At 42.7% G+C, this 45,639-nt stretch carries 48 protein-coding genes, 1 riboswitch and 2 other annotated features; of the genes, 42 read left to right on the top strand and 6 right to left on the bottom strand.

Annotation, left to right across the window (positions count from 1 at the left end; translation table 11 throughout):
• Window positions 1-139: 139 nt before the first annotated feature.
• Entirely contained in the window at window positions 140-625 is a 486-nt protein-coding gene (locus ACSLGF_RS16825) for a hypothetical protein (protein ID WP_099727803.1), read from the bottom strand.
• Between the two features lie 242 nt (window positions 626-867).
• Between ACSLGF_RS16825 and hemA the strand changes: the two genes are divergently transcribed.
• The 8 genes from hemA to ysxE all read left to right on the top strand — a co-directional run bounded on the left by hemA (window position 868) and on the right by ysxE (window position 9,817).
• The gene (gene hemA / locus ACSLGF_RS16830; protein WP_456007370.1) at window positions 868-2,235 is read left to right on the top strand and encodes a glutamyl-tRNA reductase; all 1,368 of its coding nucleotides are present in this window, start codon (window positions 868-870) and stop codon (window positions 2,233-2,235) included.
• Between the two features lie 7 nt (window positions 2,236-2,242).
• Window positions 2,243-3,073 (top strand): cytochrome c biogenesis protein, encoded by an 831-nt coding sequence (locus tag ACSLGF_RS16835; RefSeq protein WP_099727801.1) that lies wholly within the window; start codon window positions 2,243-2,245, stop codon window positions 3,071-3,073.
• Window positions 3,074-3,110: 37 nt separating this feature from the next.
• Complete coding sequence (hemC, locus tag ACSLGF_RS16840; protein WP_456007313.1) at window positions 3,111-4,046, top strand: hydroxymethylbilane synthase; 936 nt, start codon at window positions 3,111-3,113, stop codon at window positions 4,044-4,046.
• Window positions 4,043-4,834: a uroporphyrinogen-III synthase gene (locus ACSLGF_RS16845; protein WP_456007314.1), complete on the top strand. Its 792-nt coding sequence runs from the start codon at window positions 4,043-4,045 to the stop codon at window positions 4,832-4,834. The genes hemC and ACSLGF_RS16845 overlap by 4 nt, the downstream gene beginning before the upstream one ends.
• Entirely contained in the window at window positions 4,831-5,802 is a 972-nt protein-coding gene (gene hemB / locus ACSLGF_RS16850) for a porphobilinogen synthase (protein WP_456007315.1), read from the top strand. The genes ACSLGF_RS16845 and hemB overlap by 4 nt, the downstream gene beginning before the upstream one ends.
• A gap of 27 nt (window positions 5,803-5,829) precedes the next feature.
• The gene (gene hemL / locus ACSLGF_RS16855; RefSeq protein WP_456007317.1) at window positions 5,830-7,122 is read left to right on the top strand and encodes a glutamate-1-semialdehyde 2,1-aminomutase; all 1,293 of its coding nucleotides are present in this window, start codon (window positions 5,830-5,832) and stop codon (window positions 7,120-7,122) included.
• Window positions 7,123-7,443: 321 nt separating this feature from the next.
• The gene (locus ACSLGF_RS16860; protein WP_456007319.1) at window positions 7,444-8,748 is read left to right on the top strand and encodes a LysM peptidoglycan-binding domain-containing protein; all 1,305 of its coding nucleotides are present in this window, start codon (window positions 7,444-7,446) and stop codon (window positions 8,746-8,748) included.
• Between the two features lie 37 nt (window positions 8,749-8,785).
• The gene (ysxE, locus tag ACSLGF_RS16865; protein WP_099727795.1) at window positions 8,786-9,817 is read left to right on the top strand and encodes a spore coat protein YsxE; all 1,032 of its coding nucleotides are present in this window, start codon (window positions 8,786-8,788) and stop codon (window positions 9,815-9,817) included.
• Between the two features lie 67 nt (window positions 9,818-9,884).
• Here the strand turns inward: ysxE and ACSLGF_RS16870 are convergent, their stop codons facing one another.
• Window positions 9,885-10,073, bottom strand: a complete 189-nt coding sequence (locus ACSLGF_RS16870) for a hypothetical protein (protein ID WP_003216497.1) — start codon at window positions 10,071-10,073, stop codon at window positions 9,885-9,887.
• A gap of 169 nt (window positions 10,074-10,242) precedes the next feature.
• Window positions 10,243-10,472 (top strand) — a binding site (T-box leader).
• Window positions 10,473-10,531: 59 nt separating this feature from the next.
• On the opposite strand from ACSLGF_RS16870, the gene ACSLGF_RS16875 reads away from it, so the two are divergent.
• The 20 genes from ACSLGF_RS16875 to pheA all read left to right on the top strand — a co-directional run bounded on the left by ACSLGF_RS16875 (window position 10,532) and on the right by pheA (window position 28,743).
• A complete protein-coding gene (locus ACSLGF_RS16875; protein ID WP_327924893.1) occupies window positions 10,532-13,174 on the top strand; it encodes a valine--tRNA ligase in 2,643 nt (880 codons plus the stop codon).
• 65 nt (window positions 13,175-13,239) lie between these two features.
• Entirely contained in the window at window positions 13,240-14,544 is a 1,305-nt protein-coding gene (locus ACSLGF_RS16880; RefSeq protein WP_456007372.1) for a bifunctional folylpolyglutamate synthase/dihydrofolate synthase, read from the top strand.
• 147 nt (window positions 14,545-14,691) lie between these two features.
• Window positions 14,692-15,423, top strand: coding sequence for a prepilin peptidase (locus ACSLGF_RS16885; protein WP_456007322.1), 732 nt, complete (start codon window positions 14,692-14,694; stop codon window positions 15,421-15,423).
• Between the two features lie 163 nt (window positions 15,424-15,586).
• Window positions 15,587-16,600, top strand: coding sequence for an SPOR domain-containing protein (locus ACSLGF_RS16890; protein WP_456007324.1), 1,014 nt, complete (start codon window positions 15,587-15,589; stop codon window positions 16,598-16,600).
• A 177-nt stretch (window positions 16,601-16,777) separates the two neighbouring features.
• Window positions 16,778-17,347 carry a Maf family protein gene (locus tag ACSLGF_RS16895; protein WP_456007326.1) on the top strand — a complete coding sequence of 190 codons (570 nt, stop codon included), beginning with the start codon at window positions 16,778-16,780 and terminating at the stop codon, window positions 17,345-17,347.
• 47 nt (window positions 17,348-17,394) lie between these two features.
• Window positions 17,395-18,069, top strand: coding sequence for a RadC family protein (gene radC / locus ACSLGF_RS16900; RefSeq protein ID WP_456007374.1), 675 nt, complete (start codon window positions 17,395-17,397; stop codon window positions 18,067-18,069).
• A 90-nt stretch (window positions 18,070-18,159) separates the two neighbouring features.
• Window positions 18,160-19,182 carry a rod shape-determining protein gene (locus tag ACSLGF_RS16905; protein WP_456007328.1) on the top strand — a complete coding sequence of 341 codons (1,023 nt, stop codon included), beginning with the start codon at window positions 18,160-18,162 and terminating at the stop codon, window positions 19,180-19,182.
• A 17-nt stretch (window positions 19,183-19,199) separates the two neighbouring features.
• Complete coding sequence (gene mreC / locus ACSLGF_RS16910; RefSeq protein ID WP_099727790.1) at window positions 19,200-20,099, top strand: rod shape-determining protein MreC; 900 nt, start codon at window positions 19,200-19,202, stop codon at window positions 20,097-20,099.
• Window positions 20,096-20,614: a rod shape-determining protein MreD gene (gene mreD, locus ACSLGF_RS16915; protein WP_256498851.1), complete on the top strand. Its 519-nt coding sequence runs from the start codon at window positions 20,096-20,098 to the stop codon at window positions 20,612-20,614. Before mreC ends, mreD begins: the two co-directional genes overlap by 4 nt.
• A 54-nt stretch (window positions 20,615-20,668) precedes the next feature.
• Window positions 20,669-21,352 (top strand): septum site-determining protein MinC, encoded by a 684-nt coding sequence (gene minC, locus ACSLGF_RS16920; RefSeq protein ID WP_456007330.1) that lies wholly within the window; start codon window positions 20,669-20,671, stop codon window positions 21,350-21,352.
• A gap of 2 nt (window positions 21,353-21,354) precedes the next feature.
• A complete protein-coding gene (gene minD / locus ACSLGF_RS16925; protein WP_017358134.1) occupies window positions 21,355-22,158 on the top strand; it encodes a septum site-determining protein MinD in 804 nt (267 codons plus the stop codon).
• A 247-nt stretch (window positions 22,159-22,405) separates the two neighbouring features.
• The gene (locus ACSLGF_RS16930; RefSeq protein ID WP_456007332.1) at window positions 22,406-23,197 is read left to right on the top strand and encodes a peptidoglycan DD-metalloendopeptidase family protein; all 792 of its coding nucleotides are present in this window, start codon (window positions 22,406-22,408) and stop codon (window positions 23,195-23,197) included.
• Entirely contained in the window at window positions 23,190-24,059 is an 870-nt protein-coding gene (locus ACSLGF_RS16935) for a M50 family metallopeptidase (protein WP_456007334.1), read from the top strand. The genes ACSLGF_RS16930 and ACSLGF_RS16935 overlap by 8 nt, the downstream gene beginning before the upstream one ends.
• A gap of 66 nt (window positions 24,060-24,125) precedes the next feature.
• Window positions 24,126-24,198: a sequence feature (ribosomal protein L21 leader region), on the top strand.
• Between the two features lie 12 nt (window positions 24,199-24,210).
• Complete coding sequence (rplU, locus tag ACSLGF_RS16940; RefSeq protein ID WP_003216781.1) at window positions 24,211-24,519, top strand: 50S ribosomal protein L21; 309 nt, start codon at window positions 24,211-24,213, stop codon at window positions 24,517-24,519.
• 14 nt (window positions 24,520-24,533) lie between these two features.
• A complete protein-coding gene (locus ACSLGF_RS16945) occupies window positions 24,534-24,878 on the top strand; it encodes a ribosomal-processing cysteine protease Prp (RefSeq protein ID WP_456007336.1) in 345 nt (114 codons plus the stop codon).
• A 5-nt stretch (window positions 24,879-24,883) separates the two neighbouring features.
• On the top strand, window positions 24,884-25,168 hold the full coding sequence (gene rpmA / locus ACSLGF_RS16950; protein WP_003216586.1) for a 50S ribosomal protein L27: 285 nt from the start codon (window positions 24,884-24,886) through the stop codon (window positions 25,166-25,168).
• Between the two features lie 277 nt (window positions 25,169-25,445).
• Window positions 25,446-26,039, top strand: a complete 594-nt coding sequence (locus ACSLGF_RS16955) for a Spo0B C-terminal domain-containing protein (RefSeq protein ID WP_456007338.1) — start codon at window positions 25,446-25,448, stop codon at window positions 26,037-26,039.
• 21 nt (window positions 26,040-26,060) lie between these two features.
• Entirely contained in the window at window positions 26,061-27,347 is a 1,287-nt protein-coding gene (gene obgE / locus ACSLGF_RS16960; protein WP_456007340.1) for a GTPase ObgE, read from the top strand.
• Between the two features lie 55 nt (window positions 27,348-27,402).
• Window positions 27,403-27,846: an ACT domain-containing protein gene (locus ACSLGF_RS16965; RefSeq protein WP_008342790.1), complete on the top strand. Its 444-nt coding sequence runs from the start codon at window positions 27,403-27,405 to the stop codon at window positions 27,844-27,846.
• A gap of 18 nt (window positions 27,847-27,864) precedes the next feature.
• Window positions 27,865-28,743: a prephenate dehydratase gene (gene pheA / locus ACSLGF_RS16970; protein WP_456007342.1), complete on the top strand. Its 879-nt coding sequence runs from the start codon at window positions 27,865-27,867 to the stop codon at window positions 28,741-28,743.
• Window positions 28,744-28,942: 199 nt separating this feature from the next.
• Here pheA and ACSLGF_RS16975 read toward each other — a convergent pair whose 3' ends face one another.
• Window positions 28,943-29,485, bottom strand: a complete 543-nt coding sequence (locus tag ACSLGF_RS16975) for a 3H domain-containing protein (RefSeq protein ID WP_456007344.1) — start codon at window positions 29,483-29,485, stop codon at window positions 28,943-28,945.
• Between the two features lie 3 nt (window positions 29,486-29,488).
• Window positions 29,489-30,631: an IscS subfamily cysteine desulfurase gene (locus ACSLGF_RS16980; protein ID WP_456007346.1), complete on the bottom strand. Its 1,143-nt coding sequence runs from the start codon at window positions 30,629-30,631 to the stop codon at window positions 29,489-29,491.
• A gap of 97 nt (window positions 30,632-30,728) precedes the next feature.
• Between ACSLGF_RS16980 and nadB the strand changes: the two genes are divergently transcribed.
• The 6 genes from nadB (at window position 30,729) to thiC (ending at window position 38,787) form a co-directional block, all read left to right on the top strand.
• Entirely contained in the window at window positions 30,729-32,300 is a 1,572-nt protein-coding gene (gene nadB / locus ACSLGF_RS16985; protein ID WP_456007348.1) for an L-aspartate oxidase, read from the top strand.
• Complete coding sequence (gene nadC, locus ACSLGF_RS16990) at window positions 32,282-33,145, top strand: carboxylating nicotinate-nucleotide diphosphorylase (RefSeq protein WP_456007350.1); 864 nt, start codon at window positions 32,282-32,284, stop codon at window positions 33,143-33,145. Before nadB ends, nadC begins: the two co-directional genes overlap by 19 nt.
• The gene (gene nadA, locus ACSLGF_RS16995) at window positions 33,132-34,241 is read left to right on the top strand and encodes a quinolinate synthase NadA (protein ID WP_456007352.1); all 1,110 of its coding nucleotides are present in this window, start codon (window positions 33,132-33,134) and stop codon (window positions 34,239-34,241) included. The genes nadC and nadA overlap by 14 nt, the downstream gene beginning before the upstream one ends.
• A gap of 132 nt (window positions 34,242-34,373) precedes the next feature.
• Window positions 34,374-35,621 (top strand): SafA/ExsA family spore coat assembly protein, encoded by a 1,248-nt coding sequence (gene safA, locus ACSLGF_RS17000; protein WP_456007354.1) that lies wholly within the window; start codon window positions 34,374-34,376, stop codon window positions 35,619-35,621.
• 133 nt (window positions 35,622-35,754) lie between these two features.
• A complete protein-coding gene (locus tag ACSLGF_RS17005; protein WP_456007356.1) occupies window positions 35,755-36,372 on the top strand; it encodes a YhcN/YlaJ family sporulation lipoprotein in 618 nt (205 codons plus the stop codon).
• 418 nt (window positions 36,373-36,790) lie between these two features.
• Window positions 36,791-36,901, top strand: a riboswitch (TPP riboswitch).
• Between the two features lie 125 nt (window positions 36,902-37,026).
• Window positions 37,027-38,787, top strand: coding sequence for a phosphomethylpyrimidine synthase ThiC (gene thiC, locus ACSLGF_RS17010; RefSeq protein WP_456007358.1), 1,761 nt, complete (start codon window positions 37,027-37,029; stop codon window positions 38,785-38,787).
• 33 nt (window positions 38,788-38,820) lie between these two features.
• On the opposite strand, the gene ACSLGF_RS17015 is transcribed toward thiC, so the two are convergent.
• Window positions 38,821-38,970, bottom strand: coding sequence for a hypothetical protein (locus ACSLGF_RS17015; protein WP_456007360.1), 150 nt, complete (start codon window positions 38,968-38,970; stop codon window positions 38,821-38,823).
• Between the two features lie 191 nt (window positions 38,971-39,161).
• Between ACSLGF_RS17015 and ACSLGF_RS17020 the strand changes: the two genes are divergently transcribed.
• Complete coding sequence (locus ACSLGF_RS17020) at window positions 39,162-39,344, top strand: hypothetical protein (RefSeq protein ID WP_078061691.1); 183 nt, start codon at window positions 39,162-39,164, stop codon at window positions 39,342-39,344.
• A gap of 238 nt (window positions 39,345-39,582) precedes the next feature.
• On the opposite strand, the gene ACSLGF_RS17025 is transcribed toward ACSLGF_RS17020, so the two are convergent.
• Window positions 39,583-40,227: a protein kinase family protein gene (locus tag ACSLGF_RS17025; RefSeq protein WP_456007362.1), complete on the bottom strand. Its 645-nt coding sequence runs from the start codon at window positions 40,225-40,227 to the stop codon at window positions 39,583-39,585.
• Window positions 40,228-40,466: 239 nt separating this feature from the next.
• Here ACSLGF_RS17025 and ACSLGF_RS17030 point away from each other — a divergent pair, with 239 nt between their 5' ends.
• The 7 genes from ACSLGF_RS17030 to yajC all read left to right on the top strand — a co-directional run bounded on the left by ACSLGF_RS17030 (window position 40,467) and on the right by yajC (window position 45,484).
• Window positions 40,467-40,967 carry a BofC C-terminal domain-containing protein gene (locus ACSLGF_RS17030; protein ID WP_456007376.1) on the top strand — a complete coding sequence of 167 codons (501 nt, stop codon included), beginning with the start codon at window positions 40,467-40,469 and terminating at the stop codon, window positions 40,965-40,967.
• Window positions 40,968-41,115: 148 nt separating this feature from the next.
• Complete coding sequence (gene ruvA, locus ACSLGF_RS17035) at window positions 41,116-41,721, top strand: Holliday junction branch migration protein RuvA (RefSeq protein ID WP_456007364.1); 606 nt, start codon at window positions 41,116-41,118, stop codon at window positions 41,719-41,721.
• Window positions 41,722-41,732: 11 nt separating this feature from the next.
• Window positions 41,733-42,737 (top strand): Holliday junction branch migration DNA helicase RuvB, encoded by a 1,005-nt coding sequence (gene ruvB, locus ACSLGF_RS17040; RefSeq protein WP_024423143.1) that lies wholly within the window; start codon window positions 41,733-41,735, stop codon window positions 42,735-42,737.
• Complete coding sequence (locus ACSLGF_RS17045; protein WP_012010741.1) at window positions 42,730-42,930, top strand: DUF2905 domain-containing protein; 201 nt, start codon at window positions 42,730-42,732, stop codon at window positions 42,928-42,930. The genes ruvB and ACSLGF_RS17045 overlap by 8 nt, the downstream gene beginning before the upstream one ends.
• Window positions 42,931-42,964: 34 nt before the next feature.
• On the top strand, window positions 42,965-43,993 hold the full coding sequence (queA, locus tag ACSLGF_RS17050; protein ID WP_456007366.1) for a tRNA preQ1(34) S-adenosylmethionine ribosyltransferase-isomerase QueA: 1,029 nt from the start codon (window positions 42,965-42,967) through the stop codon (window positions 43,991-43,993).
• Window positions 43,994-44,024: 31 nt separating this feature from the next.
• Complete coding sequence (gene tgt / locus ACSLGF_RS17055; RefSeq protein WP_456007368.1) at window positions 44,025-45,170, top strand: tRNA guanosine(34) transglycosylase Tgt; 1,146 nt, start codon at window positions 44,025-44,027, stop codon at window positions 45,168-45,170.
• A 47-nt stretch (window positions 45,171-45,217) separates the two neighbouring features.
• Window positions 45,218-45,484: a preprotein translocase subunit YajC gene (gene yajC / locus ACSLGF_RS17060; protein ID WP_008360993.1), complete on the top strand. Its 267-nt coding sequence runs from the start codon at window positions 45,218-45,220 to the stop codon at window positions 45,482-45,484.
• Window positions 45,485-45,639: the final 155 nt, after the last annotated feature.

A 45,639-nucleotide genomic window follows, 5' to 3' on the forward strand; every position in this document is an offset into this window, starting at 1 on the left:
CACTCTTGTCCCCATAGAAAAAAACACCTCCACGTCTTATTTCGGATAACAACGATCCGTTTTCAAACTTGAAGGTGTTTTTTATTTGTCTCACTTTATGGGGTCAGTCCCATGAGCAGATGCCTTTTTATTGTATAAGTTATTTCCTTTTTAAAAATAATAAGAGGAGACTGACTGCAATCAGTACATAGGGCCAGTACAATTCAAAGCCGGAAGTAGGGATAGAGAGTGAGCTAAGCTGTTTTGTAATTTGCTGAAAGAAATAAAGAAACAGACCGAGTGCAATTAAAGCAACACTTTCTATACGGTATTCCTTTTTCTGAGATGATTTCATCAAAAGCGCAAGGCCGACGATGAACACAATCATCGTAAATGTGTCTGGCCAATGGTCCAATTTCGGCTGAAGGATAAAGTGTAGCGCAAGGCCTGTCATGAGCATACCGATAAACACATGAGAGGTTTCCTGCTCCTTTTTTCCTTGATATAAGAAAGCAAGGCCAAAAAGCAGTACAAGTGTATACCATTTCTCCTGGTCCTTCCAAATGTCAAATTGACCTCCTGAGAGAATGGCATATAGCGCTACAGCCAGCAAAGTGAGCGGCAGCAAAATGGATTTCTTCTTCAAAGATGTCACCTTCTTTTAAGCAGATCATTTGTCCGCACACGCCAAATCTGGTAAATTGCTTGAAGTGATGATATGGCATAATCGATGTCGAACATTTTTCTACTATATCACAACATTTTTGAAATCTGTTCACAATTTTTATCCAGTTAAAAATGAATATATGTTATAATCATTATAAATAATAAATTCTATATTATAATTATTATAAATTAGACAGGGCGTTGGGGGTGCAAGCTGAAGTTATGCATATTCTTGTTGTGGGTTTAGATTATAAAACAGCCCCTGTTGAGATACGGGAACAGCTGAGCTTTGAACCGAGCGAGCTCGGAACAGCGATGTCCAAGCTTAAAGAAGAAAAAAGCATTCTAGAGAATATCGTCATCTCAACATGTAATCGAACAGAGATCTACGCAGTTGTAGATCAGCTTCATACTGGCCGGTTTTATATAAAAAGATTTTTAGCAGATTGGTTCGGTTTAGAAAAAGAGGATGTCTCTCCATATTTAAAGTTTTATGAAAACGATGGAGCGGTTGAGCATTTATTCCGTGTGGCCTGTGGACTTGATTCCATGGTGATTGGTGAAACACAAATACTCGGTCAAGTGCGTTCCAGCTTTAAAACAGCTCAAGAGGAGAAGACGATTGGTACCGTTTTCAATTATTTATTTAAGCAGGCGGTCACCGTTGCAAAACGCTCTCATGCGGAAACAGATATTGCGTCTAATGCTGTGTCTGTCAGCTATGCAGCTGTCGAGCTTGCCAAAAAAATCTTTGGACGTCTTTCTGATAAGCATGTCCTTATTCTTGGTGCGGGTAAAATGGGCGAGCTTGCAGCACAAAACCTTCAAGGCCAAGGAATTGGTCAGGTGACGGTCATCAATCGAACGTATGAGAAGGCAAAAGAATTGGCCGGACGTTTTTCAGGAGAGCCTAAAAGCTTAAACCAATTAGAAAAAACATTATCTGAAGCGGACATTGTGATTAGCTCGACTGGTGCTAAACAATTTGTCATTACAAAAGAAATGGTCGAAAGTGCGAATAAAAAGCGGAAAGGCAGACCCCTATTTATGGTGGATATTGCAGTACCCCGCGATTTAGATCCCGTCATTTCTGAAGTGGAAGGTGCTTTTTTGTATGACATTGATGACCTTGAGGGCATTGTGGCAGCCAACTTAAAAGAGCGCCGTGCAGTGGCTGAGCAGGTTGAACTCCTCATTGAAGCAGAAATTGTGGAATTTAAGCAATGGCTTAATACACTTGGTGTTGTTCCTGTCATTTCTGCTCTAAGAGAAAAGGCGCTCACGATTCAAGCGGATACGATGCAAAGCATTGAACGAAAGCTTCCAAACCTCTCACACCGTGAAATGAAGCTGTTAAATAAACATACGAAAAGCATCATTAATCAAATGCTGAAAGATCCTATCTTAAAGGCAAAAGAAATTGCCGGGGAGCCGAATGCAGAAGAAAAACTTTTACTCTTTAAAGAAATCTTTGATTTACAGGTTGAAGATGAAGAGCAAAAGGCAGAGCCTGTACAGGTAGAGCAAGGGTCATTTCAGCTGTTTAAACCAAATATGGCACAAGGCTTTGCTACAGTTGCCAGTGAGTGATTAAGCGATGATGGAACCCATTGTAGCGAGACTCAACGAAGCGACGATCTTGATCTATGCACTCAGTGTCTTGTTCTATTTCATAGATTTTCTTCAACACAACCGGAAGGCTGGAAAAATGGCTTTCTGGTTGCTTTCTATTGTCTGGCTGCTGCAAACAGTCTACATGTTCTATATTATGATGGAAACAGACCGATTCCCTGTGTTGAATGTAGCAGAGGGGTTATATTTTTATACGTGGGTGCTTGTGACACTTTCACTTGTCCTCACAAAAGTATTGCGCGTTGAGTTTATTGTCTTTTTTACAAATGTGATTGGTTTTTCCATGATGGCGATTCACACCTTTACACCATCTGATCTCCATTCGGCGGAACTAGCGGGGAAGCTGACGAGTGAACTGCTCGTGATTCATATTACGATGGCCATTTTATCATACGGTGCCTTTTCTCTTTCATTTGCTTTTTCGCTTCTCTATCTCTTTCAATATCGTTTGCTGAAAAAGAAAAAATGGGGAAAATGGCTTCTGAGAATCGAAGACTTATCAAAGCTTGATCATATGGCCTACGTGTTAAATATTATTGGTGTACCAATGCTCTTGCTTAGTTTAATTCTCGGCATTATTTGGGCATATATTTCGTATGATACGTTGTACTGGACAGATGCAAAGGTGCTTGGTTCGTTTATTATGCTGTTTTTATACGGCTTTTACTTATATATCAGATTGGTGAGAAATATGCAGGGCAAAATCGTGGCACGTTGGAATGTCGCTTCATTTCTTGTGCTGATGATCAATTATTTTCTGCTTGGTAGCTTATCAACCTTTCATTGGTTTCAATAATGATGAGTCTTAAGGGCTTTGTCGGGAGGAAGACGTAATGCGTACAATTAAAGTAGGTTCTAGACGAAGTAAGCTTGCGATTACACAAACAAAATGGGTCATTCAAAAGCTGTCTGAACTAAACCCTTCTTATTCTTTCGAAATAAAAGAAATTGTAACGAAGGGTGATCAAATTTTAGATGTGACCTTATCAAAGGTTGGCGGAAAAGGACTGTTTGTCAAAGAGATTGAACAGGCGATGCTGAATCATGACATTGATATGGCGGTGCACAGCATGAAAGATATGCCGGCCGCTCTTCCGGAAGGTTTAGTCATTGGCTGTATTCCTGAGCGTGAGGATGTGCGGGATGCCCTTATTTCGAAGGATCATCTCCGTCTTCATGAACTGCCAAAGGGAGCCATTGTGGGAACGAGCAGCTTACGGCGCAGTGCGCAGCTTCTTCAGGAGAGACCAGATCTTGAGATTAAATGGATTCGAGGAAACATCGATACAAGACTTGAGAAGCTGAAAAATGAAGAATATGATGCCATTATTCTAGCTGCTGCCGGCCTGTCCAGAATGGGATGGAGCAAAGAGGTCGTGTCGGAATTTTTATCTCCTGATACTTGCCTGCCTGCCGTTGGACAAGGCGCGCTCTCGATCGAATGCCGCGGAGATGATGAAGAGCTATTGCAGCTTCTGGCTCAATTTACGAATGAATATACGAAGAAAACGGTCCTCGCTGAAAGAGCTTTTCTCAAGCAAATGGATGGCAGCTGCCAAGTGCCGATCGCTGGTTACGCGACGATGAATGAGCGTGATGAAATTGAACTGACGGGTCTTGTGGCATCTGCTGACGGGCACACGATTATTAGAGAAACCGTAACAGGCATTGACCCTGAGGCAATTGGTACAGCGTGCGCGAAGCAGATGGCTGATAAGGGAGCAAAGGGTTTGATCGACAAGGTGAAAAAGGATTTGTCCTCTCGATGACCTTAGCCAAATCGCTTCACGGGCAGACAGTGCTTGTCACTCGAAATGAACGTCAAGCGGGTGTGTTTCAGCAGAAGATTGAAGCGCTGAACGGTCATGCAGTTTTAACCTCTCTTATCAGGTTTGAGCCTACGCTCACAAAAGAAAAAGCGAAGGCATTTTTAAAAGACTTAGAAGCAAGCCAATGGCTTGTTTTCACGAGTGTGAATGGTGCGTCTTTTTTTCTCAGTTATATAGAGGAGCATCATTTACATAAGAGCTTATCCCACTTGAAAGTGGCTGCTGTAGGTGAAAAAACATCCGCCTATCTTAAGCAGCACGGCTTCAAGGTGGATGTGGTCCCAGAACGATTTATAGCGGAAGAGCTGGCAGATGCCTTACTTGACCATGTGCTCCCAGGAGAGCGTGTTTTTGTAGCAAAAGGCCACCTGTCACGAGATGTGGTGAAGCAAACCTTCGTTCCGCTTGGCATAGAAGTAAAGGAATGGATTTTATATGAAACAGTCAAGGATGAGGAGGGAATTGCCGCCCTCAAATCGGCAATGATGGAGCAATCATTTGATTTTATTACATTTACGAGCTCATCCACTGTTCATTCATTTATGCATGCCATGGAGGCAGATGTAGCGAAGTTCGCTGCATCTGACACTTGTTTTGTGACGATAGGTCCTCTTACAAAAGAGGCACTGCTTCAATACGGGATATCATCAGAAACCCCAGATATTTATACGATAGACGGGATGCTTGATTTGATGTGCCATCTATCTGAAAGGAAGTTGAACCAATGATGAAATTTAATAGACACCGCAGATTGCGTACAAGCGCAGGAATGAGAGAACTAGTCAGAGAAACTTTTTTAAGACCATCTGATTTCATTTATCCGATCTTTTTTGTTGAGGGAGAAAATGTCCGGAAAGAAGTACCTTCCATGCCGGGTGTATATCACATTTCGGTGGATATTGTGAAAGAAGAAGTCCAAGAGCTTGTGGATCTTGGCATTCAATCCATCATTGTATTTGGTGTACCAGATCATAAAGATCATGTGGGCAGTGAGGCGTATCACGATCATGGCATTGTTCAAAGAGCAACGCTTGAGATCAAAAAGCATTTCCCTGAGCTTGTTGTCATTGCAGATACTTGCTTATGCCAATATACAGATCATGGACATTGCGGAATCGTTGAAGATGGCGAAATTTTAAATGATGAATCTCTTCAGCTTTTAGCAAAAACAGCTGTTAGCCAAGCGCGTGCAGGTGCAGATATCATCGCTCCTTCAAACATGATGGATGGCTTTGTTATCGCAATCCGTGAGGCACTTGATGAAGCTGGCTTTATTCATGTGCCTGTGATGTCATATGCCGTGAAATACGCAAGTGCTTTTTACGGTCCGTTTCGTGATGCAGCGCATAGTACACCGCAGTTTGGAGATCGTAAAACGTATCAAATGGACCCTGCAAACCGTTTAGAGGCACTGAGAGAAGCGCAATCTGACGTCGAAGAGGGGGCTGACTTCCTGATTGTCAAACCATCTCTTTCTTATTTAGATATTATGCGTGATGTGAAAAATGAATGTACACTACCTGTTGTCGCTTACAATGTGAGCGGAGAGTATGCAATGGTCAAAGCCGCAGCTCAAAATGGCTGGATTTCTGAAAAAGAGCTTGTACTTGAAATGCTGACAAGCATGAAACGTGCAGGAGCAGAGTTAATCATTACGTATCATGCAAAAGATGCGGCAAAATGGCTCTCAGAATAAAGAACGGATAGACAGGAGGACGTTGAAATGGGACGTAGCTATGAAAAATCTAAGCAAGCATTTGAAGAAGCGCAGCATTTAATGCCTGGTGGTGTCAACAGCCCCGTACGTGCATTTAAATCAGTCAACACAGACCCGATTTTTATGGAGCGAGGCAAAGGCGCAAAGATATACGATATTGACGGAAATGAATACATCGATTATGTCTTATCATGGGGACCGCTCATTTTAGGACATACGAATGACCGTGTTGTTGAAAGCATTCAGCGAGTAGCTGAACATGGTACAAGCTTCGGTGCTTCTACTTTAGTTGAAAATGAGTTAGCTAAGCTTGTATCAGAACGAGTTCCTTCCATTGAGGTTATTCGGATGGTCAGCTCTGGAACAGAAGCGACAATGAGTGCGCTTCGTCTAGCACGCGGCTTTACAGGCAGAAATAAAATTGTGAAATTTGAAGGCTGCTATCATGGCCATGGTGATTCTTTACTGATTAAAGCGGGTTCAGGTGTGGCAACACTTGGGCTTCCAGATAGTCCTGGTGTTCCTGAAGGTACTGCAAGCAATACGATCACAGTTCCATACAATGATTTAGAAAGCATTCAAGTCGCTTTTCAAGAATTTGGAGACGATATCGCAGGTGTCATTGTAGAACCGGTTGCAGGAAATATGGGCGTTGTTCCTCCGCAAGAAGGTTTCTTGCAAGGACTGAGAGACATCACTGAGCAATACGGATCTTTACTCATTTTTGATGAGGTCATGACAGGCTTCCGTGTAGATTATCACTGCGCGCAAGGCTATTTTGGCATCACACCTGATCTGACGTGCCTTGGTAAAGTCATTGGAGGCGGTCTCCCGGTCGGCGCTTATGGCGGAAGAGCGGATATTATGAGACAAATTGCGCCAAGTGGTCCGATCTATCAAGCAGGAACGTTATCTGGTAACCCTCTTGCGATGACTGCCGGCCTCGAAACATTAAAACAGCTGACACCTGAGTCTTATGAAGAGTTTAGACGAAAAGGGGATCGACTGGAAGAAGGAATGTCGAAAGCAGCGAAAGCATATGGTATTCCATTAACGTTTAACCGTGCTGGTTCCATGATCGGATTCTTCTTTACAAATGAACAAGTCATCAATTATGACAAAGCGAAAACAGCTGATCTTGATTTATTCGCTGAATTTTACAAGGAAATGGCTGATCACGGCATCTTCCTTCCACCTTCTCAATTCGAAGGACTGTTCCTATCAACTGCTCATACGGATGAAGACATCGAATATACGATTGAGACAGTGGAAAAGGTTTTTCAAAAACTACGTCGATAAACAGAAGCCGATATGGAGACATATCGGCTTTCATCATTGACAAAGGGCTGCTTTTAGCACTTTGTTTTCCTTTCAGCGTGAATGAAAACCTTTGAAGTCTAGGAAGGTCGAGCACAGGAGCGGAGCGAATTGACATTCGTGAGCACCAGCGCGCAGATCTGACAACGAATGCGAGGGTTTGTCTACACGCTGGAGCCGATATGGAGACATATCGGCTTTTTTGCGTTGGAGAAAACCAATCATATTTTCACCGCCTCCCGCATACACCTGTATTGACATCTAATTTTATTTTGAAGGATTAGATGAAAGGAGGACACCGACTTGTCTCAAAACAATCGATTACAGTTTTCGGTAGAAGAATCCATTTATTTCAAAAACGGACAGGAAGTCAGTGAGCTGCTGTCAATTTCTCTCGATCCTGACATTCTCGTTCAAGAAGTGAATGATTATGTTTCCATTAGAGGTTCACTCGAGCTAACAGGAGAATACAACATAAATCAAGAGGAGCAATTGGGTGAATCCAGTTCCTATGCATCATACAGGCAAGCTGATGAGGTGAAGGTAAGAGAGGACGGAACAGCCGAGCTTCTGCATCAATTTCCAGTTGATATCACCATCCCTAAGAACAAAATCAGTCATTTAAATGATGTGTTTGTGTTTATTGATGCGTTTGATTACCAGCTGACAGAAAGCCGTTTGCTCACCATTCAGGCTGATCTAGCGATTGAGGGTCTGTTAGATGAAGAAACGCCTCAAGTGCCTGTAGAGGAGCCCTATGAATTTGTCCATCGTACTGAAGAGGAATATGGCGATGTGACCTATGAATATCAGGCGCAGCCGGAACATGAGGAACAAGAAGAGCTGCAAAGCGATGAACGTCAGGACTATGAGGAACAGGCTGCATTACAAATTGACGACGCACGCACCGAACAAGAAGATCAGGAAGAAGAGGAAGAAATTGAAATAGAGCTGTTGAGTATGGAAGAAGAGGAAGAGATGGAAGAATTGGAAGAACGGGAAGAACTGGAAGAACGAGAAGAACCGGAAGAACCGGAGGACCAAGCAGAAGCAGTGGCACTTGGTTATCGCTCCTTCCCCGAAGCTCAGGTGCAAGAGCCGCCATTTTTTGAACCGCCTAAGCTATTAGAAGAAGAGGAGCGAGATGAGACGTTCTTTGAGGTGGAAGTGAGAAAAGACCCTGAAGCAGCTGAAGAGCAAGAAGAAACGGTTCCGGCTTATCCGGCATTTGAACCACCTGCTTATCATATGGAGACGGTGCAGGAGGAGCGGGATGACACTTACCAAATAGAGCGATTATATGAACGGGAAGAACCAAAGGTGTATGAGTCTGCCCAAGAAGCGGAGGAGCCTGAAAATGAAGTAAGAGAAACGTCTGGCAGTGAGAATTCTCTTTATTTAACGAAGCTGTTCGCTAAGCAGGAGGAGGAAGATTTTTCTCGCATGAAAATTTGTATAGTTCAGCAGGAAGATACGGTCGATCGTATTTGTGAGCGATATCAGTTGAATGTGCAGCAGCTCCTTCGAACGAACTCATTATCGGTCGATGCGGAGCTTGAAGAAGGGCAGATTCTTTATATTCCTGAATATCAAAAAAGCAATGCATAGCAAGCGATGACCGACCGAGAAAATGTGGTGAGTGAACGTGGATGAAATTCAATCTGTCCTATACGAATACGGGCTTGAGGCTGAATACATTGAACCTGTCAGTCCTGCTGTCGTCAAGGTGTATACAAAGCAGGGTGTATTTGCACTAAAGCGAGTAAAAGCAAATCGACAAATGCAGTTTACAGAGCAAATGCTTGAATTAGAATCAAAAGGTTATCGCTCCTTTGTGCCGATTTATCGGACGAAGAGCGGTTCCTTTTTCTCAAGTCATCGGGAAAGCCAGTACGCATATTATCTCATGCCATGGCTGACGAATGAAAAGAGAGAAGAGCAGGACGATAAACATGAATATTTATTTCAAGAGATTGCAAGACTTCATAAACGAACTGAAGTGATGATGGACATCACAGAGCAAGAAATTGAAGCTCACTACACACAAATCAAGGCCAAATGGGAAACAGAGAAAGACATGTATGAACGATTCATAGAGCGGGCAGAGCAAACTTGGTATATGTCGCCATTTGAGCTGGCCGCTGCTATGTATTTTTCAGAAGCTATGTCTGCCAGTGAATTTGCGCTTGAACGATTAGAGGATTGGCACGAGGAAATGAAAGATCAAGAGACAACACGTGTTGTGTTAAATCATGGACAATTATCGATCCATCACTTTTTGTATAATGATGTAGGAACAGGACATTTCACCAACTTTGAGCGGTCCAAAAAGGCCGCCCCCATTTATGACCTTCTGACCTTTTACTTTCGGACATTCAAAACCTATCCTACGTCTTGTCCTGAATGCACTTCCTTGTTTTATACGTATCAAAAAGGAAATCCCCTTCGGGAGGAAGAGCTTCATTTGTTCTTAAGCTACCTTGCTTATCCGCAAGGTCTGTTTGATACGGTGAAAGCCTATGAAGCAGGCGGGCAGGATGAGATGGAAAGCTGTCAGCAGCTGTTAAGAGCGTATTGGCAAATGAAAAATTCAGAGCCGACCGTCATGAAGATTCACGAGATTGAGCAGGCTAGACGCCTTGAAGAAGAACAAAACGCCTCGTCATCAGCAGAATGACGAGGTGATTTTGTGTTGGCTTTATCATTTCTCTGTAAAGGAATGACCGATACATAAGCGTGAGTTTTTAAAACCAATCAAGGTGAAAGGCACAAGCGAGAAAAATAAGAATACCTAGGATGAGGACGTCAAATGTTGTGGGGAAAATGATCGTGCGAAACCCTTGAAATATGGCGATCGGGAGAACGACTTGGGAGGCAACTGCCCGAATTTGTCTAAGCCAGGGGGGAAGTGTGTAAGGATTGATCTTCTTCAAAATCAAACGCCCTCCTTCTTCATTTTGTTATTATCATATGGGCAATGAAGCGAAGGGTGCCTGCCCAATTTGTATAAAGCAGAAGAAAAGCGGAAAAGATGATTGACGAAAACAAAAGGCATTTAGTAATATTAATAAAAGATGAGTATGTGCTGATGAACGTGATATATCGTAAGCGTGGACCAGGAAGAGTACGAGCAAGACCCTAAAGAGAGGGAAACCAATAGCTGAAAGGTTTCCTAGGATGCACTTGTTTGGAAGGTCGCCTGTGAGCTTAATTTCTTGAATGAACAAGTAGAGAAATTCGGGAGAACCCCGTTATCCTTTAGAGTGTACGGGACACGTGTATGTGTTCCGTGAAAAAAGGTGGTACCGCGAAAAAGCTTTTTCGTCCTTTTATAAGGATGGAAAGGCTTTTTTTATGTTTCATCAGCCGAAAAAATGTGGAGGTAACACAAATGGGAACAAATAATCAAGAAATGCCAACAAAGTACGATCCAAATGCGATTGAAAAAGACCGCTATACGTACTGGCTTGAAGGGAAATTCTTCGAAGCGCAAAATGACAAAACGAAAGATCCATATACAGTCGTCATTCCTCCACCAAACGTGACAGGAAAATTGCACCTTGGCCATGCATGGGATTCAACACTTCAAGACATCGTGACGCGCATGAAACGGATGCAGGGCTTTGACGTTCTATGGCTCCCAGGTATGGACCATGCCGGTATTGCCACTCAAGCAAAGGTAGAGGCAAAGCTTCGCGAAGAAGGCGTGAGCCGTTATGACCTCGGACGCGAAAAGTTTGTGGAAGAAACGTGGAAGTGGAAAGAAGAATATGCAGATTTTATTCGCAGCCAGTGGGCGAAAATGGGTCTTGGCCTAGATTACTCGCGTGAACGTTTTACATTAGATGAAGGTCTGAATAAAGCTGTTCGCCAAGTGTTTGTCCAATTATATGAAAAAGGGCTTATCTATCGCGGCGAGTACATCATTAACTGGGATCCAGCAACAAAGACTGCACTTTCTGATATTGAAGTGATTTATAAGGATGTTCAAGGGGCGTTTTATCACTTGAGATATCCGCTGGCAGATGGAACAGGTTCAATTGAAATTGCGACAACAAGACCTGAAACAATGCTTGGAGATACGGCAGTAGCTGTGCATCCTGAAGACGAACGCTATCAGCATTTGATTGGAAAAACAGTCATTTTACCAATTACAGGACGTGAGATCCCAATCGTCGGTGATGACTATGTCGATATGGAGTTTGGTTCAGGGGCTGTGAAAATTACACCTGCTCATGACCCGAATGATTTTGAGCTTGGAAACCGCCATGAGCTAGAGCGAATTCTTGTCATGAATGAAGATGGCACAATGAATGCAAATGCGCTGCAATACAAAGGAATGGACCGCTTCGAATGCCGTAAACAGCTGGTGAAAGATTTACAAGAAGAAGGCATTTTATTCAAAATTGAGGATCATATGCATTCAGTTGGTCATAGTGAGCGAAGCGGAGCTGTAGTTGAACCATATTTATCTACACAATGGTTTGTGAAAATGCAGCCGCTGGCGGATGAAGCCATCAACCTGCAAAAAGGTGATGACCAAGTCCAATTTGTTCCGGATCGATTTGAAAAGACGTATTTACACTGGATGGAAAATATCCGTGACTGGTGTATTTCTCGTCAGCTATGGTGGGGACACCGCATTCCGGCTTGGTACCATAAAGAAACGAAAGAAGTATACGTTGGACTGGAAGCGCCAGAAGATATTGAGAACTGGGAACAAGATAACGATGTCCTTGATACATGGTTTAGTTCAGCGCTTTGGCCATTCTCTACAATGGGCTGGCCGGATGCAGACAGTGAAGACTTCAAGCGCTACTATCCAACAAACCTGCTTGTAACTGGCTATGACATCATTTTCTTCTGGGTATCTCGTATGATCTTCCAGGGTCTTGAATTCACAGGAGAAAAACCGTTCAAAGATGTCCTTATTCATGGGCTCATCCGCGATGAACAAGGGCGTAAAATGAGTAAGTCGCTTGGCAACGGAATTGATCCAATGGAGGTCATCGACAAATACGGTGCGGATTCATTAAGATATTTCTTAGCCACTGGAAGCTCACCAGGTCAGGATCTTCGCTTCAGTTTTGAAAAGGTTGAATCCACTTGGAACTTTGCGAACAAAATTTGGAACGCATCCCGTTTTGCTTTAATGAATATGGATGGTTTAACGTATGATGAACTTGATTTGACAGGTGAAAAATCAGTTGCTGACCAATGGATTTTAACCCGCTTAAATGAAACGATTGAAAGTGTCACACAGCTTGCTGACAAGTATGAATTCGGCGAAGTTGGCAGACATTTATATAACTTCATTTGGGATGATTTCTGTGATTGGTATATTGAGATGGCGAAGCTTCCGCTTTATGGAGAAGATGAAGCTGCGAAGAAAACGACTCGTTCGATCCTTGCGTATGTCTTAGATCAAACGATGAGACTTCTTCATCCGTTTATGCCGTTCTTAACAGAAGAAATCTGGCAGCATCTTCCGCATGAAGGTGAGTCCATTACCGTTGCGAAATGGCCTGAAGTGAAGCCGGAGCTTTCAAATGAGCAAGCTTCTGCTGACATGAAGCTGCTCGTTGAACTCATTCGCTCTGTTCGTAACATTCGCAGTGAAGTAAACACGCCAATGAGCAAGCAAGTCGAGCTTTACATCAAAGCATCCACATCTGATGTTCAGGAGCGTTTAGAGAAGAATCGTTCATATATTGAGCGCTTCACGAATCCAAGTGTTCTTGAAATTGGCACAGATGTCCCAGCTAGTGATAAAGCGATGACGGCTGTCATTTCTGGAGCAGAACTCATTCTACCGCTTGAAGGCTTAATCAACTTAGATGAAGAAATTGCTCGTCTGCAAAAAGAGCTTGATAAGCTGACAAAAGAAGTAGAACGAGTACAGAAAAAGCTTGGCAACGAAGGCTTTATGAAAAAAGCGCCTGAAAGTGTCGTAGAAGAAGAGCGTGCGAAAGAACGTGATTATGTCGCAAAACGCGAAGCTGTTCAAAAGCGGATTGAAGAGCTGAAAGCATAATGTTGAAAAGACGGCTCCTAACGGAATGGAGTCGTCTTTTTTGAAAATTTCGTATGAAAAGAGAGATGACATTGTTTACAACCTATCATGAAGCCATTGAGTGGATTCATAGCAGACTGGCCTTTGGCGTAAAACCAGGTCTTGAAAGAATGAAGTGGCTAATGAACAGACTAGGCCATCCAGAACAAAAAATAAAAGCGGTGCATGTTGCTGGTACAAATGGAAAAGGATCAACGATTGCGTTTACTCGTTCCGTTTTACAAGAAGCCGGCTATTCAGTTGGAACTTTCACCTCTCCGTTTATTTTAACGTTCAATGAACGAATCAGCGTAAATGGAGCGCCTATTCAGGATGAAGAATGGCTGAATTTGGTGAATGAGATAAAGCCTTATGTTGATGAATTAGATGGAACAGAGCTTGGCGCAGCAACAGAATTTGAAATCATTACAGCATGTGCATTTGCTTATTTTGCCCATGTGCGCCAAGTAGACTTTGTCCTATTGGAAACAGGGCTTGGCGGAAGGCTTGATTCAACAAATGTTGCAGTGCCGATCTTAACGGCCATTACGTCAATTGGCCATGACCATATGGCGATTTTAGGCGACACACTTGAACAGATTGCAGCTGAAAAAGCAGGCATTATAAAAGATGGTATTCCCATGATCACGGCTGTTCATCAACGAGAGGCACTAGCTGTCATTCAAAACGCTGCAATAGAAAAGAATGCCGTATGCATCTCGTTACATGATACATGTACCTTTGATCAGCAGCAGCCGACAGAAACAGGTGAACGTTTCACGTTACGCACCCCAAAAAGGCAGTATCCAGAGCTTGAAACAGGGTTAATTGGAACGCACCAAAGGCAAAATGCATCTCTTGCCGTTCTATTGATTGAATGGCTGGAGCAAGAAGGCCATATCAGCGTGACAGAAGAGCATTTGTATGAAGGGATTCGGCAAGCAGTATGGGCTGGGAGATTTGAAAAGGTCAAAGATCATCCTCCTGTCTATCTCGACGGTGCTCATAATGAAGAGGGGATGGACCGTTTAATCGAAACCGTACAAGCTCATTTTTCCAGTAAACAGATGCATGTATGTTTTAGCGCTTTAAAAGATAAGCCGTACAAACAAATGATTGAAAAGCTTGAAGCCATTAGTTCTTCTATTCATTTTGTTTCGTTTGATTTTCCAAGAGCTGAATCAGCGGAAAAGCTTTATGCATGTAGTCATTTAGAAACAAAATCGTATGACGATGACCCTCGTGCAGTGCTTGAATGGATTCAGAAAAAAAGCGGTGATCCCTTGGCAATTATACTTGTCACTGGCTCCCTTTATTTTATTTCAGATATACGAAATCGTCTTATAGGGTAATGAAAAGACGCAAATGGCTACTATGCCATTTGTGTCTTTTTCTTTTGATGTGTAGAAGAGGGATAAAATCATATTTTCACTAGGTGCTCAACGTAACTGGCTATGGTACAATCCGGTCTATCTTATCCCCGGAAGGAGCCACTGAATATGATTGACATTTTTGTGTTTCTTGCAGGCATCACCATGGGATCGTTTTTTCATCTAGTTGGTGAAAGACTGCCAATGAAGCGGTCCATACTCTTTCCGCGTTCTCACTGCGGCATTTGTAAACAGCCACTTTCTCTGTATGAAATGATTCCGCTCGTTTCGTATATTGTATTGAGAGGGTCGTGTAAACATTGCAGCACCCGATTGTCTTTGTTATATCCAATGATTGAGCTGCTGTCAGGCAGCCTTTTTTTGCTCATTTATAGGAACGCTGGTTTTTCGTTTGAAGGCCTTTTTCTTGTGATTCTTTGTAGTTTATTCGTGATTGCTGTCGTGAGCGATCTTCTTTATATGAGGGTACCAAACGAGCTGTTTCTCTTCTTTTTTCCTCTATTCGTCATATACCGCACGCTAGAACCATTTCTTATTTGGTGGGAAGGAGCGGCTTCTCTGCTTTTTTGTTTTCTCTTATTTTATAGTTTAGATCGTTTTAAGCCAAACAGCATGGGAGGGGCTGATATGAAGCTGTTCGGTGTGCTTGCGTTTTGCTTTGGTTTAAAGGCATTCCTCATCATTCTTTTCCTCTCATCTGTCGGCGGAATGGTCTATGCGAAGGTCTTTTCCTTTCGATTTGACGAGCCATTTCCCTTTGTTCCTGCGATCGCTTTTTCTTTTTGGTTTTATCTTTTTGGGTCTCATGTCTTAAGCCCATTCAGCGGATTATTTGGGTGAAAAAATTGGCGAACACTTTTTTAACCTGCCGACAAAAGTCTTGTTCTTTTTTTTATCTGCTATGTTAAAGTGTGAAACAGAAAGAAGGACGGGTTAAATTCGCACTGATTCATTGGACAAAAAGGTCTTTCTTACAAACAATGTCAGAAAGCGGGGAATGACAATGAAAAAAAGGCAGGCAAAAAAACAAGGGTTAAAGGTCAATATTAATGGCAAGGAAGAAATGCTTCATGAAGAAGATCATCAGCCCAAAAAACAGCAAGAGGATCATGTGACGTTTTCGAATTGGGAGGAAAAGAGGAAATCAGAACAGGAGACAGCTGCTTCACAGGAAGATCCATCTAAACCAAAAGAAGAAGATTTCCAGTGGGACGATGCAGCTGATCATATTTACCACTCTGATCCAAAGGTCGTCACGCCTTATCAAAAGAAAAAAGGCTCATTTGATCAGAAGTTCAGTAAAAACCGCGGTCCCTTCAAGAGAGTGATGACAACGATTGTATTTGCAGTGGTTCTTGGGACAGGCCTCGGCGTGTTTGCACTAAGCTTAAGCAAAGACGGTTCAGCAAATCCGTCAGGCGGTGACCATGTCAGTGTCTCAGCATCCGGAAACCAATCTGCGATGAAAGCCGGAGGTGATGCGCCGCCAGCGGCGGGAGATACAGATGAATCAAAAGAGAACAAAGGTGAAAAAAGTGTCTCTGGCAGTTTTTCAACTTTTGTCGTACAGGCTGGAAAGTTTTCCTCTGAAAAAGGAGCAGATGACTTGGTTACCAGTTTAAAAGATGCAGGATATGCGGGGAAAAAGGTTTCAATGGATGATGGATATTATGTGATTGCTGGGCTTGCAACAGAACAAGGCATGACAAGTGCTGTTGGGAAGAAGCTAATCGATCAGCACTTTGAAGCATGGGGCGGTAAGGAGCTCTCATTTCAAGTGCCAGATGAGCTGACTGGTTTAATAGAGAAGGCTTCTGTATTATCTTCAAAGGTGATTGCAGGGGATGAAGTAGAGAAAAAGGAAGTCACGCAGCTGATCTCTGAGCTGGAAAGTGCCAAAACAACTGACGCATCAGCTAAAAGCAGTTTGCTGAAAGCGGTGCAACTGTTAAATGACCCAACGGCTGAAAATGGGTGGAAATCTCAGCAAGCGCTGCTTGATCAATTAAATACGTAAAATCATTTTTTAAGAGAGCAAACTAGTCAAAAAATGACTAGTTTTTTTCTTTTGCATCCAACATAATGATGAAGGAACATGAAAAATGAATTTTCGTAAATTGTCGGTAAGATGTACATTTGATAGGATGAATGGGTATCTTACTTCTTAGGCTAAACCCTGAAAGGATGAACGAACATGAACCAATTGATTCTCGCATCTCAATCACCTAGAAGAAAAGAATTGCTTGATCTAGCAGGGTTTTCTTATGACATTCAAGCAAGTCACTTAAAAGAAGAAATAAATCGAAACCTTTCGCCTGCTGAGAACGTCCAATGGTTGGCAGAACAAAAAGCAAATGATATTCAAAAAATACATCCCAAAGCTGTGATCATTGGTGCAGATACGATTGTTGCAATTGACGGCAAATGTCTTGGGAAACCAAAAGACAAGGAAGAAGCGGCCACAATGCTTCAATTATTGTCAGGAAAGACACATCAAGTCTTGACTGGTGTCACGATTCAGTCAGAGAATAGAAAAGAAACATTTTATGAACAGACAGAAGTGACATTTTGGACGCTTACGCAAAATGAAATCAACCGCTATATCGAAACGGGCGAACCGCTTGATAAAGCGGGAAGCTACGGCATTCAAGGGAAAGGCGCACTGTTTGTTCAAAAAATAGACGGTGATTATTTTTCCGTTGTAGGTCTCCCTATTGCCAAAACAGTTAGAGTGCTTGAAACATTTGGAATCACCCCTTTTTGATGACGGGAAGGAATTCAAAAGGAGTGTTCATCATTAACCATTTCCCTATGTTGCTTAAGCATTTCCCTCATGATGAAAAACCGCGAGAACGATTTATCAAATATGGTCCAAGCAGTTTATCAAATCATGAACTTGTCGCGATCCTTTTTAGGACAGGCACAAAAAAGGAATCTGTTCTTCAAATTTCCGCAAGACTTCTGCAAACATTTGGAGGCCTTCGTTCTGTGAAAGAAGCTTCTATTGAAGAACTGTCGAAGATTCGAGGAGTTGGAAAAGCGAAGGCGATCTCTCTTTTAGCTGCGTTAGAACTCGGCACTAGATTACACCATCAAACGACGGACAACCGTTATGTCATCCGCACGCCAGAGGATGGGGCGAACTTTGTGATGGAAGATATGAGATTTTTGACGCAGGAAAATTTCGTTTGTCTTTATCTCAATACAAAAAATCAAGTTCTTCATAAACATACTGTGTTTATTGGAAGTCTGAACTCATCGATTGTTCACCCGCGCGAAATTTTCAAAGAGGCTTTTAAACGTTCGGCTGCTTCATTTATATGTGTGCACAACCATCCATCTGGAGATCCGACGCCTAGCAGGGAAGATATTGAAGTCACAAAGCGACTTTTTGAATGTGGAAAGCTGATTGGAATACAGCTGCTTGATCATCTTGTCATAGGTGATCAAAAATTTGTGAGTTTGAAGGAAAAAGGGTATTTGTAACACTTTTTTTTTCGATGTTTTACGATATAATAGAGTTTATGAGTTTTTCCCTAAAGGGAATTTTGGTTTAAGAAAGGAAGATACATACATATGTTTGGAATTGGTACAAAAGACCTTGGAATAGATCTTGGAACAGCGAATACGCTTGTTTTTATTAAAGGAAAAGGAATTGTTGTGAGAGAACCTTCGGTCGTAGCTTTGGAAACTGATACGAAGTCTATAGTGGCGGTCGGAAATGACGCTAGAAACATGATTGGCCGTACACCTGGTAATGTTGTCGCACTTCGCCCAATGAAAGACGGAGTCATTGCTGATTACGAGACGACAGCAAAAATGATGAAATATTACATTAATCAAGCACTTAAAAACAAAGGGCTATTTGCTCGTAAACCCTACGTGATGGTATGTGTGCCATCTGGTATTACAGCTGTAGAAGAGCGAGCAGTCATTGATGCAACAAGACAAGCTGGTGCACGTGACGCATACCCTATTGAAGAGCCATTTGCTGCGGCAATCGGTGCTAACCTGCCTGTATGGGAGCCAACAGGAAGTATGGTTGTGGATATTGGCGGCGGTACAACAGAAGTGGCCATTATTTCACTTGGCGGCATTGTGACTTCTCAATCGATCCGTGTTGCAGGAGATGAAATGGATGATGCGATCAGCAGCTATATTCGTAAAACGTATAATCTGATGATCGGTGACCGTACTTCAGAAGCGATTAAAATGGAAATCGGTTCTGCACAGCCAGACGTGCATGATGAGATGGACATTCGCGGACGTGACCTTTTAACAGGTCTGCCAAAAACGATCTCTATTACGGCAGAAGAGATTGCAAAAGCGCTTCGCGATACGGTGGAAACAATTGTTGATGCGGTAAAAGCCACTCTTGAAAAAACGCCACCTGAGCTGGCAGCAGATATAATGGATCGCGGAATCGTTTTAACAGGCGGCGGTGCATTGCTGCGTAATCTTGACAAAGTCATTAGCGATGAAACGAAAATGCCAGTCATTATTGCTGAGGACCCACTTGACTGTGTGGCGATCGGAACAGGGAAAGCACTAGAACATATTCACTTGTTCAAAGGAAAATCAAAAGATAATCGGGCGTAAATAAAGAGGTGTAAGACATGCCGCAGTTTTTTATGAATAAAAGATTAATGTTGCTCCTTGTCTGTGTCATCGTACTGGTGGCCATGATTGGTTTTTCAGTGAAAAGCGGCAGAGGTGCTTCATGGCCGGAAAAATTAGTGGGGGATACGACAGGCTTTTTTCAAGGTGTCTTTCATAAACCATCACAATTTATTGCCGGTATGTATGGGAACGTACAAGATTTAAAGAACACATATGATGAAAACGAGCGTCTTCGAAAAAAACTTGATGGACAAACCCAGTATGAGGCGAAACTTCAAGAACTAGAAGATGAAAACAAAAAGCTTCGCAAGCAGCTCGGATATGTGAACTCTATTCGTGATTATACGCCAATTCTATCAACTGTTATTGCGAGAAACCCGTCCCTCTGGGATAGTTTTGTGATGATTGATAAAGGGAAAAAACAAGGCGTTGACAAAGATATGGCGGTCACAAATGAGAGTGGTGCGTTAATCGGGAAAATCGAAAGTGATAAGCTCAACAATTTTACTTCGACTGTAAGGTTGCTAAGCTCTACAGACCAAAATAATAGAATTTCAACGAAAATTTTTGCAAAAAAGGGCAAAGAAGAACTCAATGGAATTATTAACGGTTATGACAGCAAGAAAAAAATGCTGACAATGAATATTCTAAAATCCGATGCTGATGGGGATGTCAAAAAAGGAGATCTTGTTGAAACATCTGGAGCAGGGGGCGTATTCCCGCAAGGCTTAACGATTGGTAAGGTGAGTGAAATCGAGCCTGACCATTACGGACTGACAAAAATCATTTATGTAGAACCAGCTGCTGAACTCAACAATTTAGACCGCGTGATTGTTGTGAATCGCAGCACAAGTACGGCAGATGCATCTGAATTGACGAAGGAGGAAGGCTCGTGAAACGTGTCCTTCTTGCTTTCGTCATGTTGTTTATCTTCGTATTTGACAGCATTTTTGTCGATTTAGTGAAGCTCCCATTTGTTTCAGAGAATCAAATTTTAGCACCTCATTTCATCTTACTCGCACTTGTATTTATGACTGCTTTTGTGAATCAAAAATATGGTGTGATTTACGGCTTTATCTTTGGACTTTTATATGATATTTCGTATACAGGCATACTTGGTGTTCATATGTTTGGCTTTGGGGCGCTTTGCTATTTGTTAGCGAAAGCTTTCAAAGTCCTTCAGACGAATATTTTAGTGGTCGTCTTTCTGTCGATGATTGCTGTTTCCGTGATGGAGTTTTATGTGTACGGCGTTCAAGCGACGATTCAACCAGGGATTATGCCTTTTAATACGTATGTCATCGAACGCTTTATTCCAACGATTCTTTTAAATACTGCTGCGTCTCTCATCCTTGTGGTGCCGCTTAGGCTCTTTTTCATCAATGTGAAACAAGGACTGATCGACGAATAAAAGCAGGAGTTTGTCCAATTACGGCGAAATGAGTATGTTGTTGAGGTGAGCATCTTGAAAACTCAAAAACAGCAATATGTGACAATAAAAGGTACAAAAAACGGATTAACATTACAGTTAAATGATGACTGTTCGTTTGATGACCTTCTTTCTGGCTTGCGGGAGGTTCTTTTGCTTGAGCAATATACAGATGGAAGAGAAGGACATAAGGTCAATGTGCATATTAAACTTGGTTTTCGGTATTTAACAGAGGATCAGGAGGAGCGTTTGACTGAAGCGGTGTCTGAGAATGAACATCTCATCATTCATTCCATTGAAAGTGACGTCATGTCAACTGAAGAGGCGAGACGATTAAAAGCAGAGGCTGAAATCACCTCTGTAGCGAAAATTGTACGCTCTGGACAGGTGCTGTATGTCGAAGGGGATCTCTTATTAATAGGAGATGTTAATCCTGGCGGAACCATTCGTGCAGGGGGAAATATTTTTGTGCTCGGTGCATTAAAAGGCGTGGCGCATGCTGGATGCAATGGGAACAAACAAGCTGTTATTGCGGCATCTTATATGATTCCAACACAGCTGCGCATCGCACAAGTTTTTAACCGTGCACCAGATCAAAAAGAAGATGGAAATGAAATGGAATGTGCTTATTTAGATATAGATGGCAATATGATCATTGAACGCCTGCAGCAATTGGCTCATATAAGACCTAATCTGACAAGGCTTGAGGGAGGAATGTGAAATTGGGCGAGGCTATTGTGATTACCTCAGGAAAAGGCGGCGTTGGCAAGACAACAACATCTGCAAACTTAGGCACAGCACTAGCAATTCAAGGGAAAAAAGTGTGTCTAGTTGATACCGACATTGGTCTTCGAAATCTGGATGTCGTGATGGGGCTTGAAAACCGCATTATTTATGATCTAGTCGATGTAGTAGAAGGAAGATGCAAAATCCACCAAGCGCTTGTAAAAGATAAGCGTTTCGAAGATCTTTTGTATCTTTTACCCGCTGCTCAAACAAGCGATAAAACTGCTGTAGAGCCGGAGCAGATCAAAGAATTGATTCAATCATTGAAACAAGACTTTGATTATGTTGTCATTGATTGCCCTGCTGGAATTGAGCAAGGCTTTAAAAATGCTGTATCAGGTGCGGACAAGGCAATTGTCGTCACGACGCCTGAGATCTCAGCTGTAAGAGATGCGGACCGAATCATCGGCTTATTAGAACAAGAAGATATCGAACCGCCTCGTTTAATTGTCAACCGAATTCGCACACACATGGCGAAAAATGGCGATTCAATGGATGTGGATGAAGTTGTACATCATTTATCGATTGATCTTCTTGGCATTGTAGCAGATGATGATGATGTGATTAAGGCTTCAAATAATGGTGAACCTATTGTGATGGATGCTAAAAATAAAGTATCAATTGCGTATCGCAATATTGCTCGCCGCGTACTAGGTGAATCTGTTCCACTGCAATCATTTGAAGAAGAAAACAAAGGGATGTTTGCTAAGCTCAAAGCATTTTTCGGTGTTAGAGCATAACCATTCACGTGAGATGAGACCATTCGATAAGAATCGGTCTCAGATTGTTGACAAAGGGCTTAGCCCTTTGTCTTCTTTTTTTAGCGTGATAGAAAACTAGGAAGGACGAGCACCGGAGCCGAGACCTGCCGGCGAATGCGAGGGTTTGTCTACACGCTGAAATCGATAAGAATCGGTCTTTTTGTTGCATATCACATGAGGTCGCCACATAAAATGTACAAACTGTTTGTATGTAAAGGGTGATCTCATGAAAAGAGTGGACGAGTATCGAAAAAAAATAGCGCAGCGCCGTAAGACAAAGCAGCCAGCTGCTGCCCCTAAGAAGGCGGCTTTCAAGAAAAGTGACGATATCCCGCCATGGGTTATGTTGACAGAGGAAGAAAAGCATTCTGGATCATCTTCCTATGAGTCGACGTCTCACCAGCCGACGAAGTATCGGCATCCGTTATTTAACCCCAATACCTTTGTGCTTAAATGTTTACTATCTGCGTCCCTCGTGTTGATTGCAGCCATTTCGTTTAAAGGCCAGGCAGGTCCGTTTCAGCAGCTGAAGCCGATGATCAGTCAAACCTTTGAGCAAGATTTTCAATTTGCTGCTGCCAACCTCTGGTTTGAGAAAACAGTTGGGAACCCGCTTGCCTTTTTAACCGAGAAAAAGGAAGACCGAAAAGACGTACAAGCCAATAAAGAACTGGCTGTACCTGCTTCTGGAAAAGTGCAAGAATCATTTACACAAAATGGTGCAGGCGTCAAAATCGAAACATCGGCAGATGCCATTGATAGTATGAAAGAAGGCTATGTTGTAGAGGTGAAAAAGAAAAGCGATACAGGGCTTACAGTGGTTGTGCAGCATGCGGATAACAGCTATAGCTGGTACGGTCAATTAAAGGAAGCCGATGTGGCTTTATACGATTTTGTCGATAAGGGTGAAAAGGTTGGTCAAATCTCGCTTGATGATCAAGGGAAGGGCACGTATTACTTTGCCATTAAGCAAAATGAACAGTTCATCGACCCCATTCAGGTGATGACCTTTGAATAGATGGCTGGTCATGCTGACGAAAATTCACATTCACCCGCTTCTTTGGATTGTGATGGCGTTTGCGATTCTTTCAGGTCAAATTAAGCCGCTGCTTTGTCTGCTCATTATCGTCTGTGTCCATGAGCTTGGACATGCAGCGGCTGCTTGCTATTATCATTGGCGCATTCGGCGGATTTTTTTACTGCCATTTGGCGGAGCGGTAGAAGTAGAAGAGCATGGGAACCGCCCGCTAAAAGAAGAGCTGGCGGTCATTTTATGCGGGCCGCTTCAGCATGTGCCGCTCCAGCTCATAGCATGGCTTCTCATGGAAGCTTCTCTTATCTCGCACGACGTCTTTACGATGTTTACCTTTTATAATATGGCGATTTTTCTTGTAAACCTTTTGCCCATTTGGCCGCTTGATGGCGGAAAATTATTCTTTTTGCTCTTATCTGCTTTTTACCCTTTCCAACGTGCACATGCCCTCGCGATAAAAGGCTCACTAGTCTTTTTTAGTCTTTTGACAGCAGGGTTACTCTGTTTTGCTCCGCTGCAATTCAATGGCTGGGTGCTGCTCACATTTTTAGCTTATTCACTTGTGAAGGAACACCGGCAGCGGCATTACGTCACGGTCCGCTTTTTACTAGAACGGTATTACGGTAAAAAAGAGCAAAAGATAGAGAAACTCATTCCGCTTAGAGCAAGTGCTGAAGAAAAAGTATACGAAGTGCTGGCTCGATTTCAAAAGGGCTGTAAGCACCCGATTATGATCGAAAGGGATGGCGTGAAAATGAGTCAGCTTGATGAAAATGAACTGCTTCATGCTTATTTTTCAGACCGAAGAACCACTTCTTCAATGGAAGAGCTTCTTTTACCGTACTAATGGTGAAAATACATTGACATTCTGCGTCTAGTTTGATATATTTTTTAATGTTATGGATATGTAGCACCCGTGCTACAACCGCGCGGAGCAGGTGTAAAGTGCCTATGGCCCCCTGTATTCGGCGAGTCTGAGTTTATTAGGAGGTGCAGAGATGTACGCAATTATCGAAACTGGTGGTAAACAAGTTAAAGTTGAAGAAGGTCAAACTGTTTATGTTGAAAAACTAGCTGCTGAAGCAGGTGAAACAGTTACTTTCGAAAACGTATTGTTTGTCGGCGGAGACACTGTCAAAGTGGGTAACCCTTCAGTTGCTGGAGCAACAGTAACGGCTAAAGTTGAAAAACAAGGTCGCGGTAAGAAAATTACTGTGTTCAAGTACAAACCGAAGAAAAACAACCACAAAAAACAAGGTCATCGTCAACCTTACACTAAAGTTGTTATCGAAAAAATCAACGCTTAAGGCGTGTGAGTGATATGATCAAAGCAACCATTACCCGGTCAGCGGCAGATGAAAGCATTACGTCTTTTCAGATGACTGGACATGCCGAGTTTGCTGAAAAAGGTCAGGATCTTGTTTGTGCAGGTGTATCTGCTGTTGTTTTCGGTTCAGTCAATTCAATTATTGCACTGACAGGAATCGATCCACTGCTTGATATTGGAGAAGAAGGCGGCTATTTCACTTTTGAATTACCGGCTGATACAGATCCAGTATCCTTTGAAAAAGCCCAGCTGCTTTTAGAAGGCATGGTCGTTTCCTTAGAGACAATCGAACGAGATTATCACGATTATGTGAGAATATCAACAAAAAATAGGAGGTGAACTTCATGCTTAGATTAGATCTTCAATTTTTCGCATCTAAAAAAGGGGTAGGTTCTACAAAGAACGGACGTGACTCTGAGTCTAAACGTTTAGGCGCTAAACGTGCTGATGGTCAATTCGTAACTGGTGGTTCTATCCTTTATCGTCAACGTGGAACGAAAATCTATCCAGGTGAAAACGTTGGACGCGGAGGCGACGACACTCTTTTCGCTAAAATCGACGGAACGGTTAAATTCGAACGTTTCGGTCGTGACCGTAAAAAAGTGAGCGTATATCCTGCGGCACAATAATTGCTAAAAACTCCGGTCATTGACTGGAGTTTTTTTCACTATTCAGGGAGCTTTTGCGCTTTTTATAAGTGGTACCGAAGATGATAAAAGAAGATGCACTCCATAAATATCAAAGAACGTTTGCTGACTTTGCCTCATTTTCTCCTATACGATCAGAAAAAACAACCTTTCCTCACATAACTAGTGTTTTTCTATGCTGTCTTCTCTGTTATAATTCAGGGAGACATATTGATGATAAGACTCCTAAAAGAGAGACTAAACGATTGGGAGTGCGATAATGGAAGAGATATCAAGTAAACAAAATGAAAAATTAACTCACGTTGCATTAACAAATGAATTGATCTATCTGCTCAGTCGTTCAAGACATGACTGGATGAATAAATTGCAGCTGATTAAAGGCAACTTGACATTAGAAAAATATGACCGAGTGTTTGAAATTATAGAAGAAATGGTCATTGAAGCACAGCATGAATCAAAACTCTCAAATTTAAAAATTCCCCAATTGGCCTATTACTTTCTAACATTTAATTGGGAGTCGCATTTTATCACCCTAGAATATGAAGTGCTTGGTGAAGCCCGAGACTTATCAGCATATGAATCGCAGCTGCTAACGGTAACACGGGAGTTGTTTTCGATATTCGATCAATCAGTTTGCCAAAAAGCTGAAAATCATTTAACAGTCACGTTCCAAACAGATCATGAAGAGAATGATGTGATCTTATATTTTGATTTCAAAGGAAAATTAACAAGTTTGGATGCGTTAAATGTGTTTCATGACGCAAACTATCCATGTATGAGTATAACGCAATTTCATGTGACGTCTCATGAGTCCATGATTGAGCTTTGTTTGAGGCAAGAACGAGATATGTGATGCAGAGAAACGGAGGAAGTTATGTTTGTAGATCAGGTTAAAGTGTATGTTAAAGGCGGTGACGGCGGAAACGGTATGGTGGCGTTCCGTCGTGAAAAATATGTGCCAAAAGGCGGCCCAGCAGGCGGCGACGGCGGAAACGGTGCAGATGTTGTATTTGAAGTGGACGAAGGCCTCAGAACGTTGATGGACTTTCGTTATAAGCGCCATTTCAAGGCTGATCGCGGCGAGCACGGGATGAGTAAAAACCAGCATGGACGAAATGCTGAAGAAATGGTCGTCAAAGTTCCACCAGGCACGGTTGTCTCAGATGCAGAGACGGAACAAGTACTAGCTGACTTAACAGAGCATGGGCAGCGCGCAGTGATTGCAAAAGGCGGACGAGGCGGACGTGGAAATTCACGTTTCGCAACACCGGCAAACCCTGCACCACAGCTTTCTGAAAACGGTGAGCCAGGTAAAGAACGTGACGTCATCTTAGAATTAAAAGTGCTTGCGGATGTTGGACTCGTTGGTTTCCCAAGTGTCGGGAAGTCGACGCTGCTTTCGATTGTCTCTTCGGCTAAACCGAAAATTGCAGATTATCATTTTACAACGCTTGTGCCGAACCTAGGAGTTGTCGAAACAGACGATAGCCGAAGCTTTGTCATGGCGGATCTGCCAGGACTGATCGAAGGAGCACACGAAGGCGTTGGCTTAGGTCATCAATTTTTACGTCATATTGAGCGTACACGTGTGATTGTCCATGTCATTGATATGTCTGGACTTGAAGGGCGTGACCCATACGAAGACTACGTGACGATTAATGAAGAGCTTGAGCAATACAATATGAGATTGACAGAGCGTCCGCAAATCATTGTGGCCAACAAAATGGACATGCCAGATGCAGATGACAATCTAGCCGCATTTAAAGAAAAACTAACAGATGACTATAAAGTGTTCCCAATTAGTGCGATCACACGAGAAGGGCTTCGTGAGCTCTTATTTGAAATCGCCAATCAGCTTGAAACGACACCAGAATTCCCACTCTATAATGAAGAAGAGCTGTCTGATAACCGTGTGATGTACAAGTTTGATGAGGGAGATGCACCATTTGAGATCTCGAGAGATCCTGATGGTACGTTTGTCTTAACTGGTAAAGCACTTGAGCGACTGTTTAAGATGACAGATTTCTCAAGAGATGAATCCGTTAAACGATTCTCCAGACAACTGCGCGGAATGGGTGTCGATGATGCCTTACGTGAGCGCGGTGCGAAAGATGGCGATATCATTCGTCTGCTTGAGTTTGAATTTGAATTTATTGATTGATCACAAGGAGGGTCCAGTCCATGGGCTCTCCCGTTTTTAAAAGGGGAGAAAACAGGTGAAAGAAGAAACGTTCTATTTAGTGAGAGAGGATGTACTTCCAGATGCGATGCGAAAAACGCTTGAAGTCAAAAAGCTGCTTGATCGCAAAAAAGCGGATTCAGTTGCCGATGCTGTTCAAAAAGCGGATTTAAGCCGCAGTGCTTTTTATAAATATCGAGATGCTGTTTTTCCGTTTTATACGATGGTCAAAGAGCAGATCATCACATTGTTTTTCCATCTTGAGGATCGGTCTGGAGCTCTGTCAAGGCTGCTGCAAATTGTGGCTGACTCTGGCTGTAATGTGTTATCCATTCACCAAACCATTCCGCTGCAAGGAAGAGCGAATGTCACCCTATCGATCAGTACGGCTGGCATGGCAGATGATATCAATACCGTCATGAATCAATTAAGAAAACTTGAATTTGTCGAAAAAGTTGAAATTCTAGGTTCTGGAGCGTAAAAGGAGAGATTATAGCAGATGAAGCAATTAACTGTAGGTTATTTTGGACCAGAGGCAACATTTACTCATTTGGCCGTATGCTCTTGCTTTCCAAAAGATGCAGTGCAGCGGGCCTATGCAACGATCCCGCAATGTATGGATGCTGTTTCAAAGGGCGAAGTCGATTTGGCGGTCGTTCCGCTTGAAAATGCACTCGAAGGATCTGTGAACTTAACGATTGATTATTTAATTCATGAAGAAGCACTGTCCATCGTTGGTGAAATGACAGCACCGATTCGGCAGCATTTGCTTGTCCATCCATCGAGAGCGGAGAGCTGGGAAATATTAGATGTGATTCAGTCACATCCGCATGCAATTGCCCAGTGTCATCAATTTTTGAAAAAGCACTACCCTCATATTCCGCATCGCCCAGTGGAATCAACAGGCTATGCAGCGAAATACATCAGTGAGCATCCAGATGAAGCTGTTGGTGCGATTGCCAATGAGATTGCTGCAAAAACGTACGGATTAACCATTGCGAAAAAAGACATTCATGATTATCCGCACAATCACACACGCTTTGTTATTTTACATAAAGACCCTAAGGCATCGTTTCCGATGAATTCTGGTTTTTCTTCAAAGCCAAAAACGACCATTGTTGTCAGTCTGCCAAAGGATGACCAATCAGGCGCTTTACATCGCGTGCTATCTGCTTTTTCCTGGCGAAATCTGAACTTGTCAAAAATTGAATCTCGCCCGACCAAAACAGGTCTTGGACATTATTTATTTATCATTGATATCGAAAAAGAAATGGATGATGTCCTTGTCCCTGGCGCGATTCAAGAATTAGAAGCCATTGGCTGTGAGGTCAAGCTGCTCGGCAGCTACCAAACATATGAATTAACGAATGAAAAATAATGTCCTGTGCAGGACATTATTTCAGATTGTTGACAAAGGGCTAAAATGAACTTTATTTTAGCCCTTTGTCTTCTTTTCAGCGTGATAGAAAACCTTTGCAGTCTAGGAAGGACGAGCACCGGAGCGAATTTGAGATTCGTGAGCACCGGCACGCAGGACTGACACAGAATGCGAGGGTTTGTCTACATGCTGTATTTTTTTAGTCTTTAATCAGAAATCCAGCGTCATCTAGCGCTTGAATGGCTTGGTCAAGCTGCTTTTGGCTGTAGGAAGTGAGTGTATGTAAGTGTACGCCGTCTGTAAGCTCTGACAAGTAGGAGGCGCCAGTGTTAGAAATGTGATGAACGAAGTCAGCTGCTTGTTTACGTGTGCTCACTCGAATGGAGGCAGTCAGTTCTCCATAGACTGGGTGCTCTATGATCACGTCTTTCACCGTCACACCAAAATCTACAATCAATGTCAGCTCTTCTTCTGTACGAAGAGGATCATGCTTGCAGGCGATGATTTGTTCAATTTCAGTTTCTGGCGCATGAAGCGGCGCCATATACACATAGCCTTGGCTTGTGGCGATAATGGGTTCGTTTTTTGCTTTTAATAATGATATATCTTGTACAATGACTTGTCGTGATACAGCGGCCTTTTTAGCTAAAAAGCTTCCCGTAAGCGGTGTCTCTGATTCTTTCAGCCACTGTAATATGGCCTTTCTTCTTTCTTCGCCAATGAGCTTCCTCTCTTGCTCCACGTCTTATGCTCCTTTCTTCTCCTTTTGCAAGTTCTCAAATGTATGCAAAAGCTGATCGATGTCATCTGTTGATGACCGTCGTCCAAATGATATTCGAATGAATTGAAGGGCATCACGATCTGATACATGCAATGCCTTCACAGCAGGGGAAGGGTGATGGTAACCAGAAGCACATGCGCTTCCAGTTGATATACAAATCCCATGCCGGTTACATGCTAACATTACATATTGTCCTTCAAACCCTTCAAAAAAACAACCAATAATATGAGGCAGCATGCGGTAATTGTTATTGTCCTGAAGCGTACGGACAGGCAGCTGACGTTTTTTTATCTGCTGAAGAAAATAATCACGAAGCTGCTCATCTCGTTTATGCTGCTCATCGAGCTTAAGCATCATTTGTTCACTCGCCGCAGTAAAAGCACCGATGCACGGAACGTTCACAGTTCCTGGACGTAAGCCGTTTTCCTGCACTGCATCTGCATATAAAGGCTTCCAAGGGACATGCGCACCCATATAGACAGCGCCAGCGCCCTTAGGTGCATACACTTTATGACTGGAGATGGACATGGCATCGACTCCAAGTTCCTTGATGGACACATGAATCTTTCCGAATGTTTGCACAGCATCTGTATGAAAAAGAATTTGTCTTTCTTTTAAAAGAGGCGCTAATTGAGCCAATGGCTGGATAATCCCTGTTTCTGAGTTTGCATGCTGGATGGACACTAGACCTGTTTCAGGCAATAAAGCTTGTTTGAGGATCTCCTTTGTGATGATCCCTTCTTCATTCGGTTCTATGATCGTGACCTTCACGCCGAGGCGTTGCAAGGCGTTAACCGCGTGGTGAACGGAAGGGTGTTCTACTGATGTGGTAATGACGTGCTGTTTATGTGCGGGCAGCCCGTTCGTGATCGATTGAATCGCAAGGATATTGGATTCAGTTCCGCCACTTGTAAAGTAGATGCCGTCTGGTTCGCCCTTAAGCATCGTAGCGAGTGATTGTCTGCTGTAAGTCAATATGTCATTTGCTCTTCCCCCTGCATCATGAAGGCTGCTTGCATTCCCGTAGCAATCTTTGCTCAGCTGTTGGAATACATGTAGAGCTTCTTCAGAAACGGGTGTAGAAGCTGCATAATCTAAATAGACCAAACCATCCATCTCCTGTGTGAAAATTTTTTCTTGTATTTATTGTAGTGTTGTGTAATGATATGTGTCAAGACAGGTGTAAACGACAGGAGGGGCGATTGTGTCATCAATTAAAAAAGTCATTGTGGTGGGATCAGGCATTGCAGCGCTTTCCTTTGCGAAAACCATATCAGAAAACTGCCAAGTCATCATGATGACAAAAAAACAATTTTCCTCTAGTAATTCCATGCTTGCACAAGGAGGAATCGCTGCTGCCTTTTCAGCACATGATTCAGTTGATCTGCATGTGCAAGACACGCTAGCTGCTGGCTGTGATCATAATGATGACCAGACCGTACAGGAGATCGTGTGTCTTGGAAAACGCCTTGTGAAGCAGCTTGAAGCAGAAGGCTGTCCATTTGATCGGAATGAAGCGGGAATGCCGCAGTTAGGTAAAGAGGGGGCACACACCCGTAATCGCATTTTGCATGGAGGAGGAGATCAAACAGGTAAAACCCTCGTGCAGTTTCTGAAAAGTCAGCTTGGCTCACATATTCATTTATACGAATATCATCATGTCATTGATCTATTAGTTCATGAAGGGAAATGTGTCGGTGTTGTGTGGAAAGATGAGAAAGGACACGTACATACCATGACCGCAGATGCAGTGGTTTTATCCACTGGTGGCTGCGGATCTCTATATGAGACAAACACAAATGATTCTTCTGTAACAGGAGACGGGCTGATGATGGCCTACCGAGCCGGAGCACAATTAGCGGATCTCGAATTTGTTCAATTTCATCCGACCCTTTTGACGATCGCTGGAAAAGCAGTCGGTCTTGTTTCAGAGGCAGTGCGAGGGGAGGGAGCTTATTTAGAAGATGAAACAGGCAGGCGGATCATGAAAGGGATTCATCCACAGACAGATTTAGCTCCTAGAGATGTGGTCGCTAGAGCTATTTTTCATGAGCAGCAATTAGGTCATCATCTGTATCTCAACATCCATGATATTCCGCATTTTTCTATTCGTTTTCCAGCGATTGATGCGATGTGTCAGCGGGCGGGAGTCGATATGGCAAGCGGCCGGCTGCCAGTTTCCCCTGGTATGCATTTTTTAATGGGCGGAATCAAGGTCAATGAATATGGAGAAACGACCGTTCAATCGCTTTTTGCCATTGGTGAAGCGGCTTGTACAGGGTTACATGGCGCCAATCGACTGGCAAGTAATTCTCTTCTGGAAGGTCTCGTTTTAGGAAGCAAAGCGGCTCGGCGTATTGAGCAATTGTCAAAACAGGAAGAAATAATCCCATCTCTTTCAATACAAGAAGTATGGTCTGTCCCGACTATGTCAGAGGCTCAGCTTAGAAAATGGATGACAGCATATGCCGCGATTGTTAGAGATGAAAAAGGCTTGCAGACCTTACTCGATGAATTAGAACAAGTCTCTTTTCAGCAAATTAATGTGAAGGATATCACAAATAAACAGATTGAATTAAGCAATCAATGGGCATTAGCGACTTGCCTTGTTAAGTCTGCATTACTCCGTACAGAAAGCAGGGGCAGCCATTATCGAATGGATTATCCAAAGCGGAATGATGCCTTGTGGCGAGGGAAACAGATTGTACATGAAAAAGGCCACATTCACATCATGAAAAATGAAAGGATCGGTGCCAAATGGAACGTTTACAGTTAAAACAAATGCTCACTCATTTTTTAAAAGAAGATATTGGCTTTGGAGATGTATCAGCTGATGCCATCTTTGAAGACAAGAAAGGTACAGCTTATATCATTGCAAAACAATCGGGTGTATTGGCAGGATCACCAGTCATTGAAATGGGGTATGGCCTGCTGAGTGAACAGATTCAAACTGAACTGTTTTTCCAGGAGGGTGATTGGATTCATTCAGGTGCTGTACTGGCTCAAATAAGAGGCCCAGTCAACGACTTGCTAAAAGGAGAACGGGTCATTCTTAATATATTACAGCGCATGACAGGAATCGCCACCTTAACACATGAAGCGGTGCAGCGATTAGCTGATCCGTCTATTACGATCTGTGATACGAGAAAAACGACACCCGGCTTGCGTATGTTAGAGAAATACGCAGTGAAAGTAGGAGGTGGAAAGAATCATCGTTTCGGCTTATCGGATGGTGTGATGATAAAAGATAATCATATTGCCGCATGTGGTTCTATCCGTGAAGCTGTAGAAAAAGCAAGAGCATACGCCGGTCATATGGTGAAAATTGAAGTGGAAATTGAATCAGAAGCACAGCTCATGGAAGCCATAGATGCAAAAGCAGATGTCATCATGTTTGACAACTGCTCCCCCGACGAAGTAAAGCGTTTTAAACAAATGACACCAGAGACGATCCTGACAGAAGCATCAGGAGGCATCACATTAGAGACATTACCAAGCTACCGGGGGACAGGTGTAGACCTCATTTCACTTGGTTTTCTGACACATTCTGCTCCATCATTTGATTTTAGTATGAATATGGAATTCAGCCATAAAGGGGGAACGACTCATGTCCATGCTTGATGTACTAGCGAATCAACATTCGGCCATGATGCCAGATGAATATAAACACCGCTCTTATGAAGAGATGAAGCAGCGTGTGTTAGACATTAAACGAGCTTTTGGATCAAAGCTATTTATACCAGGCCATCATTATCAAAAAGATGAGGTCATTCAATTTGCAGATGCAACAGGTGATTCATTGCAGCTAGCGCAAATAGCTGCTGACAATCAAGAGGCAGAATACATTGTGTTCTGCGGTGTTCACTTCATGGCAGAAACGGCAGATATGCTGTCAAAAAAAAATCAGCACGTCTTGTTGCCAGATATGAGGGCAGGCTGTTCAATGGCAGATATGGCGAACATGAAACAAACGGACAGAGCATGGGAACAGCTCACTGATCTATTTGGAGATACGATACTCCCGCTTACTTATGTCAACTCAACAGCTGATATTAAAGCATTTGTCGGCAAGCATGGCGGGGCGACCGTCACATCTTCAAACGCTAAGAAAGTACTGGAGTGGGGGCTAACACAAAAAGAGCGGATTCTGTTTCTCCCTGATCAGCATTTAGGGCGTAATACAGCCTTTGATTTAGGTATCCCACTAGAAGAAATGGCTGTCTGGGATCAAGTAGAAGAAAAGCTCATCACCGATCAGCCGCTCCATCGCATCAAAATGATTTTATGGAAAGGGCATTGCTCCGTACATGAGAAGTTTACCGTTCAGAATATTGAAGAAACGAGAAAAAGAGATCGTGACATTCAAATCCTTGTCCATCCAGAGTGCACGCATGAGGTGGTAAGAGCTTCTGATCTAGCTGGTTCAACGAAATTTATTATTGATACGATCAAGCAGGCGCCAGCAGGAAGCAAGTGGGCGATCGGAACAGAAATGAATTTAGTCAAACGCATCATAGACCAGCACCCGGATAAACAAATTGAATCCCTTAACCCAGATATGTGTCCATGTTTGACCATGAACCGTATTGATCTGCCTCATTTGTTATGGTCACTTGAAAGTATTGAGAAGGGTGAGCCAGTTGGTTTGATTCAGGTTAATGAAGAGATAACAAAAGAGGCTTTGCTTGCATTAAATAAAATGCTCACCATTAAATAAAGCATCAGCCCCTCCTATCAGAAAACAAGTTTTTATCATATCGGCTTGTAAATAGGCATAAATTTATGTTGAAACATATTGTACTTCTGACATAACCGCTACGTTCACGTTTTGCAATAGGAGGGGAAAACGTTGAAAATTCATATTGTGCAAAAAGGAGACTCCCTTTGGAAAATTTCAAAGAAATACGGAGTCGACTTTCAAGAATTGAAAAAACTAAATTCACAGCTCAGTAATCCAGATTTGATCATGCCGGGTATGAAGATCAAGATTCCATCTAGTGGTGTTCCTGTGAAAACAGATCACCAAAAAGTGAAAGAAATGCCAAAGCAGAAAGAACATCCGTATGTGAAAGAAAAGCCAAAGGATGTCGTGCAAGTGCAAGATACGAAACCGAAGGAAAAGCCAAATGAACCGGTACCTTATGTACCGCCAGTGCCAAAGATCGAGCAGCCAGTTTTTCCGCAAGTTGATGTGAACTATTATCAGACCAATCTCTACCAGCCATTCACGTCTCCTTCCCAAAAAGAACATCATGAGAAAAAAGATCACTTTTATGAAAAGAAAGATCATGTTCATGAGAAGAAGGACCATAAAGATCACAAGGATCATTTTCATCATGAAAATAAGGAATATAAAGATCACAAGGACCATTTTCATCATGAAAATAAGGATCATCACAAAGATGAAGTGGCAAAGGGATATGATCCATTTATTCATATTCCGCATCAAAAAGAGGAGGGAAAAGATATGGAGCATAGCAATTACCCAAACCTTCCTAACTTCCCACAAATGCCGAATGTTGGAGGGGCAGCAGTAGGAGGAATGGCAGAAAATAAAGATCATCACCAGCATCACCAGCATCACCAGCATCATCATGAATCATATGATCCTTATTATGGTCATGGTCATTACATGCCTGCGATGTATCCATATCCGCAGCAAATGGTGCCGGCTTCACCTATTTTACCGGGATCAGGTCTTTGTTATCCGGTCCAGCCGTATTATCACCATCATATGATGCCGTATCCTTACCCAGCTCAGCCGTATTATCCAGCCTATCAAGCACCAGCTTACTACGGGGAAAATCATGAGCATCATGCAAACGATGGACATCACTGGCACCACCACATGCATCCAAATACAGGCGCAAATGCGAACGTTAATCAAGGCTTTTATCCAAACGCTTCAAATGAAGCATATGGCAAGGAAGACTGCGGATGTGATGATGGCATGAAGCATCATCATCAGCCATGGCCTGGACATTATCCAAATCCTGTTCCTTATGGTCAAATGGGATCTTATCCAGCTCAGCCTTACATGCAGCAATATCCAAATCAATCGGTTTTCGCAAGACCAGAAGAAGACGAAGAAGATTAATGACAGAAGGGACGATCTCAATCGTTCCTTTTTTTGTTTATAACTGACAGCTTGATTTTCCCCTGAACTGTACATGCTAAAACAGAGCCAGTTTCGCGCTCATGAGCTTGAATTTGTACAGGGGGTTTTTCGTTTGAGACAACAATGGCAAAAAACAATCGCATTAGTGCTTCTTCCTATTGGTTTAACTGCATGTGGTACAAATGACAATGCGGGTGTAGATACTCGTCATAATCAATCAGGCCAGCCGGTCGGTTATCATTCGAATCAACGGGCGGCAGACAACAACCAAGATAACCTAGGCCCAGTTTCTGAGCTTATGGAAGGGATGAACGAAAATACAACGAATGTTGATTATCGTTCACGTCCTACGGAGGATCAAGTGAGAATGCCGCTTACTGGCGGAGATGGACGCTACAGTCATGGAGATATGAATTATCATAACCAAATGTCGTTCTCTGGCTACGATAAACAAGAGAACATACAGCGTTCACGAAAAATTGCGAACCGCGTGAATAAAATGAATCACGTAGCAGACTCACAAGTTATGGTCACTGATGAAAATGTGTATATTGCGATTAAATCAGATGGACGCCTGACGGAAGAGGGCGTATCACAAGTAGAAGAAGCAGCGACTCGTTATGCAGATGGAAGAGCTGTCCAAGTCATCAAAGATGAAGGAACATTCACACGCTTCAGAGAGATGAGAAAAACGCAATTTGAAACAGGCCAAACAGGCATGACCCGATAGTTGAATAAACAAGGCTAGAGTTCATTACGAATTCTAGCCTTGTCTTAAAAATACATCTTGATGCCTATATAAAATTCGTAAAAGAAATAACAGCCAAATCAAAGTAATAAAATACCAGCAATAATGGATGTCCACTTCATCATCGTCCGATTCATCACTGATAAATGTTAGAAATGTTTGTAATCGACTAGAATTTCCTTTGAACAAGTGGTTTGTATAAAGATTCTCCGTTTAGATTAATACATAGCAGGAAAAAAGGATCAATGATTATTTCTGATTTGATCGAAATAAAGGGGAAGCTGTTGTATAGAAGTTTGCATATCATGCTCATCGGTGCAGCTTGTAGGGGAAAGGAACTATTTTCCTGAATCTTCTTCTTTTCATATCGTCTCTATGATAAACTGATGTGGAAATCAATAAAAGTGACTAGGGGTGCCCGCTAAAGTGGGCTGAGAGAGAAGCTTAAGCTTCTTAACCCTTTGGACCTGATCTGGCTCGTACCAGCGTGGGGAAGTTGAAGATGATACATGTGTCATATGAATGACATTCATGTTTTTTCTGACGACGAAACCAGGTTCTCAACATAGAGCCTGGTTTTTTGCTGGTGCTGATTCCATCCTGTCCGATGACAAAAAGAGAAGGAGAGAACAGCAGATGAAAGAAAAGAAAAATGTCCCATCAACCCAATCTTTACTATCAAGCTTTGACGGAAGTCGAAAGGTGTATGAGCAGGGCTCAAGACCTGACATCTTGGTGCCAAAAAGGGAGATTAGGCTCTCAAATACTGTGACACAGGCGGGCGACATTCAAAATGACCCGATCCGTGTGTACGATACAAGTGGACCGTACACAGATGAAAACGCCCATATTGATGTTACAAAGGGTTTAAAGCGTCTTAGAGCGGCGTGGATTAAAGAAAGAGGAGATACAGAAAGCTATGAAGGGCGTCATGTGAAACCAGAAGATAACGGGTATCGTTCAAAGGGGAAAGAGTCCTTTCATCCTGTCCATACTGATTTTCATCATGTGCCGCTCCGCGCGAAAAATGGCGCCAGTGTGACACAAATGCATTATGCAAAAAAAGGCATCATCACACCTGAAATGGAATTTATCGCTTTGAGAGAACAGCTGAGCCCTGAGTTTGTTAGAGAGGAAGTAGCTAGCGGAAGAGCAGTCATCCCAGCGAATATTAACCATCCTGAAAGTGAGCCGATGATTATTGGAAAGCATTTTCACGTCAAAATCAATGCGAATATTGGCAATTCAGCTGTGACGTCATCCATCGATGAAGAGGTAGAGAAGATGACGTGGGCGATCAGGTGGGGGGCAGACACAATGATGGACCTGTCCACTGGGAAGGACATTCATACAACGAGAGAATGGATTATTCGGAATTGCCCAGTCCCAGTAGGAACCGTTCCCATTTATCAGGCACTTGAAAAAGTGAATGGAGTGGCAGAAGATTTGACGTGGGACGTGTACAGAGACACATTAATTGAACAAGCAGAGCAAGGTGTAGACTACTTCACGATTCATGCGGGCGTGCTATTAAGGTATATTCCGCTTACAGTCGATCGGGTAACGGGAATTGTGTCAAGAGGCGGAGCTATTATGGCAAGGTGGTGTCTCGCTCATCATCAAGAAAACTTTCTTTATACCCATTTCGAAGATATTTGTGAAATTATGAAAACCTATGATATTGCTTTTTCTCTTGGAGATGGACTCAGACCAGGTTCGATCGCTGATGCAAATGATGAGGCGCAGTTTGCAGAGCTGAAAACGCTAGGGGAATTGACAGAGATCGCCTGGAAACATGATGTACAGGTGATGATTGAAGGACCTGGACATGTCCCAATGGATAAAATCAAAGAAAATGTCGATAAGCAGATGGAGATTTGCAAAGAGGCACCATTTTACACGCTAGGACCTCTTACAACAGATATTGCCCCTGGGTATGATCACATTACATCCGCTATCGGCGCTGCCATGATCGGCTGGTATGGAACAGCCATGCTCTGCTATGTGACACCAAAAGAGCATTTAGGTCTGCCGAACAAAGAAGATGTGAGAGAAGGCGTCATTGCTTATAAAATTGCCGCACATGCAGCTGATCTAGCAAAAGGACATCCTGCTGCTCAAAAGCGCGATGATGCATTATCGAAAGCCAGATTTGAATTTAGATGGCGGGATCAATTCCACCTGTCACTTGATCCAGAAAGAGCTTTGGCGTTCCATGACGAAACATTGCCTGCTGAAGGCGCAAAGACCGCTCACTTTTGCTCCATGTGCGGACCGAAGTTTTGCAGTATGAAAATTTCTCATGATATCCGCAATCAATCAGAAGAAGTGAAAAAAGAGATGGAGAAGAAGGCAAAAGAGTTTATCAGCCAAGGAAGTCAAATCTATCAATCCTAAAAAAAGAACCTCGCACTCCTTTTGTGCGGGGTTTTATAAAACGGCTGAAAAGGCTTTTCTCACGAGATGGAAAAGTGCTCTTACTGCAATAGCCATGATTTCCATACTCGGAATCAGGGCATCTGTTAAATGAAACAAGACCGTTTGTCTCTCTGGAGATGTTCGTTTCTTTTTCTTTTTCATGAAGACAGCCTCCTTTTTAAACAATATACTTCTTTGCAGATCAGAGAGATAGAGATGTTGTGTGAATTTAAACAAAATTTAAACTTCTTGTGTTAGAAAGGAAAGAAGGAGGGGAAACGAGTTGAGTAGAGAATGAATGAAAAGAGCTGACCTTACCAGTTAGCGAACAAGAAAGAGTGGAAGGTGATCTTATGATGAAAGTATTTAAGGTAACATTTCATATGAACAATGGGGAAGTGCTTGATTTCGAGCTAAAACGTCCAGCTACCTATGATGTGTATAAAAAAATTGAGGAATCCAATCAATGGTTTAAGCTGAATAATGAAATCATTAATCTATTAAATGTCAATAGTATCCATGTAGAAACAGAATAAAACAAAAAATCCGCTCGGAAAGAGCGGATTCAGATTGTTGACAAAGGGCTAAAAATGATCTTTATGTTAGCCCTTTTTCTTCTTTTTTTCAGCGTGATAGAAAACCTTTGCAGTCTAGGAAGAACGAGTACCGGAGCGGAGCGAATTTGACATTCGTGAGCACCGGCACGCAGGACTGACGCCGAATGCGAGGGTTTGTCTACACGCTGAAAGCCGCTCGGAAGGAGAGCGGCTTTCGTTATGCGGAGAAATCATTTCGGTTGTTTAGCTGGCCGCGGGAGAGCCAGTTCTTTTTATACAAATAGGCAATCACTTCAAGCCAAAGACGCGGCGCTTTTTTAGGGAAAAAAGGTTTTTGGTAATAGGCGTAAGCGGCTTTTAAATCATCCCATTGATGGCATGTTTTCGTTTGGGTGAAGCGGGCAACGTCAATCACCTTAACGAGGCCTTCCTTTGTTAAGAGCAGGTTGCGCAGATGGATATCTGAAGGGTTTAACCCTTTCTCACGTGCTTCTTCTAGCGCTTCATCTACTTGTTCAATCATTTGTTTCTTGATCGGAATACCCTTTGTCAGGCATTCATAGAATGTGTAGCCTTTAATATATTCCATTAAAATATACTGATCCCCAGACTCATAAATCTCAGGGTAGTATGACGAACCGGAAAGTTTTTCGTAAATTGCTGCCTCTTTGCGGGCAATGTGTTGATAAGAAGGGAAAAAGACTTTTAGCGCCATTTTCTTGCCAGCTTTTTTATATGAAAATACATAGGCACTTCTTCCTTTGCCGCACAGCTCAAGCTCTGCCGGTTTTAAGGCGAGCTTATTAAAACGTTTTTCTTCATGATACTGAATCGATTCGGCTAATCTTTTGATATCTGACATTGACTTCACCTTCTTTGGTTTCAGTTTATGCGGCTGAAAAACGAATGATGAAAAAACTGTTTCATTCGATAAAGCAATGGATTGTATAAAACATAACATTTACGAATGAAGGATACAACGAAAGACTCTTAAATCGAGTCAGTGTAATCGGTTTGGTTAATGTTTAGAAAAATGGGTCAAACTACATATGTCATGCATCGATCTTATGTTCTAAAGAGGTGTAAATAGTGAAAGTGAAGATGAAACGTTTCGTTACAGGACTTATCATGACAAGTGTTCTTTTTTTCGCTGCGGATATGGAAGGAAAAGAACACTTGCAAAAGCAGTCAAACACCATCACCGTGCAGCTTGAAAAAGTCTATCTAGACGGCGATGTGAGTATTGAAAGACACCGGGCATCATTAGAAGACAAAGACACATTTTGGACGCAGTATAAAGGCTGGACGCTGGTAGAACAACAAGAGGGTTTTGCCCTTTTTAGAAAACAAATTGATGATATCTCTCCATTAAGTAAAGCAAATGGATATATCGGATTATCAGAGGACGGTGTCATTTCTACGTTTCATGGAAGGCCAGGCGGCTGGGCGGAGCCTATTCATCTCTTCTTTCAAATTGATACGTCCCGTTTAGAAAGCCATGTGGAGGAGCAGCTTGAGCAAGGCATTCCTTTTCGAACAAAGGATGAATTTGAGCATGTGCTTGAAGTCATGAAACCTTACCGAAATGAAATATCATTTTAAAGTGTGTGACAGCTTGCTGGTGTGAAGACCGCAAGCTGTTTTTCATGGTTGCGCCGTAAAAATATACTGAGCGAACGTATGTTAACTTTTATTGCGGTTTTCTCTTCGATTTATGTTACAATGAAGAACAGTCAAAGAGGTGAAAACGGTGATAGAGTTTGTGAAAGGGACCATTGATTATGTGTGCCCGCAATATGTTGTCATTGAAAACGGCGGAGTGGGATATCAAGTCTATACCCCAAACCCGTTTATCTATCAAGTAAATAAACAAGAAACGATTTATACGTATCATTACATAAAGGAAGACGCGTTTTCGTTATATGGATTTCAAACACGAGAAGAAAAAGCGTTGTTCACAAAACTGTTAAATGTCACAGGGATTGGACCAAAGGGTGCACTTGCGATCCTTGCATCCGGTGATCCTGGCGCTGTCATTTCAGCGATAGAACGTGAGGATGAAGCATTCCTTATTAAATTCCCTGGCGTTGGCAAAAAAACAGCTCGTCAGATCATTCTAGATCTAAAAGGAAAGCTTGCAGATGTGGTGCCAGAAATGATTGGCAACTTATTTAATCACGAGGATCATATTCAGATCGAAACGCAGCAAACCGCATTAGATGAAGCGCTTGAAGCCTTAAGTGTCCTTGGATACGGTGATCGTGAAATCAAAAAGGTTCTGCCTTTATTAAAAGAAGAGAAAAATCTCACAACCGATCAATATGTGAAAAAAGCTTTACAAAAAATGTTGAAATAGGGTGATGTCTCATGGATGAACGGCTCGTCTCAACTGAAGCAGACAACCATGAATCAGCCATTGAGCAAAGTTTGCGGCCGCAGACGCTTAGCCAATATATTGGTCAGCAAAAAGTAAAGGATAATCTCAGCGTGTTTATTGAAGCTGCCCGGATGAGGCAGGAAACGCTGGATCATGTCCTTTTATATGGACCGCCTGGACTAGGGAAGACAACGCTTGCGTCGATCATTGCCAATGAAATGAATGTTCAGCTGCGTACAACGTCTGGACCAGCAATTGAGCGTCCTGGCGATTTGGCGGCTATCTTAACATCTCTTGAACCTGGTGATGTTTTGTTTATTGATGAAATTCATCGCTTGCAGCGCTCAATTGAGGAAGTGCTCTATCCGGCGATGGAGGATTTTTGTCTAGATATCGTCATTGGAAAAGGAGATACAGCGCGCTCTGTACGGCTTGATTTACCGCCATTTACACTTGTAGGTGCTACGACCCGTGTTGGGCTTTTAACAGCGCCGCTTCGTGATAGGTTTGGGGTACATGCAAGATTGGAATACTATGAGCAAAGAGATTTGGCTCACATTGTGGCAAGAACAGCCGAGCTGTTCGAGATTGGGATCGACATTCGCTCAGCAGAAGAGATAGCGAGACGTTCTCGGGGGACGCCGAGGGTCGCCAATCGTTTACTCAGAAGAGTAAGAGATTTTGCGCAGGTGCTGGGGAATCATGCCATCACACAGGACATTGCAGAAGATGCCCTTGAGCGTCTCCAAGTCGACAGGCTGGGACTGGATCATATAGACCACAAGCTGCTTTTAAGTATGATTGAAAAATTTAGAGGCGGTCCTGTTGGACTTGATACGATCTCAGCGACAATTGGAGAAGAATCACATACGATTGAAGATGTGTACGAACCGTATTTACTGCAAATTGGTTTCCTGCAAAGAACACCAAGAGGCCGGGTCGTCACAAGAGAAGCGTATGAACATTTTCAGATGGAGGTTCCGATTCGTGACTGAATTCCCTAAAATATTGATGATTTTAGGTGGTGTCCTTTTTGCCGCAGGCTTAGTGTTTCAATTGGTTGGTAAGCTTCCAGGTGATATTTTTGTGAAAAAAGGAAATGTGACGTTCTTTTTTCCCGTTATTACGTGCATTGTCATTAGCATCGTACTAACCATTTTACTCAATATCTTTGGACGGATGAAATAACGTTAACTAGTTAATTACAGAATAGGTGAAGGAAATGAAGCTAGAACTATTTGATTTTGATTTACCAGAAAGATTGATTGCTCAAGTTCCACTTGAAAAACGAGATGCATCAAGACTGATGGTCTTAAATAAACAAACGGGTGCGATCACGCATGATACATTCTCACAAATCACGGATTATTTTCAAAAGGGTGATTGTCTCGTTTTAAACAATACGCGCGTTCTGCCTGCACGTCTGTTTGGCATGAAAGAGGGTACAGGTGCAAAAGTTGAACTTCTTCTATTGAAACAAGAAGAAGGAGACAAATGGGAAACACTCGTAAAACCAGCCAAACGTGTGAAAAAAGGAACGGTTATCACATTTGGTGATGGACGGCTTCAAGCGGTATGTACAGAGGAGCTGGAACATGGCGGAAGAAAAGTCGAGTTTCAGTATACAGGCATTTTTTATGAAGTGCTTGAATCCCTTGGAGAAATGCCGCTGCCTCCATATATTAAAGAGCAGCTTGATGATCGTGAGCGATATCAAACCGTGTATTCGAAAGAAGTTGGTTCCGCTGCGGCTCCTACTGCCGGTCTGCACTTTACAACCGAACTGCTGGATGCGCTGAAAGCGAAAGGTGTGCATATTGCTTTTATTACCTTGCACGTAGGGCTTGGCACTTTTCGTCCGGTCAGTGCGGAGCGCATTGAAGAACATGAAATGCACGCAGAGTTTTACGAAATGAATGAAGAAACGGCTGAAGAGCTTAATCGCGTGCGCAAAGAAGGCGGGCGGATTATTTCAGTGGGCACAACATCAACACGAACGCTTGAAACCATTGCAAGTGCACATGATGGCGAATTCAAAGCGTCAAGCGGCTGGACGTCGATCTTTATTTACCCTGGCTACACATTCAAGGCAATTGATGGGATGATCACGAATTTCCATCTGCCAAAATCCTCGTTAATTATGCTTGTCAGCGCATTAGCTGGACGAGAGCACGTACTGAAAGCGTACAATGAGGCAGTAAAAGAGGAGTACCGATTCTTCAGCTTTGGCGATGCCATGCTGATTCAATAACATCATCCAACAAAGACAGGAGGGCTCATTTTTGTCGCAATTACCGATACGTTATGAGTTCATTAAATCATGCAAACAAACAGGTGCACGTCTTGGCCGCGTTCATACACCGCACGGGTCGTTTGAAACACCTGTATTTATGCCAGTAGGTACACTGGCTACAGTCAAAACAATGGCGCCTGAAGAATTAAAAGCAATGGATGCAGGCATCATCCTAAGCAATACGTACCATCTATGGCTCCGTCCGGGTCATGACATTGTCAAAGAGGCGGGCGGCCTGCACAAATTTATGAACTGGGATCGAGCCATTCTAACTGATTCAGGCGGCTTCCAAGTATTTTCATTGAGTGAATTTAGAAAAATCGAAGAAGAAGGCGTTCACTTCCGTAATCATTTAAACGGAGACAAGCTGTTCCTTTCTCCTGAAAAAGCCATGGAAATCCAAAATGCGCTAGGCTCTGATATGATGATGGCATTTGACGAATGCCCTCCATACCCAGCAGAATACGATTACATGAAACGTTCTGTGGAGCGGACAAGCAGATGGGCAGAGCGCTGCTTAACAGCGCACCAGCGTCCAGAGGATCAAGGTCTGTTTGGGATTGTCCAAGGCGGAGAATACGAAGAGCTTCGTAAACAAAGTGCAAAAGATCTTGTTTCACTTGATTTCCCAGGATACGCCATCGGAGGCTTATCCGTTGGTGAACCAAAAGATGTGATGAACCGTGTGCTAGAGTTCACAACGCCATTTTTACCGGCAGACAAGCCAAGGTACTTAATGGGTGTCGGCTCACCAGATTCATTAATTGATGGTGCCATTCGCGGTGTAGATATGTTTGATTGCGTACTGCCGACGAGAATTGCGAGAAACGGCACCTTGATGACAAGTGAAGGACGTCTTGTTGTGAAAAATGCAAAATATGAGCGTGATTTCAGACCAATCGATGAAAACTGTGACTGCTACACATGTAAAAACTACACACGCGCCTATATTAGACATTTAATCCGTACAAATGAAACGTTCGGAATTCGATTAACAACTTATCATAATCTTCATTTTCTGTTAAAATTAATGGAGCAAGTGAGAGAAGCTATCCGTGAGGATCGTTTAGGTGATTTTAAAGAAGAGTTTTTTGAGCGTTATGGCTTTAACAAACCGAATGCGAAAAACTTTTAACGCATAAACGAAAGGCTTTACAATCATATAGAAAGGGGTGAGATAGAATGGATGGTGGTATGGGTTCAATCATTATGATTGTTGTCATGTTTGCTGTGCTTTACTTCTTGTTAATCCGTCCACAGCAAAAGCAACAAAAAGCTGTGCGTCAGATGCAGCAATCTTTATCAAAAGGCGATAAAATCGTCACAATCGGTGGTTTACACGGTGAAATCGACTCAATTGATGAATCAAAAGTGGTCATCAAAACAAGCGAAAACAATCGTTTAACTTTCGACCGTCGTGCTATTAGAGAATTAGCTGACAAAGGCTAATCCTCCAATACATAGCCATAAAAAAAAGAGCGATATGATTCGCTCTCAGATTGTAGAGAAACTCATGTTTTTCTACAATCTTTTTTATTTTCAACGTAAGTATGATGGATGAGATTTAATGAAAAAGGCCTCCCACACACCTAGCCTAGCTTCGC

This window comes from Bacillus sp. A015 (assembly GCF_053851875.1).

What these genes read in the sequence shown, in the direction of transcription:
- hemA (WP_456007370.1), top strand. Translation starts at nt 868, where the DNA reads ATGCATATTCTTGTTGTGGGTTTAGATTATAAAACAGCCCCTGTTGAG.
- ACSLGF_RS16835 (WP_099727801.1), top strand. Translation starts at nt 2,243, where the DNA reads ATGATGGAACCCATTGTAGCGAGACTCAACGAAGCGACGATCTTGATC.
- hemC (WP_456007313.1), top strand. Translation starts at nt 3,111, where the DNA reads ATGCGTACAATTAAAGTAGGTTCTAGACGAAGTAAGCTTGCGATTACA.
- ACSLGF_RS16845 (WP_456007314.1), top strand. Translation starts at nt 4,043, where the DNA reads ATGACCTTAGCCAAATCGCTTCACGGGCAGACAGTGCTTGTCACTCGA.
- hemB (WP_456007315.1), top strand. Translation starts at nt 4,831, where the DNA reads ATGATGAAATTTAATAGACACCGCAGATTGCGTACAAGCGCAGGAATG.
- hemL (WP_456007317.1), top strand. Translation starts at nt 5,830, where the DNA reads ATGGGACGTAGCTATGAAAAATCTAAGCAAGCATTTGAAGAAGCGCAG.
- ACSLGF_RS16875 (WP_327924893.1), top strand. Translation starts at nt 10,532, where the DNA reads ATGGGAACAAATAATCAAGAAATGCCAACAAAGTACGATCCAAATGCG.
- ACSLGF_RS16880 (WP_456007372.1), top strand. Translation starts at nt 13,240, where the DNA reads ATGACATTGTTTACAACCTATCATGAAGCCATTGAGTGGATTCATAGC.
- ACSLGF_RS16885 (WP_456007322.1), top strand. Translation starts at nt 14,692, where the DNA reads ATGATTGACATTTTTGTGTTTCTTGCAGGCATCACCATGGGATCGTTT.
- ACSLGF_RS16890 (WP_456007324.1), top strand. Translation starts at nt 15,587, where the DNA reads ATGAAAAAAAGGCAGGCAAAAAAACAAGGGTTAAAGGTCAATATTAAT.
- ACSLGF_RS16895 (WP_456007326.1), top strand. Translation starts at nt 16,778, where the DNA reads ATGAACCAATTGATTCTCGCATCTCAATCACCTAGAAGAAAAGAATTG.
- radC (WP_456007374.1), top strand. Translation starts at nt 17,395, where the DNA reads ATGTTGCTTAAGCATTTCCCTCATGATGAAAAACCGCGAGAACGATTT.
- ACSLGF_RS16905 (WP_456007328.1), top strand. Translation starts at nt 18,160, where the DNA reads ATGTTTGGAATTGGTACAAAAGACCTTGGAATAGATCTTGGAACAGCG.
- mreC (WP_099727790.1), top strand. Translation starts at nt 19,200, where the DNA reads ATGCCGCAGTTTTTTATGAATAAAAGATTAATGTTGCTCCTTGTCTGT.
- ACSLGF_RS16930 (WP_456007332.1), top strand. Translation starts at nt 22,406, where the DNA reads ATGAAAAGAGTGGACGAGTATCGAAAAAAAATAGCGCAGCGCCGTAAG.
- rplU (WP_003216781.1), top strand. Translation starts at nt 24,211, where the DNA reads ATGTACGCAATTATCGAAACTGGTGGTAAACAAGTTAAAGTTGAAGAA.
- ACSLGF_RS16945 (WP_456007336.1), top strand. Translation starts at nt 24,534, where the DNA reads ATGATCAAAGCAACCATTACCCGGTCAGCGGCAGATGAAAGCATTACG.
- rpmA (WP_003216586.1), top strand. Translation starts at nt 24,884, where the DNA reads ATGCTTAGATTAGATCTTCAATTTTTCGCATCTAAAAAAGGGGTAGGT.
- ACSLGF_RS16955 (WP_456007338.1), top strand. Translation starts at nt 25,446, where the DNA reads ATGGAAGAGATATCAAGTAAACAAAATGAAAAATTAACTCACGTTGCA.
- obgE (WP_456007340.1), top strand. Translation starts at nt 26,061, where the DNA reads ATGTTTGTAGATCAGGTTAAAGTGTATGTTAAAGGCGGTGACGGCGGA.
- pheA (WP_456007342.1), top strand. Translation starts at nt 27,865, where the DNA reads ATGAAGCAATTAACTGTAGGTTATTTTGGACCAGAGGCAACATTTACT.
- nadC (WP_456007350.1), top strand. Translation starts at nt 32,282, where the DNA reads ATGGAACGTTTACAGTTAAAACAAATGCTCACTCATTTTTTAAAAGAA.
- nadA (WP_456007352.1), top strand. Translation starts at nt 33,132, where the DNA reads ATGTCCATGCTTGATGTACTAGCGAATCAACATTCGGCCATGATGCCA.
- thiC (WP_456007358.1), top strand. Translation starts at nt 37,027, where the DNA reads ATGAAAGAAAAGAAAAATGTCCCATCAACCCAATCTTTACTATCAAGC.
- ACSLGF_RS17015 (WP_456007360.1), bottom strand. Translation starts at nt 38,970, where the DNA reads ATGAAAAAGAAAAAGAAACGAACATCTCCAGAGAGACAAACGGTCTTG.
- ACSLGF_RS17020 (WP_078061691.1), top strand. Translation starts at nt 39,162, where the DNA reads ATGATGAAAGTATTTAAGGTAACATTTCATATGAACAATGGGGAAGTG.
- ACSLGF_RS17025 (WP_456007362.1), bottom strand. Translation starts at nt 40,227, where the DNA reads ATGTCAGATATCAAAAGATTAGCCGAATCGATTCAGTATCATGAAGAA.
- ACSLGF_RS17030 (WP_456007376.1), top strand. Translation starts at nt 40,467, where the DNA reads ATGAAACGTTTCGTTACAGGACTTATCATGACAAGTGTTCTTTTTTTC.
- ruvB (WP_024423143.1), top strand. Translation starts at nt 41,733, where the DNA reads ATGGATGAACGGCTCGTCTCAACTGAAGCAGACAACCATGAATCAGCC.
- queA (WP_456007366.1), top strand. Translation starts at nt 42,965, where the DNA reads ATGAAGCTAGAACTATTTGATTTTGATTTACCAGAAAGATTGATTGCT.
- yajC (WP_008360993.1), top strand. Translation starts at nt 45,218, where the DNA reads ATGGATGGTGGTATGGGTTCAATCATTATGATTGTTGTCATGTTTGCT.